Here is a 55,684-nt window from a genome sequence, read left to right on the forward strand (position 1 = left end):
GCCCAACGCCGATGGATTTCGGATCGATCTTCACCAGCTCGGCCAGCGGGTCCTGCAGGCGCCGCGCGATGGAGACGGCGCCCCGCAGGGACACGTCCAGCTTGGGGAATTCCAGGGCCGCCACTTCCGACGCGGAGTAAACCGAGGCGCCTGCCTCCGACACCATCACCTTGGTGATGCGGTGGTCGGGCAGCAGGCCGATCAGGTCGGCGGCCAGCTTGTCCGTTTCCCGGCTGGCGGTGCCATTGCCGATAGCGATCAGGTCGACATCATGGCGCTTGACCAGGGCAGCCAGACTGGCCAGCGACCCCTGCCAGTCCTTGCGCGGTTCGTGCGGGTAGACGACGCCGGTATCCAGCAGCTTGCCGGTCGCATCGACCACGGCCACCTTCACGCCGGTGCGGATGCCGGGGTCCAGGCCCAGGGTGGAACGCTGGCCGGCGGGCGGGGCCAGCAGCAGATCCTTCAGATTGCGGCCGAAAACATGGATGGCCTCATCCTCCGCCTTCTCGCGCAGGACATTCATCAGGTCCAGTTCGATATGCAGCGAAATCTTGGTCTTCCAGGCCCAGCGGCAGCATTCGGCCAGCCAGCGGTCGGCCGGCCGGCCCCGGTCCTGAATCTGGAAGGCGGCGGCGATCAACCCCTCGGCCGGATGCGGGCTGCCCGGCGGCGGCTCATCCCCCACGGCCAGCTTCAGATCCAGCACGCCGGCGGCGCGGCCCCGGAACAGGGCCAGCGCACGATGCGAGGGCATCTTGGTCAGCGGCTCGCTGAAATCGAAATAGTCGCTGAACTTGGCCCCTTCCTCGGCCTTGCCATCGACCAGCGCCGACACGACGCGGCCCTGATTCTGGGCGAAATCGCGCAGGCGGCCGACCAGCGTCGCATCCTCGCCCATGCGTTCCACCAGGATGGCGCGCGCCCCTTCCAGGGCGGCCTTCACGTCGGCCACACCCTTGTCGGCATTTACAAAGCCGGCGGCTTCCGTCTCCGGCGAGCAGGTGGGGGTGGACAACAGACGGTCGGCCAAGGGCTCCAGCCCCGCCTCGCGCGCAATCATGGCCTTGGTGCGGCGCTTGGGGCGGTAGGGAAGGTAGAGATCCTCCAGCCGCGTCTTGGTGTCGGCCTCATTGATCTGCTTGGCCAACTCGGGCGTCATCTTGCCCTGTTCATTGATGCTGGCCACGATGGTGGCGCGACGCTCCTCCAACTCCCGCAGGTAACGCAGCCGTTCTTCCAGGTTGCGCAGTTGCGTATCGTCCAGGCCGCCCGTCACCTCCTTACGGTAACGCGCGATGAAGGGGACCGTGGAGCCCTCATCCAGCAGGCCGACGGCTGCCTCCACCTGGGCGGGGCGGACGGACAGTTCGGCTGCGATCTTGTGGGCGATGGACAGCATGGGGCAGGGCCTTGGATCAATTCACCGGGGGCGTGCGTGATAGCGCATCGGGAAGGGTGGGGGAAGCGATCAAGGGGGGAAGGTCCGCCCCCGCGTTGCCGCAGTGCAGAGATGCGTTAGCGCTAAACGCCTTTAACTATTCCATAACCCCTCCGGGCCTATAACCGCTTTCAGCAACATCTTCTGTTGTTTCCCTCCCAGAAGTTCCCACCTGAACAACCCCGGCGCCCCATGGCGACGGGGTTTTTTTTACGCCATGCTCGAGGCGAGCCAGGCGGGGAGGGGATGATGAATATCGGTGAGGCGGCGGCAGCCACGGGCGTGTCGGCCAAGATGATCCGGCATTATGAAAGCATCGGCCTGATCAAGCCGGCCCTGCGCACCGAATCGGGTTATCGCGTCTATGGCGACGGGGACATCCATGCCCTGCGCTTCATCCGCCATGCCCGCGACCTGGGCTTTGCGCTGGAGGATATCGACGCGCTGCTGCGTCTCTGGGCTGACCGGGGCCGCTCTTCCTGTGAGGTGAAGAAGCTGGCGCTGGACCATATCGCCACGCTGGACCGCAAGATCGCCGAGCTGCAGGTCATGCGCGCCAGCCTGACCGACCTTGCCGACCGCTGCCAGGGCGATGATCGTCCGCAATGTCCGATTCTGGAGGGGTTGGCCGGCTGATATCGGTAACAGGCCGATCTATCGGCCAACGATATCGGTCCGATTGCCTGCGCTTAAGACTTTTTTAAGCCTTGGGAAGAAAATGGCTTGACCCGGCCGGCGATTTGAAAGAAATAGTCGTCACCCGGGCCGGTACGTTCCACTTGTTTCAAGCGGTACGTTCCCAGCGTGTCGTGCGGCCAAAAAGAAAGGCCGCTACGATGAGCGGCCTGAGTTTAGGGAGGAAACGCCCGATAAGGGCAAGCAGCACAACGTGCTGCGATGCAAAATATGGCTCCAATGAGAGCTGATGGCAAGCGCAAAGACAGCCCCTCCGCGGGGCTGTTGCCGTTTATATTGCCACCGGTAGACAGTGAGGATGGCTCTTCGCCACTTCCAAGGCGCCCGGCCAGCTTCCCCCGCTTTGCCATAAACCCTTCCAAATGAATATGAATTGCCATTCATCCACAGAATGGGGCGGCTTTGGCGCATGCTGCGTTGCAGCATGACCATGCGAAATCATTTGGCGACACTTGCGCTTGTTGCATAGCTGTGGCCGCTGTGCGCAATTCCGGGTGCTCTTTCGGCCGGAATGCATTATCCAAAATTAAATGCATATTCGAGCTAATCTCGACCGGAACATCCTGACCAAATGCCAATTGGCCAGCGCGCCGGTTTGCGGTCAATGTGGCTATTGCTTAAAGCGTATGTGGCGATGTCACAGCCGAATTCTGACGATTTTGAGGCCAAATCATTGGCCTATACCGAAAGTATTCAAAAAATACGGCGTTAGAGGGGTGTTGGACGCCAATGGAGAGGGCTATTCTCTATATGGATTGAAAAGCCGGGGCTTACCGATCCCCAGCCATCGACCCCAAAGCGGGATCGGTTCTCCGATTGGCCAGGTATGGAGTGAACGCCATGAGCACGCAGACAGTGATTCTGATCGACGCGAACAAGCTGTTCCGGGAAGGGTTGAGCCGCCTTCTGCTGGACGTGCCGTTCCGGGTGGCGGCGGAATATGCCAGCGTGGAAGAGGCCATGACCAACCCCTCGGTGGAGGCTGATCTGGTTCTTGTCGATCCCGGCGAGGAGGCAGGCGCCCTGTCGAAGATCGCGGCGTTGCGCCAGCAACGGCCGACGGCCCCGCTGGTGATCCTGACGGGGGGGCTGGATGCGCGGCGGCTGACCCAGGCGCTTGAGGCGGGTGTCGCGGGCTATCTGATGAAGGACATGTCCGCCGACGCGCTGGCACAGTCGCTGCGTCTTGTGATGATGGGAGAGAAGGTGTTCCCCACCCATCTGGCGGAACTTCTGGTGTCCGGCCAGGTCCAGCCGCATGCGGCGACGGAGATCACGGCCCTGCGCAAGGGGCTTTCGCAGCGCGAGACACAGATCCTGCGCTGCCTGATCGATGGCGACAGCAACAAGATCATCGCCAGCGGGCTGGGCATCACCGAAGCGACGGTGAAGGTCCATCTGAAAAGCCTGTTGCGCAAGATCAACGCCGTCAACCGTACCCAGGCCGCCATTTGGGCCATGAATAACGGAATCGGTCAGGCCGATGGGGCGCAGGCCGCCAATAGCGATGGGCCGGAGACGGCTGGCGTCGCTTCTGCCTGATCGGCGCCTTTGGGACAGGCCGGTGCGGCTCCGGATGCCGGAGCGGCACCGGCCTCTTTGCATATGATGCTTACAATCTCGCGGTGACTGCATATAAAAGTATGTTGTTTTCTGCGGGCCGCCGTTTCTCGATCTTGCAGGGCTGCTACCGCGCTATCCACAGGGATAGTGCGATACATGGGTATTACATTTTTAGAATTTTGATATAGATTGAATATCGTACATGGCTGAACGGGTGCTTCGTTAATAGTTTCCTAAGAGCGGATAGGAAAATATTAATGCACGCGGTGCGGGCGTAAGGCTCGACTTGAGTGCTTGAACGGCAGCCTTGTGGGTCCTCCCTGTGGCCTTGATCCAACACACCATATAAGTGGTGGAGTGGATTGGTTCAGGTGGATTTCGCGCGGTTGCCCGGTCAACGGACATTTCCGGACGTCCTGCAATTTTCACAGCGGTTGCTGCATAAAATTGTAGGAGGTCGAAAGCTCATGTATAGTAGGGAAATTCCGTCGCCCAGCATCCATGGCAGGTTGCGGTTAGAGCGTAGAGGCCGTGAAAAATGCGTCTGATACTGATCGATCATGAATCCGCTTTCGTCACCCGCGTCCGGCAGGTCATGCGCCGTGCCAGCCTGAGCGAGCCGGTGGACGAGGTTGCCGATCTGGCGGATTTGGCGCGCATGGCAGCGCGCCACCCCAGCGAGGAACTGGTCGGCATGGTCTCCACCACCATGGCGGTTCGCGGGGCCATCAAGGAATTCGTTCAGCAGTGTCCCCATATCCCGCTGATCGCGGTGGGGGGCAACGACCCGGACCGGATGCGTGCCGCTCTGGGCGAGGGCGCCAGGGCCTATATCCGGCGTGGCGACGTGGGAGAGGAATTGCCCACGGCGTTGGAGGTTGTCCGCGATGGGGGTGTGTTTGTTCCGCCCGTGGTCGCCATGCGGCCGGGCGGGGAACCGCTGATGACCGTGGCCGGGCCTGTGCCCGCCGGGTTCTTCCGGGAAGATGCCGGCAAGCAGTTGACCCCGCGCCAGCGTGAAATCCTGTCCATGATCCGGGCCGGCCGCAACAACCAGGAAATCGCCGAAACGCTGGATCTGACGGTGGGGACCGTGAAGATCCATATCACGGCCATTTTCAAGGCGCTGGGTGTGCGCAACCGCACGCAGGCCATGGTGGCGGCCGACTGGCTGGATCTGCCGGCCCAGGCGCAGCCGGTGCCGACAGGGGTCTGATCGCCCGATTTAAGATGGTTTTCCGATGATCGGGGGGCGGCGTTGCGCCGCCCCTTTGCTTTTTGCCCCGCAATTGCCAGAAAGCAGCGTATTGTATCCGGCGCGACCACCGCTTGTTCTGCCCATTCCGGGCGTGCAAAGGGAGGTCGCGGGGGGCACTGCCTTGACCCGGACCGGGGGGTCTGCTATCGCCGCCCTTTATTTATTCGGTTCGGCAATCGGCCGAGGGTGATGCATGTCCGATATCTTTCGCGAAGTTGACGAGGATCTGCGCCGCGACCAGATCATGAGGTTCTGGAAGCGGCATGGCGGTCTGGTCATCGGGGCCGCTATCCTGGTGGTGGCGGCCACCGCCGGCAATGTCGGCTGGAAACATTGGCGCACCACCCGCATGGAGGAACGGACGGCCGTTCTTTCCCAGGCGCTGTCCACGCTGCGTCCCGCCGATGAGAATGCCCGGCCCGATACGAAGGCCGCCGCCGACGCGCTGGCCGCCGCCAGTGCCAAGCTGGGCGGCGGGCATGCCGATATCGCGCGGCTGTATGAAGCCGGTCTGCGCGCCCGCGATGGCCAGCGCGATCAGGCCGTCGCCCTGTATGATCAGGTGGCGGGCGCGGCGGAAGCCGATCCGATGATGCGCGATCTGGCCACGCTGATGTCCGTGCAACTGCAACTCGACACGGGTGATGCGGCCGCGCTGCGTACCCGCTTGTCGCCGCTGCTGAAGGCCGGCAACGCCTGGAAGGCATCCGCGACGGAGGCATCGGCACTGCTGGCCGTGCGTGCGGGCGATACCGCCGGTGCCGCCGCCCTGTTCAAGGAACTGTCGGAAGACAGCACCGCCCCGCAGGCGCTGCGCGCCCGCGCCACCGAGCTTGCCGCGCTTTATGCGGCGACGAAATAAGTCCGGGATCAAGGATAAGATGGCCGATACCACCCGTTCCGCCGCTGCGCTCACCCGCCCCGGCATCGCGCCGACCCGGACCCGCTACCGCATGGCTGCCCGCGTCGCGGCGCCGTTGCTGGCCTGTCTTCTGCTGTCGGGCTGCGGCATCACCGACTGGTTCTCCAGCGACGATGACGAACCCAAGCTGGGTGGCAACCGCATCTCGGTGCTTCAGTTGCAGCAGCAGCTTGAGGTCGATCCGCAGGTGACAGCGGCCGAGGTGACGCTGCCGGCTGCTGTGGCCAATGCCGATTGGGCGCAAGCCGGCGGCAACCCGGCCCATAATCCGGGGCATGTTGCCCTGGGCAACTCTCTGTCCAAGGCTTGGAGCGCCTCCATCTCCGGCTCCAGCAGCAGCGCGCGGCTGCTGGCCGGCCCCGTGGTGGCCGGCGGTCGCCTGTTCGTCCTGGACACAGATTATGACCTGCACGCCTTCGATGCCCGGAATGGCAAGCGCATCTGGAAGCGCAACGTCCTGCGCGAAAAGCAGGATGGCGAGGCGTTCGGCGGCGGCGTGGCCGTACACGACAACCGCGTCTACACCACGAATGGTTTCGGCGAGGCCGTGGCCCTGGATTATGACAGCGGCGATGTCATCTGGCGCCGCCGCATCGCCGGCCCGATTCGCTCCGCGCCCACCGTTCTGGACGGCCGCGTCTTCGTTTCCACCGTCGATAACCAGATGATCACCCTGTCGGCGGAAAATGGCGCCCTGCAATGGTATCATACCGGCTTCCTGGAGCCGGCGGCCCTACTGGGCGGTTCCGCGCCCGCCGTGGAAGGCGATACGGCCATCGTGCCCTATTCGTCGGGTGAACTGTTCGCGCTGCGCGTCGAGAATGGGCGTCAGTCCTGGCAGGACAGCCTGGCGGCGGTGCGCCGGGGCGAGAACCTGACCGGTCTTGCCGATATTCGCGGCCTGCCGGTCATCGCCGACGGCATCGCCTATGCGATCAGCCATTCCGGCCGCATGGCCGCCGTGGATATCCGCTCGGGCCAGCGTGTCTGGGAACAGGATATCGGCGGCATCACCACGCCGGCCGTGATCGGTGACTGGGTGTTCGTCACGACCAACGACAGTCAGGTCGTGGCGCTGACCCGCAAGGATGGCCGTGTCCGCTGGATCAGCCAGTTGCAGCAGTGGGAAGACCCGGAGGACAAGGAAGATCCTGTCCTGTGGACCGGTCCCATCGTGGCCGGCGGTCGCCTGCTGTTGACCAACAACCAGGGCGAACTTTTGGAACTGTCCATCACGGACGGCAAGGTCATCAAGAAGACCGAACTGCCGGCCGCCACCCTGCAGGCCCCTGTTGTGGCCGGCGAAACCCTGTATCTTTTGACGGAAGATGGCGACCTTGTCGCCTATCGGTAAACGGAGTTTTCAGTGATAAAGGCCACGCACCGGCTGACGGTCGCCATCATCGGGCGGCCGAATGTCGGCAAGTCCACCCTGTTCAACCGGCTGGTCGGCAAGAAGATCGCCCTGGTTGACGACCAGCCCGGCGTGACGCGCGACTGGCGCGCCGCCGATGGGCGCGTCGGTGGCTTGGAATTCACCGTGGTCGACACGGCCGGTCTGGAAGACGTGTTCGATGACAGCCTGGAGGCGCGCATGCGCCGCCAGACGGAGCGCGCCGTGGAACGGGCCGATGTGGCCCTGTTCCTGATCGATGCGCGCGCCGGCGTCACGGCCATGGACAAGCATTTTGGTGCCTGGCTGCGCAAGGCCGGCAAGCCCACCATCCTGATCGCCAACAAGTGCGAGGGGGCCGCCAGCCGTCCCGGCCTGATCGAGGCGTTCGAACTGGGGCTGGGTGAGCCGGTCCCCCTGTCGGCTGAGCATGGCGAGGGCATGGCCGATCTGGTTCATGCTCTGGAACCCTTCATGCCGAAGGACGAGCCGGAAGAGGACGAAGAGGCCTTTGATGCCGATGCCGCCGAGGCGCAGGTCCGCGAGGGTGAACCCGCCGAGGAGGACGAGCCCAAGGCCCTGCAACTGGCCATCGTGGGCCGCCCGAATGTCGGTAAATCCACCCTGTTGAATGCCCTGGTGCAGGAGGAGCGTGTGCTGACCGGCCCGGAGGCCGGCATGACCCGCGACGCCATCGCCGTGGAGTGGGAATGGAAGGGCCGTCCCATCCGTCTGGTTGATACCGCCGGCCTGCGCAAGCGGGCACGGGTGGAGGCCAAGCTGGAAAAGATGGCCAACCAGGACACGCTGCGCGTCATCCGCATGGCGCATGTCGTGGTGCTGTTGCTGGACGCCGACGGCATCCTGGACAAGCAGGACCTGACCATCGCGCGCCTGGTGATCGAGGAAGGCCGCGCCCTGGTCATTGCGTTGAACAAGTGGGATGCAGTGGAGGACAAGAACGCCGCCCTGCGCCGCATGGCGGACCGGTTGCAGACCTCTCTGCCGCAGGTGAAGGGTATCCCGACCGTGGCCATTTCGGCCCTGAAGGGGCAGAAGCTGACCGACCTGCTGGATGCCGTGGTCACCACCTATGGTGTTTGGAACCGCCGCATTCCGACGTCGCAGTTGAACCGCTGGCTGGCGGATATGACGGACAGCCATCCGCCGCCGCTGGTGGATGGCCGCCGCCTGAAGATCCGGTACATGACCCAGGTGAAAAGCCGGCCGCCGACCTTCGCCCTGTTCGTCAGCAAGCCGGTGGACCTGCCCGAACATTATTCCCGCTATCTGGTCAATGGCATGCGGGAGCATCTGGACCTGCCGGGCGTGCCCATCCGTCTGCTGTTGCGCAAGGGCAGCACGAATCCGTTCGATTGATCGGTGCCGCAACTGCGTTGTTGCCAAACGGCCCCTGTCCATTAGACTAAGACTAATTGGATAGGGGGCGCAGCGCATGATCTTCGGGGTCAGCTTCTGGAACAAGAAGAAGACCTTCGAGGTCTTCATCAAGAAGGACGACCGTTGGCAGCTTCATTCCCTCTGCGACCATGAGGATGAGGCCATCAACGAGGCGCAGCTTCAGTTGCGCATGGCCAAGACCTGTCAGGTCAAGGTGGTAAGGCACCGGTTCCTGTCGAACACCGCCGCATCGGAAATGGTGGTCTACGAGGCGACGGCCACCCCGCCCAAGGAAAAGCCCATCGTGGTCGCCACCCCCGTGGGGGAACTGGCGGTGTGCAAGGTCGTGGACGATCTGTTCACGGCCGATGGCCGCCGCACCATCGGGCAGGTGATGCGCGACTATATGCAGCGCAGCAACATCTGCACGACCGAATTGCTGCACAGTTTCAGTCATATCCGCAAATTGCAGGACGCGCAGGGGCTGGTGAATGCGGCGCTGCACCGGGTAGGGTCGGCGCAGGCGGCGGCCCTGGGCGTGCCGGTGAAGGAACGTATGCAACTGCTGGATACCCTGGTCACCCAGGCGCAGCAGAAGGCGCGGGCCTTCGCGGCGGAACGGGGCAATTACCCGGAGTTCAAGGGCCAGGATCTGAGTGCGCTATCCAGCCGCATCATGGAAAAGGTCGGGTTCGAGCACCATGATTATGTGCTGTGCGCCCTGATCAGCGTCTGGCTGTTTGAATGCCGGTCGTTGCTGGCCAAGGTCGATGCATTGGCACGCCTGGCCCAGGACAATGTGGAGAACGGGTTGATCCGGCAGGTGGATGGCATCCTGGCCGACACGATGATCTTTGCCGAAGTGGTGCAGGAACTGTTCGCCCCGCAGCCGAACCTGGGCGCTGCCTTAAGGCAGATGGGAGAGGTGGTTCTGTGCCGCAAGGCCGCGACGGAAAAGCTGGTCAACCCGACCATGAAAATCATCGCGACCCTGATCCAGCAGGGTCAGCTACCCCAAGCGCAAGCAGCGCTGGCAGAGCGGCTGCTTCGTGAAATCAACACCGACCGGCCGTTGGACCACCGGTCCCCGGAACGCGAGGGTGCTCTGCTGGACGAGCTTGTCGCCTCCCTGACGGGGGAGGATGGCACCATTCTGGGTGGGGAGCGCACGCACCAGTCGGTGGAGCGCCGCCGTCTGCGTCAACGACAGGAAATGCTGCGCGCCCAGGGGTTGCACAGCGTCGCCGACAATCTGCGTTAGACCTCTGGCCGCCGCTCAATCCTCGCGGCGGCGGTAATCCTGCAGCCGGGTGACACGAAGGGCCTGCACCCCGTGGCGGTCGATCATATCCTGCCAGGAACGGAATTCCTCTGCGGAAAGATCGTAGCGCCGGCAGGCCTCATCCTCGGTCAGCAGACCGGCACGGACCCCGGCCACGACTTCCGCCTTGCGCCGCATCACCCAGCGGCGGGTGTCGGGGGACGGAAGATCGTCAAGTGTCAAACGCCCGTCGTCCGTCGCGACGCCGAGTGTATCAGCTTCCAGTTCCGCCCGCAGGCGGGAAGTCGCGGCGGTATTGAGTGGCTTCATGGTGAGGAATGCCTCCAGTCCGGTACACCTATGTACCGATAACGCCCGCCCCTTAAGAAAACGTGAAAGTCAGGACTATTCCTTGGGTCAGGGTGCTGCAACCAGAGGGGTCAATCCTTGATGGACAGGACGTTGGTCATGGTGATCGGCAAGCTTCCCAGCATGAGGTAAGGTTCGCCGGCGGTCAGATCGACGCCGGTGACGCGGCCGAAACTCATCACCTGCGCACTGACTTCCTTGCCGTCTGTGCCGGTTATTTTAGCCACACCCTTGTAGGTACCATCCGCCAACTGATTGCCGCTATTGTCCAGCCCGTCCCAGTTCACATCCTGGGTGCCCGCAAACTTGCTGAGTGCCATGGTGCGCACCACCTTGCCGGTTTTGGCGTCGGTGATCTCGAATGATGCTTCAGCCGCGGGCTTGTCGGTAGATACGGTCAGATGGGCCTTTCCATCTTGCAGTGCAATACCGTTCGACTGGATCTCCACCGTCTTGCTGAGATAGCTGAGCGCCTGGTTAGGCTGCCCCTTGTTGATGGCGCTGACAACATCGTCCAGCTTCTGGTTCGTCTTGATGGACTGTTCCACCTGCGAATATTGCACCAACTGCTTGGTGAATTCCGCCGTGTCGGTGGGCTGCAACGGATCCTGGTTCTGAAGCTGCGAGGTCAGCAGCGTCAGGAAGGTTTCGTAATTGTCCGACAGATCACCCAAGGCGGATTTCTGGCTGCCGGAACTGCCGCTGGTACCGCTGGTGCCCGTCGAACCGGTAAGGCCGGAGATAGACATGGCTCAATCCTTCCCAATCTGGGTCGTTCATCAGACCCGGACATCCACCCGCCCCAGTTCCAGTATCTGGGTCTGGGCGAGAATTGCCGGGTCCTCATACTCATCGTCATTAGAAGCAAGGGGCGTGCCATGGTTCGGCTGGCCACGCTGATCCTGGCGTTCCCGCGCTTGGTCGCCGCTATCCTGCAGGGAGAAGGACAGGCTGTGCTGGTCCGTTTGCAGGCCGGCATCCTGCAAAGCCTTCTCCAGCGTCTTGGAATCCTTCTGCAGCATTTCCAGGGTCTGCGGATTTTCCGCCATTACCTTTGCGCGCAGCTTTCCTTCCGATCCGATCTCCAACTGAACATCGATGCGGCCCAGCTCCTGGGGGTTGAGGCGGATGGAAAGCCGCTCATTGCCTTCCTGGACCGCGCGCTGCACATGCATCGCCATCTGGTGCGTGGGGGGCATATAGGCACCGGGCCGATGCGGGGCCGTGGTCTGGCGCAGCGATTGGGCGAAATCGCTGCCCTGGGCCTTTACCGTATCCGTGACGGTGCCTGCTCCCGTCATGCTGTCCGATATATCCGTGGTGGGGGCGGTGCCGGCATCCTCGCCGGTAGAACCGTCGGAGGCCGGGTTCCCCGCACTCTTTCCGGCGGCGGTGACGGCGCGGGACAGCAGATTATCCTCCCGCTCGCCATTGACGGCGGGCGGGGTGGCATCGGGGCGGTTGCCGGTCGGATTCTGCCCGGCATTTTGTGCCGGCCCCGCGATGTCGCTCTGTGGTTCGGTCCTGGCGTCGTTTCCGACATGCGAGGGGGCCAGCATCCGCTGGTTGGTCTTTTCCGCGTCTTCGGCGGGTGACGGTTCCGCTTCCTGCGTTACCTGTCCATCCGCTGATGGGGTGGGAAGCGGGTTGCGGCCGGCGGCGTGGGACACGGCCGGTTTTGCCGGGGACGGGCGGGTTGCAGAGCCGGTCAGATGCGGTGCGGGCGTCTGCGATCCGCTTTGGCTGATGGTGTCCGGGGATGGCGTGTCGTCGCCGCTCTCCACGCTCACCGTTTCGGTGGTCTGGGCGGGCGGGTGTGCGGGTGCGGCTGTTTTGGCGGGCGCGGCCTTCACCACCAGGGGGGCGGGCGTAGCATCCGTCACCGTCGGTGCGGTTTCGGTTCGGGGCTGCGTCACCATGGGTTTGGGGCCGGCAACCGGGCCGGGTTCCGCAGCGCTTCCGACGGCGGGGGCCGGTGCGGAGGTCGCTGTCGGCGTCGGTGACACTGCCGGGCTCGGGGTTTGCGCGGCGATCGGGCTCGGGGACGGGGTGGTCTTATTTCCCGCGATCACCGCGGGCATTCCCTGCCCATCGTCGGTACCGGCAGCATCGACCAGATCTGCGGGCAGGGCGATGGCGCCCTTCTGGTCAGGTGCGGTGGCGGCAGCGGCGGCTGTACGTGCTCCCGTCCCGGTGACGCTGTCAGCGGGCATATCGACCGGCGCTGTGCCAGCGGGCCCGGCGGGAGCGGCATGCGCCGTGCCATCGCCGTCAGTGGTTTCGCTGGCGATCGCTGCGGCCGGCGCCGCAGGGGCGGCAACCGACGGCATGGATGGGGGAGCCGACATCGCTTCCGGCGCGGATGCCTTGATTGTGTCCAGACCCTCGGATGTCGTTGCGGTCTGCGGCATGCGAGGTGCGGGCATGGCGCTGCCGGAAAGGGGCGTTGCCGATGTGGTCAGCCGGGGGATGACAGGGGGCGGCGCCGGTGTCGCGACATCGCCCTGTGTCTGCCCCGTCGGCAGGGAGGTCAGACCCGTGCCCGCTGTGGTCAGGGTCATGCCCAACAGGCCGGACGGCGGACCCGACTGGGTCAACGGGATCACCGGTGCCGCCGCCGGGGTGGGGATATCCCCTTCCGTGGTCGCGACAACCAGGGTTCCGGTCACGTCGATTTCTTCGACACCACTTCCATCCACGGACCTCTCATCCCCGTCGGCGGGGCTGGCCAGCCCGCCATCAGCGGAGATGACGCGTGACAGGTCGTTCAGGAAGGCGATCACTTCCTGATCCATTTCCTGACCCGCCAGGGCGCCACCCGCCAGAAGGTTCAATCCCGACTGCGCCCATCGCCCTTCCATCGGCCTGGCGGTCAGGCCATTGCCGTTGCCCATGGCGCTGTTGAGGGCGCCCGCCATTTTCAGCAAACCGGAACCAGCGAGCGCCGCCGTGCCTTGCGGTACGGTCAGCCCCATCACGGTGCCGTCCGTTGCGACAGGCGCTTCCCCCTCGCCCATGGCGCCGGGCGCCAATCCCCCCGCCGTCAGGGAGAGGAAATTGTCCAGCAGCCGGTTGAAGCTGTCCACCGCCTCCAGCCCATCGCCGGGGGCGACGGCGTTGCCGCCATTCCCGGCCAGCGCGCCGAAGGAGAGGGCCGCCGTGGAAGCGGCGGTATTGGGCGCGGCGAAGAGGGTCGAGACGTCCATGGTTGGGTTCCTGCGCTTAGTCGGTTGGGACCATGCACCTATCGTGCCAGCACAAAAGCGGCGGATTTGCCGGGATTATGGACTGTCCCCGCCTGCCGACCGGCAGAAGCTGCCGGTTCCTGGGCAAGGGCTGCCGGGTGGCAGCATCACCTGTCCGGCAGGCAAGGGGGTTGCGTCACGGCGGACCCGGTGGCCGTCGTCATCATGGGAAAATAATCATCGGAAATGGTGTCAGAACGACTTGTTATAGGCCATCGAGGGTGTGGCCTTGCGCGCATAGGCCGCCGGCATCACCGTGCCGCCGCGCCGCGTATACATGCCGTCATCGGCCCGGGCCTTGTTGATCGCGGCGACCAGGGTGTTGACGGTCGACTGTGTCACCTGGGTCGCGGCACGCACCAGGCGGGCATGTTCCAGGGTGGCGTTGATGAAATCGTCCGACGCCTGTTTCAGCCGCGCCTTCGCCTCGTCATCCATCAACTGGAGCGTCTCGGTATCCGCCTTCACGGACCGCACGCAATCCTCATAGGTGCGAACCAGCAGGGGCTTCTTGTCGGCGATGGCCGTCAGGGCCGGGATGTTGCGTTTGCGGATGGCATCGTTTTCCAGTTGGAAGAGATCCGTCAGCCGCCGCATCGCGTCAATCAGCGCGTCCGCGCGGGTGTTTACCGTCATTTCGGTCCTTTCTTTGTTCCTTGTTCTTGTTCCTGCATACGGATCATCTCCGCCTTGACCTGATCGGCCAGACCCAGGCCGCCGGCCTTGGAGATCTGCTTGCCATATTCCTCGACCATCATGCCGCGCCAGGTGTTCTCCGCCTCGCCGCCGCCGAAGGTCTCGTCGGATTCCACGCCCTGCCACATCTGGGAGAGCATCTGCGACAGGAAGACGGCTTCGAATTCCTGGGCCGCCTTGCCTACATCCTTGGCCGTGGGTTTGGGTCCCTGGCTGGTGGCGCGGTTGACACCGCCGCTCTGGGCCAGGGCCTGGGGATCGAAGCCGGGGGTGGAAATCTTCATGCTGTCGGACATCACATCACCTCAATCTCGGCCTGAAGGGCGCCAGCCGCCTTGATGGACTGGAGGATCGAGATCATATCACGTGGCCCCACGCCCAGCGCATTCAGGTTATTCACCAGTTCCTGAAGCGAGACACCGGCCGGCATGACCGCCAGCTTCTTGTCGGCCCCTTCATCGACCTGGATATCGGTGCGCGGCACGACCGTCGTCTGGCCACCCTGGCTGAAGGGTGCGGGCTGCGACACCTGCGGCGTTTCGGTGATCTTGATGGTCAGGTTGCCCTGGGCGATGGCGACCGTGGAGATGCGCACATTCTCGCCCATCACGATCACGCCGGACGCCTCGTCGATGACGACACGGGCCACCTGATCGGGCTGCACGCGCAACTGCTCCACCTCGCCCAGAAAGGCGACAAGGTCGGTCTTGCGCTGCGGCGGCACATTGATCATCACGCTGGTCGGATCGATGGCCTTGGCCGTCTGCGGGCCGACAAGCTGGTTGATGGCGGTGGCGACGCGCACGGCCGTCGTGAAATCCGGGTTGCGCAGTGACAGGCGCAGATAGGGCAGGTCGGACAGGGCGAAGTCGATCTCGCGCTCCACGATGGCGCCGCCGGCAATACGGCCGCTGGTCGGCACGCCGCGGGTGATGGAGGCGCCGGCGCCCTGGGCGCTGAAGCCGGAAATGGCGACGGCCCCCTGGGCCACGGCATAGACCTCGCCATCGGCACCCAGCAGCGGCGTCACCAGCAGGGTCCCGCCCTGAAGGTTCTTGGCGTCGGCCATGGCGGCGACGCTGATATCGATGCGCGACCCCTGGGAGGTGAAGGGCGGCAGGGTGGCCGTGACCATGACGGCGGCCACGTTCTTGGTGCGGATCGTATCGCCCCGGACATTAACGCCCAGCCGTTCCAGCATGCCGATCAGGCTCTGTTCGGTGAAGGGCGAGTTGTTGATCGTATCGCCCGTGCCGTTCAGGCCGACCACCAGGCCATAGCCGATCAGCATATTGTCGCGCACCCCCTCGACATCGGCGATATCCTTGATTCGGCTCTGCGCATGCGCCATGTCGGGCGCCATCAGCGTCAGGGCCGTCAGGATGGCCGCGACCAGTTGGCCGATCCGGGTCTTGGTGGAGGTCGTGCGCGTCGCCATGGCGGGGCTTCCGATTCTGTCACTTGCCTTCGGTTCGGGACCGTTCTGTCCCTTATCGTCGGCAGGTCATCTGCCAGAACCATGCCAACCAAGGGATTGCGCGCCTTTCCAGCCCGATGGTCAAGGTTTGCCGGGTGGTTCAAAGGGTCAGGGTGACGCCGGGGGCAAAAAATGCCCTAGGACGGGAGCGGCCACGGGTGATACCTGTAGTTAAATCGGCGCACCCGTCCTATATATGTGGTGTCGGAACCGCCGTCTGATCGCCCCAGCGAAAGCAACCGTCAGCGCCATGAAGATCGAGGGTCCTTCCTCCGCCCGTCCCGGCCAGGTGAAGAAAGCCACGCGCAGCGGTGGCGGTGAATTCGCACGCCATATCCAGGGCGGGGACGAGGATGACGGCGTCTCCCGCTCGTCGGGGACGCAGAACCTGTCGGGCATCAATCCGCTGTTCGCCTTGCAGGAGGTGGACGACGCCTTGTCCGGCAAGAAGCGCAAGGCGCAGGCCCGGGGCGAGGATATTCTGGACCGGCTGGACGAGATCCGTCTCGGCCTGCTGATGGGCACCATTCCGCTGGAAAAGCTGCATGAGCTGAGTCGTGTTCTGCAGAACCGCATCGGCGATCTGGATGATCCGGAGTTGCAGCAGGTTCTGGACGAGATCGACCTCCGCGCGCAGGTGGAGATCGCCAAGCTGACGCCGCAGGCTTGATCCCTATACAAACAACCGCATACGGTTGGATGGCAGGGCTGGCGGCTTTCCCGGGAAATTGTTTCGTTTCAGCGCATTAGAGATTTTCGGAACATGCTGCTCGGCTGTTGCGGGCGCGGCCTTGTCTCCCTATACTCCGCGCCGTTTCGAGGCCCATGATCGGACCAGCCAGATGTCGTCTAATACGTTGCCTCTGCTTCCCGCCGATTACCGCCCGTCGGAAGACGAGGAATATATGAACCCGCTGATGCGGGCCTTCTTCCGGCAAAAGCTGCTGCAATGGCGGGCCGAGCTGTTGCGCGAAAGCAGCGAAACACTGAACAGCCTGCATGAGGATGGCGGGCTGCAGGAACCCGACATTGCCGACCGCGCCACACTGGAGACGGACCGCGCCCTTGAACTGCGCACCCGTGACCGGGAACGCAAGCTGATCTCCAAGATCGACGCCGCACTTCAGCGAATCCATGACGGCGAATATGGCTATTGCGAGGAGACGGGGGAACCGATCGGTGTTCGCCGCCTGGAAGCCCGCCCCATTGCTACGATGAGCCTGGAAGCCCAGGAGCGGCATGAGCGCATGGAACGCACCCATCGCGACGATTGATGTCGGGATGGGGTTTGATATGAAGGGAAAGGCCGGTGGGGCGATCCGCCGGCCTTTTTTGCATTCGGGGTGGTTATCGGTGGGGGGCCCTCACCCTCCCATTGGCTGGCGCCAATGGGCCCCTCCCTCTCCCACGTTCGTGGGCGAGGGGCTGAATTTGGCGTTTTGCTTGATTCTGCCCCTCGCCCGCTTGCGGGTGGGAGGGTGAGGGCGGCGACATTTCCGCCCGCGTCAGATCCCCCGCAGCGCCGCCTGGACCCCGCCGCCCAACAGGGCATAGGCCCGTTCCAGCGCAGCGCGGAAGGCCGCATTGCCCGTCAGTGTCGCGGGGAACACCTGTTCCAGGGCGAAGAAGCAGGACACGTCGCGATGGGCATCATCGGTGCAGGCGCGACCGATGGTCAGCAGGGACTCGGCCAACGGGTCGGTCAGCTTGGTCCCGTCGGCGGCCTTGGCCCGTACAAATCGCATCCAGGCGGCCACGGGCAGGGCCAGGCGGTCCACGGACGCGCCGGCCGCCAGCCTTTCGGCAATGGTGCCGAACAGGCGGAAGGGCAGCTTGGCCGATCCGTCCCAGGCGATCTGTGACAACAGATGCCGGATGCCGGGGTTGGAGAAGCGGGCCAGGATGGCGTCGATATAGGCCGGATAATCGATACCGGCATCCAGGCTGAGTGTAGGGCTTATATCGTCCAGCATCAGGCGGCGGGCAAAGCCGGCCAGATCGGCATCGCCCATCGCCTCGGCCACCGTTTCATACCCGGCCAGAGAGCCCAGATAGGCCAGCGTGGAATGCGGGCCGTTCAGCAGGCGCAGCTTGGCCCGGTCATAGGCGCTGACATCCGTGGTCAAGGTCACACCGATGGCGGCGAAATCCGGGCGGATATTGCAGAACTTGTCCTCGATCACCCATTGGGTGAAGCGTTCGCGCTGGATCGGCCAATTGTCGGACAGGCCGGTTTCGGCTGTCACGCGGGCGCGCAGGGCATCGTCGGTGGCCGGCGTGATACTGTCCACCATAGTGCGCGGGAAGGCGACCTTCTCCCGGATCCAGGCGGCCAGGTCGGCGTCATGCCTGTCGGCCAGCGCCGCCACGGCGCGGCCCAGTTTGTGGCCGTTATCCACCAGATTATCGCAGGAGATCACCGTGAAGGGGGCCGTGCCCGCCTTGAACCGGCGGCGCAGCCCTTCCACCAGATGGCCGATCAGGCTGACGGGGTTCAGCGGCTCGGCCACGTCATGGGCGATGTCGGGGTGATCGAAATCCAGCGACCCGTCGCCCTTCAGGCAATAGCCCTTCTCCGTGACGGTCATGGTGACGATGACCGTGTCCGGGTTGGCCAGACGGTCCAGCAGGGCCGCCCGGTCGCCGGAGCCGGCCAGCGTCTCCTTGATCGACCCGATCACGCGGTAGCGGGTTTCCCGCTCCAGCTCCGCCAGGATGTAGAGATTATCCTGCGGCCGCAGGGCGTCGCGCACATCCGTGCTGCGCAAGGCGGCCGCACAGATGGCCCAGTTGCCACCCCGGGCCAGCGCCTCGTCGAAGAAAAACGCCTGATGTGCCCGAAAGAAGGCGCCGGGGCCGAAATGGACCACGCCGATGCCGGCAGCCGCGCGGTCATAGGCGGGGCGGGCGACATCACCGTGGAGCAGGTCCAGATTGGCATTCGACAGGGTCGGCATTACAGGGTCACTCCGTTCTTCCAGATGGCGATTTCGCGCTGGCCGTTCTTTTCCGCGCGGGTTTCCTTGCCCGATGCCGTGTCCAGGATCAGGAACCACAGGACATCGGCGGCCCCGTCCAGGCCGGTATCGGTCAGGGCAAGCCCCGCGTCAAAATCGATCCAGTTCGGCTTCTGCCGGGCCAGCACGCTGTTGGACGCGATCTTCAGGGTCGGCGCCGGGAACCCCAGCGGCGTGCCGCGCCCCGTGGTGAACAGGATCACCGTCGCCCCGGCCGCCGTCAGCGCCGTGGAGGATACACCATCATTGCCGGGCGCCTCCAGCAGGGTCAGGCCCTTCACGCGCCGCATCGCGCCATAGGCGATGACGTCGCACAGAGGGGCACGGCCTCCCTTCTGCACGGCGCCCAGCGACTTTTCCTCCAGCGTCGTGATACCGCCCGCGATATTGCCGGGGGACGGGTTCTCATAGACAGGCTGGTTGTGATCCAGGAAATACTGCTTGAAGCCGTTGACCAACTTGACGACGCCGTCGAATACCGTCTCGTCAACAGCCCGACGCATCAGAAGTTCCTCCGCCCCGAAAATCTCCGGGATTTCGGTCAGGATGGCGCTGCCGCCGGCCGCCGTCACCCGGTCCGCCATGCGGCCCACCAGCGGGTTGGCCGTCAGGCCGCTGAACCCGTCCGATCCACCGCATTTCAGGCCGATTACCAGATCGGACGTGGGGCAGGGCTCCCGTTTGTCGCCCGCCGCGATCGCCACCAGTTCGGCGACGGCGTTGATGCCGTCTTCGATTTCGTCGCTGCTGGTCTGTGCCGTAAAGGCCCGCAGGCGGCTGCGGTCGATACCGGGCGCATCGCGCAGCAGCTTGTCCAACTGGTTCGACTCGCAACCCAGGCCCAGCAGCAGCACGCCGCCGGCATTGGGATGCTGTGCCAGGGCGGCGATGACGGCCTTGGTATGGGCCAGATCGTCCCCCAATTGTGAACAGCCGAACGGGTGGGGGAAGGCCACCACCCCGTCCACCTGGCCCGCGAAACGCTGGCTGGCCAGGGTGGCGATACGTTCCGCCGTACGGCTGACGCAGCCGACGGTGCACAAAATCCAGATCTCGTTGCGGGTGCCGACGCGCCCATCGGCCCGGCGATAGCCCAGGAAGCTCTGCTCGGCCCTGGGCAACGCCGTCCAGGCGGTGTCCGTACCCGCCGGCTCGTACCGGTAGCTGAGCGTGCCGGACAGGCCGGTGGCCAGATTATGGCTGTGAACATGGACGCCAGCGTCGATGCCAGCGGTGGCAACGCCGATCGGCCAGCCATATTTGCGCACGGCATCACCGGCCTTCATGGCATGCAGGGCGAATTTGTGCCCGCGCGGAATGTCGGACAGCAGGGTGACGCTGTGGCCGCCCAGATCGATCCGCGTGCCGGCCTCCAGCGCCTTTACCGCGATGGCCACGTCGTCGGCGGGATCGACGATATGGGCGGGCGGAAGCTCGTCTTGCAGCGGTGCGGGTGGTTGCACGCAACTCATCTTGGCGTCATCCTTGGCATGCGGTCACCGGGATGCGGTCAGCCGGAAAGTTCCCGGCGCGCACCGCGTCTGGCTGATTGAAACTGACACCGGTTACCGGATAGATCAAGAGGACAGGTGCCGTCCAGGACCATCATCCGCCGAAGGGGCGACCAACGATAAAAGCAGGGGAGGGGGCGTGGCCAAGGGTCGGGTGTTGCTGCGCGGTGTGGTGAAAAGTTTCGGCGCCACCGATGTGATCAAGGGTGTGGACCTGGAGATCGCGCCGGGGGAACTGACGGTCTTTGTCGGCCCGTCGGGTTGCGGCAAGTCCACCTTGCTGCGGCTGGTATCGGGTCTGGAACTGCCGACCGGCGGATCGATCATGATCGGCGACCGTGACGTGACCCTGGTACATCCCTCCGAACGCGGCATCGCCATGGTGTTCCAGTCCTACGCGCTGTACCCGCATATGAGCGTGGCGGAAAATATGGGCTTCGGCCTGAAGATCGCCGGTCTGCCCAAGGCCCTGATCAAGGAGAAGGTGGCCAAGGCGGCGGAGACGCTGCAACTGACCCCGCTTCTGGACCGCAAGCCGCGCGCCCTGTCGGGTGGGCAGCGGCAGCGGGTGGCCATCGGCCGCTGCATCGTGCGCGAACCGGACGTGTTCCTGTTCGATGAGCCGCTGTCCAACCTGGACGCCGCCCTTCGCGGCCAGATGCGGGTGGAGATCGCGCGCCTGCATGCCAAGCTGGGCGCCACCATGATCTATGTGACCCATGATCAGGTGGAGGCGATGACGCTGGCCACTCGTATCGTAGTGCTGAATGCCGGCCGGATCGAGCAGATCGGCGCCCCCATCGAACTGTACTGCCACCCCGCCAACCTGTTCGTGGCCGGCTTCATCGGATCGCCGCGCATGAACTTCATGGATGGGATCGTTGAGGGGGCGGAGGCTGACAGCGTCAACGTCCGCCTGAACGGCGCCACTCTGCGCCTGCCGCGCTATGACGCCGATGTGAAGCGGGGGAACAAGGTGACGGTCGGCATCCGGCCCGAACATTTTCGCGTCGGCCCAACGGCGGAGGCGGCCGAAGAGCCGGCGGTGGAATTCGATGCCGTCATCGATCTGGTCGAACGGCTGGGTGGGGAGACCCTGGCCCATCTGCGCATGCCATCCCTGTCGGATGGGGTGCTGGTGGTGAAGATATCGGGGGACGTGGCGCTGCGCATCGGCACCGGCCTGCGTGTCGGCGTCCGGTTGGCGCAATGTCATCTGTTCGACGCGGATGGACGGGCCGTGGGCGCGCCGGCATCCCGCGTCGCGCCCGTGGCCGCGTAAGGGGGGCGCCCATGTACGATAACCGCCTATCCGGATATCTTTATATCGCGCCCTTCCTGGTCGGTCTGGCGACCTTCACCCTGTTCCCCTTCCTCTCCTCCTTCCTGCTGTCCTTTTCGGATTATCAGCTACAGGACCCGGTAGAGCAGGCGCGGTTCCTGGGGCTGGGCAATTATATCCAGATGGCCGGTGACGACACGTTCCATGGTTCGCTGGGTGTCACCTTCCTTTATGTGTTCCTTACGGTGCCGCTGAAGCTGGCCTTCGCCCTGTTCATCGCCTTCGTGCTGAATTTCAAGCTGCGGGGTATCGGGTTTTTTCGCACCGCCTATTATGTGCCTTCCATCCTGGGTGGGTCGGTGGCCATCGCGGTGCTGTGGCGTTACGTCTTTGCCGGTGACGGGCTGATCAATCAGGTGCTGGTCTGGGCAGGGGGCGAGCCGCTGAACTGGCTGGGCGAGCCCGCCTATGCGCTGTTCACCATCGTGCTGCTGCGCCTGTGGCAGTTCGGATCGGCCATGGTGGTGTTCCTGGCTGGGCTGCAGAACATCCCCACCGACCTGTACGAGGCGGCGACCATCGACGGGGCCGGCAAGGCCCGCATCTTCTTCACCATCACCCTGCCGCTGCTGACGCCGGTGATCTTTTTCAATTTCATCATGCAGATCGTGCAGGCGTTCCAGGAATTCAACGGCCCCTACATCATCACGGGCGGCGGGCCGTTGAAGTCCACCTATCTGCTGCCCCTGATGATTTATGAGGAGGCGTTTAAGTATTTCAATGTCGGCTATGCCGCAGCATTGTCCTGGGTATTGTTCATCATCATCGCCCTGTTCACCATCATCGCCTTTGCGTCGGCCAAATACTGGGTCTTCTACGGGAATGAGCGGGAGGAGGGGGAATGAGCCTGATCACCCGCCCCCGCCCCGATATCGCCTGGATCGGCCGCGTCAACGCCCTGCTGCGCTATGGCGTGCTGATCGGGGTGGGGCTGGTCATGCTCTATCCGCTGTTCTGGATGGTGGCTGCCAGTTTCAAACCCAATCATGAGATTTTCGGGTCCGTGGGATTGTGGCCGCAGGAACCGACCATGGACGGGGTGGTCAAGGGCTGGCGCACAGGCACGGAATACAGTTTCGCGACCTACCTGCTGAACAGCTTTGCCTTCATCATTCCCAAGGTGGTGCTGACGGTTGTGTCCTCGGTTCTGGTGGCCTATGGCTTTGCGCGGTTCCGCATGCCGGGCAAGCAACTGTGGTTCGCGCTGATGGTGGCCACCATCCTGTTGCCGAAAAGCGTGCTGCTGATCCCGCAATATCTGATGTTCCGGGAATTCGGCTGGCTGGACACCTATCTGCCGCTCTATGTGCCCTGCGCCTTCGCCACCGACGGCTTCTTCGTCTTCATGGTGGTGCAGTTCCTGCGCGGCATTCCGCCCGACATGGAAGAGGCGGCGGTGATCGATGGCTGCAACTCGTTGCAGGTGCTGTGGCATGTGGTGGTCCCGGTGATCATGCCCGCCATCATCTCCGTGGCCTTGTTCCAGTTCATGTGGAGCCTGAACGATTTCCTTTATCCGCTGATCTACCTGTCATCGGTGGGCAAATATCCGGTGGCCCTGGCGCTGAAAATGGCCATCGACGTGACGGAGGCGACGGCCTGGAACCAGGTCCTGGCCATGTCCACCATCGCGCTGCTGCCCTCGCTGATCGTATTCTTCCTGGCACAGAAATACTTTGTCGAGGGCATCACGTCAGGGTCGGTGAAGGGATAGTCCTTCTATGTTTCCTCAGGCGCCGGCGGGCGCATCCGCGCCCTTGGCTCACCCCACCGGCTGCTGCTGCGTGATGCAATGGATACCGCCGCCGCCGCGCACGATGTCCAAGGCCGGAACGGGGATGATGCGGCGGTCGGGGAACAGCTTACCGAACAGGCTGATGGCTTCCCCATCCATCGGGTCTTCGAACAGCGGCATGACGATGCCGCCATTGGCCATGTAGAAATTGGTGTAGGACAGGGTCAGGCGCACCCCGTTCTGTTCCTGACGCGCCGGTGTGCGCAGGGTCACCACCTCCAACGCACGGCCCGCCGCGTCGCGGGCGGCTTTCAGCCGGGCGACATTGTCCTGGAACACGGGGTAATTGGGATCGGACGTATCATCCGTGACCATGGTCAGCACTACACCCGGCTTCACGAAGGTCGCGATCTCATCGACATGGCCGTCGGTCTCGTCCTGCTCATAGCCCTTATTCAGCCAGATGAATTCCCGCACGCCCAGATGGGTGGCCAGATGCGCCTCGATCTCTGCCCGCGACAGATGCGGGTTGCGGTTGGGGTTCAGCAGGCATTCCTCCGTCGTCAGCAAGGTGCCCTCGCCATCGACATGGAAAGCCCCGCCCTCCATCACCAGCGGGGCCGCGAAACGGCGTAGTCCCTGGTTTTCCAGGATCAGGCGCCCCACATCGGTGTCCAACTGGAATTCATCATAATTGCGGCCCCAGGCGTTGAAGCCCCAATGCACGCCGGCCACATCGCCCTTGCCGTTCACGACGAAGCTGGGGGCGTTGTCGCGCAGCCAACTGTCCGAACAGGGCACGGGCAGGACCGACACGCCCGGCCCGCAGGCCAGGGAGACATCGGCCAGCGCCCCGTCGGGGCACAGCATGGTCACCGGTTCGAACTGCGCGATGGCCTTCGCCACCTCGGCATAGGCGGCACGTGCGGCGGCCAGACCGTTGGGGAATGTCTCCGCCCGCACGGGCCATGCCATCCAGCAGCGCGCGTGCGGCGCCCATTCGGCCGGCATGTAAAAGCCTTCGGCGGCGGGGTTGGTCATGATGATGATCCCTCCTCGGGTCCTGGTGGTTCGGCCTGAAAATGAAAACGCCCCGGCGAGGGTACCCGCCGGGGCGCTGTCATGACAACCATGCCGGTCCAAATAGGGTGACCGGCTGATGATTTTTGGTCAGACTGAAAAATGGGAACTGCTAAAAGAAGCAGGCCCTTCCGCCTCAATCACGGCGGTTGGCCGGGTAGTGCTCAACCGAAGCGGCATAACGGGAAAAAGCGCCGAGCCGCAGCATGGGAAGCAGGAAAAAGTACCGCATGATGTCTCTCCATCGTTGTTTTCGATGGGCGTAATATAGTTGCGTGAGGCCCTTTGCGCCAGCCGGGGGCAACGCCGGGGCAAGACTGCGCGCGGCGCATGGCTCGGACGGCGTTCCCTCACCCTCCCGAACGCGCCAGCGTTTGGGAGGGTGAGGGAGCACCGGCGAAATCACCGTTTCACATCCAGCCCTTCCTCATTCACCAGACTCATCACATCGGCGACCGACACCAGATTGGCATCGCCCGGAACCGAATGTTTCAGTGCGGCTGCGGCCGTGGCGAAATTGATGGCCTGATCCGCCGCCCAGCCCTTGTCCAGCCCATGGATCAGGCCGGCGGCAAAGGCGTCGCCGCCGCCGATACGGTCCACGATGCCGTTCAGCTTGTAGGTGCGGGAATAATGCACCCGGTGATCACGGGCGGCGACCCGGCCCGTCAGTTCCTGATGGTCCACATCGTGATGGCTGCGGATGGTGGAGGCCAGCCATTTCAGCCCCGGCCAGGTCTTGAAGGCCAGCTCCGCCGCCGCCAGGAACCGTTCCGACAGGGGCGTGCTGTGGAAGTCGGCGCCCAGGATCAGGGCGATATCGCGTTCATTCCCGAACATCAGATCGGCGCAGGCGGCCAGCTTGGCGAACACGGCCGGCGCATCGCCGACCCGGTCGGCCCACAGCTTGGCGCGGTAGTTACAGTCGAAGGAGACCTTGACGCCGGCCGCCTTGGCCGCCGCGGCCGCGGCCAGCACCGCCTGTTCGGCCTGCTCGCTGACGGCGGGGGTGATGCCGCCGACATGCAGCCATCCGGCGCCTTCCAGCAATTTCGGCCAGTCATAGGTTGCGGCATCGGTCACGGCGAAGGCCGATCCGGCGCGGTCATAGATGATTTCCGACGGGCGCTGCATGGCGCCAACGGTCAGGAAATACAGACCCATGCGGCCATGGTGCATCTGGATGCCGCGCGTGTCGATACCGTGACGGCGCAGTTCGCCCCGGCAGGCCTCTCCGATACCCTGGTCGGGCAGGGTGGAGACAACGGCGGCATCCCAGCCGAAGCGGGCCAGAGACACGGCCACATTGGCCTCCGCCCCGCCGAACGTGACGTCCAGATGCGGGCTTTGCAACAGCAGCTCCCGCCCCGGCGCCGTCAAGCGCATCAGCAATTCACCAAAACATACGATACGCCCGGTCATCGACCCTACTCCCCTTCAACCTCGAACCCACCTGGTGCGGGATTTGTGCCACATCCTGTGACGAACTTGGACAATTCAATGCAAAAACGTATTGCCACCGGTGTCAGATACGATCATTAATGGACCTGTCACCGGTGTCAATGCAACCCGGCGCCAACCGCCGGCATAAAGACCTAAATCGTTCGTCCTGCCCTTCCCCCTGCCTGCCGGTTCCGGCTGCGGGACGGATGCGTGCGGCCAGAACGATAAAACCGAAGGGGATGGAAACAATGAAGAAGTTTGCGGGTACGCCTTGCATTCGCCGCCGGCTGGCCGGCGCCTCGGCCATGGTTCTGCTGGCCGGCCTTATCCCTGCCGGCGCGCAGGCCCAGGATGCCGCGCTCGAAGAGATCGTGGTCACGGGCTTCCGTGGCTCGCTGGCTAGCGCCATCAACAAGAAGCGCAACGAGAACGACATCGTCGATGTCATCAATGCCGAAGATATCGGCAAGTTCCCGGACACGAACCTGGCCGAATCGCTGCAGCGTATCCCCGGCGTCTCCATCGACCGCGATGGCGGCGAGGGCCGTTCCATCACTGTGCGCGGCCTGTCCTCCACCTTTACCCGCGTGCGGCTGAACGGGCTGGAAGCGCTGGCTACCACCGGCGGCAAGGACGGGTCGGGCGGCGCCAATCGTGGCCGCGGCTTCGACTTCCAGATCTTCGCGTCCGAACTGTTCAACAGCCTGACGGTGCGCAAGTCGACCTCGGCCCAGACGGAAGAAGGTTCGCTGGGCGCCACCGTCGACCTGCAGACGGCGCGGCCCTTCGACTATAACAAGTTCGTTTTCTCGGCTTCCGGCAAGATCGGTTACAATGACCTGTCCAAGTCGAAGGACCCGCGCGGCACCCTGCTGATCTCCGACACGTTTGCGGATGGCAAGATCGGCGCTTTGTTCTCCGTCGCCTATTCTGAGACCAACCGTCTGGAAGAAGGCTCCTCGACGGGTCGCTGGGAACGCGGCATCGACACGATCGGCAACGTCCCCACGACCGGCGCGAATGCCGGCAATGGCAGCGCCACGTCGAACTTCCTGTTCGGCGGCGGCGGCGTCAGCAACACGCCGGGCAACCGCGCCCTGCCGGAGCAGTCGGCCTGGCACCCGCGCATTCCGCGCTATGGCCGCCTGGATTACGACCAGGAGCGCCTGGGCTCCACCGCGGCCTTGCAGTTCCAGCCGTTCGAGACGACGCGCATCACGCTGGACGGCCTCTATGCCAACCTGAAGGGCACGCGCCAGGAACAGTATCTGGAAGCCATCTCCTTCAGCCGCAACACCGGTGCCGGCGGCATGGGGGGCACCACCGTGACCCAGGCCACCTATGATGATCTGGGCAATCTGATCAAAGGTACCTTCAACGGCGTCGATATCCGCACCGAACAACGCCGCGACCGTCTGGAGACGGAGTTCTTGCAATATTCTGTGGGCTTGGACCAGGAATTCACCGATACGATCCGTTTCAAGGGTCTGGCCGGCTGGTCTTCCTCCAAGCAGGACAACCCGGAGCAGACGACCCTGTCGCTGGAAGCCTACAATGTCCAGGGCTACAGCTATGATTATTCCGGCGACAAAAACCTGCCCGCCTTTAATTACGGGTTCGACGTCACCAACCCAGCCAACTATATTTTCAGCCCGTCGACCCGTCTGGTCCGCAACGGCACCATTCTCGGCGACCAATCGCTGATCCGTATCCGTCCCAACAAGACCGACAATGATTTCCAGACCCTGCGCGGCGAGTTCGAGTGGGATGCCCAGGATTGGGTGACCCTGAAGGCGGGGCTGGCCCATAAGGATTATAAGTTCGAGACGCAGGAATGGCGCCGCTACGGCACGCTGGATGCGATTCAAGGGTCTGGCAACCTGACCGAGGCGGCGGTGGCCCTGCCGGCCGGCACGAATCTCGCCAGCCTGACGGAACTGGTTTCCGGCTTTGGCCGTAATCTGGATGTCCCGACCGGTACGCCGACTTCCTGGATCGTACCTTCGATCGACAAATTCGAGGAATTGCTGGGCTTTTACTGCAACTGCGTCAACCAATATGGTGACTTCCGGGTGGCCAAGGACGGCCAGGGCGCCATCGGCAATAACCGCAATGCCCGTGAACGCAGCCTGAGCGCCTTTATCCAGGCTGATTTCAATACCGAGTTGGGCGACATGCCGTTCCGCGGCAATGTCGGCCTGCGCCAGGTGAAGACCAAGCTGACCTCCACCGGTTATGTCGGGACGACGCTGGTCACCAAGAAGCGCGACTATACTGACACGCTGCCGGCCATCAACCTGTCGCTGGAGCCGATTGACGATTTCCTGGTCCGCTTTGGGGCAGCCAAGGTGATGTCGCGTCCCGACCTGCCCAACCTGACCCCCGGCGGTTCAATCACCAATGCCAGCCAGACCATCAGCGTCGGCAATCCGGATTTGAACCCGATCCGCGCCAATACGGTCGATCTCTCCTTTGAATGGTATCCGGAGAAGGAGACGCTGGTAACGGTCGGCTTCTTCTACAAGGACATCAAGAGCTATATCCAGAACATCTCCGAGCAGATGACCTTCGCCGAAACGGGCTTGCCGGAGAGCCTGCTGGCCAACAACAACCGACCTGACACGACCTTTACCGTCACCCGTGCCGCCAATACCAATGGCGGCCCGCTGAAGGGTTTCGAAATCAGCCTGCAGAAGCCGTTCACCTTCCTGCCGGCGCCGTTCGATGATTTCGGCGGTATCGTCAACTTCACCTATGTGACGTCCGACATCGACTATCGCGTCGGCACCCGCACCGTGCGGGAGCCGTTGGTCGGTCTGTCGCCCAAGTCGTTCAATGCCACCCTCTATTATGAGAACGACGATTTCAGCGCCCGTGTCTCCGGCTCCTTCCGTGATGAGTATCTGACACAGATCTCACCCGGCAATGCCAACGACATCCGTGGCAAGGCCTCAACCTTTAACCTGGACTTCTCAGCCAGCTATAATTTCTCCGAGCAGATCTCGGTGACGTTCGAGGCCATCAACTTGACTGACGAGTTCGACGAGCGCTGGGTCGGTACCAGCGAGCGCCAGAATTCGGAAGAGTATGTGCATTACGGCCGCCAGTTCTTCCTGGGTGCCAAGTACAAGTACTGATGAGGCGTGGCCGCCCCGGTGCGCGCACCGGGGCGGCAGCTCCAACCCTGCCGCATTGCCGGCGGGAGTGGAAACCGGTGGCAATGTGCTGGCGCCTCCGGTATTGCGTTGACCTCCTGTTCCGAACTCACAACGGCCCCTCCGGACATGGAGGGGCCGTTTTCCTGTTGATTGGAGCCCGATCTTGAATATCCAGGCCTTCACCCTTCTGCTGAAAAGCTCGCCCGTCATTCCCGTTCTGACCATCGACAAGGTGGAGGATGCCGCCCCGCTGGCCGTGGCGTTGAAGGCGGGCGGGTTGTCCGTGGTGGAGGTGACGCTGCGCACGCCGGCTGCGCTGGACGCCATCACCGCCATGAAACGCGCCGTGCCGGGCCTGATCGTCGGCGCTGGCACCATCCTGAAGCCGGCGGACCTGGATGCGGCCATGTCGGCGGGGTCGGACTTCATCGTGACGCCGGCCACCACCCGGGCGCTGGTGGCGCCGCTGAAAGCCTGTGGTGTACCCGTGATCCCCGGCGTGGCCACGCCCAGCGAGGTGCTGGAGCGGCTGGATGACGGTTTCGACGTGCTGAAGCTGTTCCCGGCGGAGCAGTATGGCGGGGCCGCTACCATCGCGGCCCTGGCCGGCCCCCTGCCGCAGGCCCGTTTCTGCCCCACGGGCGGCATCGGCCGCGACAAGGTCGCCTCTTATCTGTCGTTGAAAAATGTCGTGGGGGTCGGCGGCTCCTGGATCGCCACCAACAAGCAGATCGCCGAGGGCGACTGGGCCGGCATCACCGAGAATGCCCGCGCGGCAGTCTCTTTCGGGGTAGTCTGAACGGGAGAAGCGGCCCGGAAGGGGTAAGCCTGGAACCAACGGCGGGTTGTGATCGTTCTGCGTACATCCAACAACAAGGAGGATGCTACCATGAAAACGCTTCTCGGCACCGCCGCCCTGGCACTGGTTCTGGCCCATGCCGGTCCGTCCCTGGCCGCCCCTTCCGATGGTGAGGTCGCTGCCTTCCGTCAAGCCAAGGTTTCGCTGACCCAGGCCATCGCCCAGGCGGAAAAGCAGGGCAAGGCGGTTGGTGTCGATTTCGATACCAAGGAAAGTGTCGGCCTGTACCAGATCGACATCGTGTCGGGTGAGACCGTGACCCGCTGGGACGTGGACGCGTCCAATGGCAAGATCGCGTCGGCTGACAAGCAGACGCTCGCCACCTGGGTCCAGAAGATGGGCGCGGGGATCGAGCCGGGTGAATTGACCGCGTCGGCCACCAGCTTGGCCCAGGCCATCGGCATCGCCGAGAACAAGGCCGGTGGCAAGGCGATCGAGGCCGATGTCGAACATTCGGACAACCGCCTGACCTATGAGATCGAGGTACTGAACGGCACCACCACGCGGACGGTCCGGGTGGATGGCGCCAGCGGCCAGGTTCTGGCCGACAAGAGCTGATCCGGGCAATACCAAGGTCAACAGGCTTGACCTTGGTATCCGCGCCGACACGAGTATAAGCGGGGGAGGGGCCAAGGGCGATCCGTTGCCCCGACGCCCACCCCCGCTTATAACCCGTTCAGATACTCCTCCAGATTGGTGTAACCGTCCCCGTCTCGATCGGCCGTCCCATCCATCGGGTCGGCGGGGTTCAGGCCCCGGGTTCGTTCCCAGGTATCGGGCATGCCGTCGCGGTCTGTATCGGTGGGCGCCTCGCCGCCCGTCAGAACGGGCCAGCCACCCACATCATCCTGGCTGTCGATGATGCGGCCCTGGCCCATGGACACACCGGCCATGATACGGTCATCGACACTGTCCCGCACCGGCCCCGCACCCGCCCTGGCCAGCACGGCACGGAAGGCGGCGTCCGCCGGTTCCGTCGTGGTCGGGGCCATGGGGATGGGCGCGGATTGGCGATAGCCATCGGCCTGCACACCCGTTACCAGCGACCAGGGATCGGCCGGTTCGGCATGGTTCATCCAGTTGCCGGCGAACCACGCCCGCGCCACGGGGCTTTTTTCGTCAAAGGCGTGGGCACCGGCGGAGTTCGGGCCGGGCACGTAATAATTATTCACGAAATTATAGGCGGTGACGGCGTCGGTATCAGCATTGTAGCCGGATGCCCCGCCCTTGCCCGTGCCCTTCCAGTTGAAGAAGACATTGTTGCGGAAATCCATGAAGGCGCCTACCGGGTCGACCGTCTGGTTTTCGAAATTGCCGGGGCGCGGCATGCGGGCCGTATGGCTGGCCCAGAGATTATGATGGAAGGAATAGCGTGAACCGAAGGAGCCGCGCGCCAGCGTGCCATAGCCATGGTCGCCCTTGGCATGCACTGATTTGTTCAGGCTTTCGGCGATCACCGACCATTGCACCGTGACATTGTCCAGCCCCGTCATGCCCTCCTTCCACTTGAAGGAGACCGACAGGCTTTCATCGGTCGACCAACTGGCCGAGACATGGTCCAGGATGATGTGCTTGCCATCAAAGATGGTGATGGCGTCGGCCTCCTGCGCCGATACGCTGCCCAGGCGGGAGCGGACATGGCGGATCACGACATGGCTGGCGGCCACCACCAGTGGATAGTCGCGCAGGCTGATGCCGCCACCCGGTGCCGTCTGTCCCGCGATGGTGATGAAGTCGTTGCGGATGGTCAGGTTGGATTTCAGCCGGATCGTGCCCGATACGGCAAAAACCACGGTGCGCGGACCCTTGGCCTTTACCGCCTCACGCAGGGTGCCCGGCCCGTCATCCTCAAGGCTGGTGACGATGAATACCCGGCCGCCGCGTCCCCCCATGGCAAAGGCGCCGGCCCCTTCCGCCCCCGGAAAGGCCGGAATGGCGGCCGGTGCCACGTCGCGGCCAATGGCGCCGGCAGGGGCGGCGGACAGCAGAGCCAGGGCGGGCAGCAAGATTGACAGAATGGGGCGGCATATCGACATGGGCGCGCTCTCCCTTTCTCATGGTGCGGCATCGTTTCACGTGCCGTCTTTACTCTTGCCCTGACACCGGTTACCATCAATGTGGCGGCTCAGCAAATGAAAAGGCGACGCCGACGCCGGTCACCCTTATTCCTGGCCGTCACCGTTTAGGGGTTGCGCCTTTGTGGCGCACAGTGCAGTACAGTCGTTATTGTCCCCCTGGTGGACAATCAATGCCGATAACGCATAAATGATGGGACCGCGCCGTCCATGCCCCGTACCCGCACCGCAGACACCGACACAGACGCCGCCAACAAGGTGGAGGCCCCCCGGACCTATGTCTGGGACCTGAAGCGCCGGCCAACCATCAATGATGTGGCCCGTCTCGCGGAAGTGTCGAAAAAGACGGTGTCGCGCGTCATCAACCAGTCGCCCCTGGTGAATGAGGAAACGCGGCAGAAGATTGCCAAGGTGATCGACGATATCGGGTATGAACCCGATCCGCAGGCGCGGGGTCTGGCGTCTCAGCGTTCCTTCCTGCTGGGCATCATCTATGACAATCCCAACAGCCAATATGTGGTGAATGTCCAGGCGGGCATCCTGGAGGCCTGTCGCAAGAGCGGGTTCGAGCTGGTGGTGCATCCCTGCATCCGCACCAGCCCCACCTATATGAAGGAGATGCGGCAATTCGTGGAGCGGCAGAAGCTGGATGGTGTCATCCTGCTGCCGCCCTTGTCGGAAGATGACGCCCTGGCCACGATGCTGACGGAGATCGGCTGCCGCTTCATCCGCGTGGCCTGCGTGCCGCTGGATGTCGCCGCCCATCTGGTCGTGTACGAGGATTACAAGGGGGCCGCAGAGGTGGCGGACCATCTGGTGGAACTGGGCCATCGTCGCATCGGCTTCATCGCCGGTACGCCGCAATATAAATCAGCCCAGGAACGGCGCCGTGGTTTCGCCGACGGTCTGGCCCGCCATGGGTTGAGCCTGGACCCCGAACTGTATGTGCAGGGCGCCTACACCTTTGAAAGCGGCCAGGAATGTGCCGAAAAGCTGCTATCCATGAAGAACCCGCCGACGGCCATCTTCGCCTGTAACGACGAGATGGCGGCCGGGGTCTATCGCATCGCCTATCAGAAGGGGATCGCCATTCCCCAGCAACTGACCGTCGTCGGCTTTGACGACAGCCAGTTGGCCCTGCGCATGTGTCCCGCCCTGTCCACGGTACGCTCCCCCGTCCGTGATATGGGCCGCACGGCGGCGGAAAAGCTGATCCAGCGGATCGCCCAGCCCGACGCCAAGCTGCGGGAAACCATTTTCCAGCCGCATCTGGTGGTGCGCGAAAGCAGCGGGCCGGCGCGCTAACGGCCTGTAACGCGCGGCCGGCGCTGTCAGTGCGCTTGTCTGGAAACCGGTGTCATCATAAGATCGCCGCCCGAAAACCTGTTTCCAAACCTCCAGGAGCCTTCCGGTGTCCAGCCCCCAGGAAATCGCCCAGCGTTTTGTCGCCGCCCGCCGTGCCGCCACGGCCCTGCCGGATTATCCCGGCACCATCCCGGACAATCTGACGACCTCCTATGATATCCAGGATGTGGCGCGGTCGCTGTGGCCGACGCCGGTGCGGGGCTGGAAGATCGGCATGGTGCCGCCGGCCTTCCGGGAAAAGCTGGGGGCCATGCGTCTGGCCGGTCCCGTCTTTGACGGCAATGTCTGGGATTACAGCGAGGGGCAGGTGATCGACCTGCCCATCATTCCCGGCGGTTTTGCCGCCGTGGAAGGCGAATTTGTGGTGAAGCTGGGCGCCGACATGCCGGCCGACGGCCCGTCGGACGAGGCGGAGGCACGGGGCCTGATCGGCTCGATCCATGCCGGCATCGAACTGGCCGGCAGCCCGCTGGCCACCATCAACAAGCTGGGCCCCACCGTGGTGGTCAGCGATTTCGGCAATAATGCCGGCCTGATTGTCGGCCCGGAACTGACGGGATGGCGGGATGCGGCCCCGGAAAGCCTGACGGTGGAAACGCAGATCGAGGGCGCGGTCGTCGGCACCGGCAGCTTTGCCAGCATTCCTGGTACCCCGGTGCAGGCCGTTGCCTTCCTGCTGGCCCATTGCCGGACCCGCGGCATCGCGCTGCCGGCCGGAACCCTGATCACCACGGGGGCGGTCACGGGCATTCACGATATCGCGCTCGGTCAGTCCTCCACCGTCACCTTCGCGCCGGGTGGCGCCATCAAGGTGCGGACGGTGCAGGCCCAGCCGCGCTGATCACCCGGTTACACCGAACCGGTAGCTGGAGACGTGGCGGTAGGTCTGCCCCGGCTCCAGCCGGGCGGTGGGAAAGCGGGGCTGATTGGGGCTGTCGGGGAATTTCTGCGGTTCCAGGCACAGGGCGTCGGACTGCCGGTACAGCCGGCCACCCTTGCCGGGCAGGGTCCCGGTCAGGAAATTGCCGGAATAGAATTGCAGCCCCGGCTCCGTGGTCGACAGTTCCAGGGTGCGCCCCGACACGGGATCGGCCACCCGCGCGGCGAAGGCGGGTTCCGCCCCGCCGCCGGCATCCAGCACAAAATTATGGTCATAGCCGCGGGCCAGCACCAACTGCGCCTCGCCCACGTCGCGGATGCGGGCGCCGATGGTGTGGGGGGTGCGAAAGTCAAACGGGCTGCCCGCCACCTCCCGCAACTCCCCCGTCGGGATCAGGTTGGCATCGACGGGTGTATAGCGGCCGGCCGCCAGGGTCAGTTCATGGCCCAGTATGTCTCCGCCCGTCACGGCCCCGCCCAGATTGAAATAGGCGTGATTGGTCAGGTTGACCACGGTCGGCGCGTCCGTCGTGGCTGTGATCTCAACCGTCAGGACATTGTCATCCCCCAGGTGATAGCGGGATGTGATGCCCAGGTTGCCGGGAAATCCCTCATCTCCGTCCGGGCTGCGGCAGGTGAAGATGGCGTCCGATGTGCTGTGGCTGGTCAGGGTCCAGGGCACAAGGTCAAGCCCCTTCAACCCGCCATGCAGACAGTTCGGCCCATCATTGCAGGGTGTCTGGAAGGAGTGGCCGTCCAGTTCAAACCGCCCGCCCGCGATGCGGTTGGCATAGCGCCCGACCGTCGCACCCAGGAAGGCGCGGTTGGCCAGATATGTCGCCAGATCATCATGGCCCAGCACGATATCAGCCAGCGTGCCATGGCGATCCGGCATCCATAGCGCCTGCAGGCTGGCGCCCAGGCCGATCAACCGGGCGGCGGCACCGCCCTTGTTGACCAGGGTGACGGCATCGACAGGGGTGCCGTCCGGCATGGTTCCGAACAGGCCGCGTCCGGCCTGGCTGGGGGCGGCGGTGGGCATCGACATACCTCGGCTGGTCTCTTGAAGGGGGAAAGAGGTCACGCCCGGTCAAAGCCGGACTGGATCACCTTGTGCATGGCGGCGGCCGCGGCGGATGCATCGCCGGCTTCGATGGCATCGACGATGGCGGCATGGTCCGCCACGACCTGAGCCTGTAGCTCGGGCCGATCCACGGGGGAGGTGAGGGAGAAGGAGGCCAGCAGCGCCACCTCGATCACCGCCGCGAAGGACCGCATCATCGGGTTGCCCGAGGCGCTGCCCACCGCCACATGGAAATCCAGGTCGGCCTCGGCAAAGCTGCGCTGATCATGCGCCGGGTCACCCATGGCGGCGATGCAGCGGCGCAATTCCGTCAGATCATCGGCCGACCGCCGCATGGCGGCCAGGGACGCGGCCTGCGGCTCCAGTGCGGTGCGCACCTCCAGCAGGTGGCGGCGCAGGGTCTCGTCCAGACCCTGTCCGACCTTCCAGGCCAGGACGTCGGCGTCGAAGAAATTCCAATGGATCGGGTCCTGCACCCTTGTGCCGACCCGTGTCTTGGAAATCAGCAGGCCTTTGGCCGACAGGGTCTTCAACACCTCGCGCAGGGCGGTGCGCGAGATGCCGAACCGCGCCAGAAGCGTGGGTTCCGGCGGCAGGTTGGCGCCCGGCGCATGGATGCCGGTCAGGATCTCCAGCCCTAAGGTGCGGACGATCTGTTCATGGTTGGACAGCGGACGATCGGCGGCCCAGCGGGCAATGGACATGGTCTACCCCGTGCGCCCGGTGGGAGCGGAGAAATGCAGGATCAGGCGTTGCAGCCCGATGAATATGAACAAAAGCATGCCGATGGCAATCTTCGTCCACCAGGAGGACAGGCTGCCATCGAAGGTGATCCAGGTCAGGATCAGCCCCTGGATCAGCACGCCGATCAGCGATCCCGCCATGCCGCCGACGCCACCGGACAGAAGTGTGCCGCCAATGACGACGGCCGCGATGGCGTCCAGTTCCACACCGACACCGGTCAGGGCATAGCCCGAACGCGTATAGAGCGAGAAGATGATGCCGGCGAGCCCGGCCATGGTGCTGGAGAACCCATAGACCAGGATGGTGGTGCGGCCGGTGTCGATCCCCATCAGGCCGGCAAAGCGGCTGTTGCCGCCCAGCGCATAGACCTTCAGCCCTGCCCGTGTGAAATGCAGCAGCACCCCGCCTGCCAGGAAGGCCAGCAGCATCAGCAGGGCGATCAGGCCCAGACGTCCGCCGCCGGGCAGCGAAAGCGACAGGCCCGACAAGGTCTGATAGAAGCCGTGCCGCACGGGGATGCTGTCGGTGGACAGAAGCAGGGCGGCCCCCCGCGCCAGGAACATCGCCGTCAGGGTCACGATGAAGGGCGGGGCCTTCAGCCAATGGATGGCGGCGCCAACCCCGCAACCGAACAGCGCACCGCCGGCCAGGACGATGGTGAAGGCCACCAGCGGATGCAGGCCCGCCCCTTCGATCATCACCGCCAGGGCCACGGTCGTGAAGCCCATGACGGCCCCCACCGACAGGTCGATGCCGCCCGACAGGATGACAAAGGTCATGCCGACCGCCAGAACGCCCAGAAAGGCGTTGTCCGTCAGCAGGTTACCGATGACGCGCGTGCCCAGCATGGCGGGGAACTGCACGGCACAGGCGGCATAGAGCAGGATGAAGACGCCGACGGTGATCAGCAGGGGCAGGGTGCGGGCATCAAGGCGCATCATGCCGTCCCCCGCCGCGTCAGCCGGGCCGTCATCCGGGCCAGCACCGGCCCGCAGGCCGGCGATTGCACCACCAGCACCAGGGCAACAACCACAGCCATCAGCAACAGATTGAGTTCAGGGGGCAAGCCGGAGCGCAGGATGCAGGTGCGCATGCCCTGCAGGATGAGGGCGCCCAGCACCGACAATCCGATGCTGAACCGGCCGCCATACAGGCTGGTGCCGCCGATGACCACGGCCAGGATGGCGTCCAGTTCCAGCCAGAGGCCGGCATTGTTGGCATCCGCCCCGCGTATGTCGGCCGTAGCGATCAATCCCGCCAACGCCGCCATCAGGCCCGACCAGACATAGACACCGATCAGCAGCGCGGGCGCCGGAACCCCGGCCAGCCGGGCGGCGCGCGGGCTTGTGCCCACCGATTCGATAAACAGGCCCAGCGCCGTGCCGCGCACCAGCAGGCCGGTGCCGATGGCGGCGGCCAGGGCAAGGAGGACCGGCAGGGGCAGGCCCAGCAGACTGGCCGAACTGACCCCCGCCAGGCCTGCATCGGTGAAGGTCAGGACACGGCCCTGCGTGATCATCTGTGCGATGCCGCGCCCAGCCACCATCAGGATCAGGGTGGCAACGATGGGCTGCATGCGGAAGATCGTGACCAGCACGCCGTTCCACAGGCCACAGGCCAGACCCGTGCCCAAGGCGGCCAGAATGGCAACGGGCCAGGCGTGGCCCGCATTCACGGTCGCGGCAGCCACGGCCCCGGCGATGGCCATGACGGCGCCCACCGACAGGTCGATGCCGCGCGTGGCGATGACGGGCGCCATGCCCACGGCCAGCAGCATGACGGGGGCACCCCGGTTCAGAATATCGATGATGCCGCCGAACAGGCGCCCATCGACCAGCCGCACCTCAAGAAAACCCGGTGCGACCAGGACATTCGCCAGCAGCACGATGGCCAGCAGCAACAGGCGGGAACGGGCGGCGGCGAACCAGGCCGGCGTATTCATGCCGCCCGTCCCGACGGTTCACCGTCCACCGGCCGGACAATCGCGTCGATGATGGCGGCGGGCGTCACCTCGGCCCCTGTCAGCATGCCGGCCTGCCGGCGCTCCCGCATCACCAGCACACGGTCGGCATAGGCCGCTACCTCTTCGATCTCCGAGGAGATGACATAGAGCGCCATGCCGTCGTTCCGCAATTCTTCCAGCAACAGAATGATCTCCGCATGCGCGCCGACATCGATGCCGCGTGTCGGCTCGTCCAGGATCAACAGACGCGGCCGCGTGGCCAGCCAGCGGGCCAGCAGCGCCTTCTGCTGATTGCCGCCGGACAGAAGCTGGATGGGTTTTTCCGCATCGGGCGTGCGGATGTTCAGCAACCGGATATAGTCGTCGGCCAGCGCCCGCTGGCGGGCCGGCGGCACCCGTTTCCACCATCCCTGGCGGGCCTGCAGCGCCAGCACGATATTTTCCCGGACCGACAGATCGGCCACGATACCATCCAGTTTCCGGTCTTCCGGACAAAAGCCGAAACCCAGGCGGATGGCATCGCGCGGCCCTTTCAGCGTGACCGGTTTGCCATCAACCAGCACGCCGCCCGTGTCCGCCCGCACCGCCCCGAACAGAAGCAGGGCCGTTTCCGTGCGGCCTGACCCCAAAAGCCCCGCCACGCCCAGAACCTCTGCCTGCCGGATTTCCGCCGTGAAGGGGGATACAAGGTTGCGGCGGCCCAGACCCGTCACCTGCACAACGATGTCACCCGGCGCGACCGCCGTGCGCCGCTGCAGATGGCTTTCCGTGGCCGGCAGGCTGCCCAGCATCATGGCCACAAGGTCCAGGCGGGCCAGATCGGCCGTCAGCCGCTCGCCCACCAGTTTCCCGCCGCGCAGCACCGTGATGCGGTCCGTGACGGTATAGACCTGATCCAGGAAATGCGTGACGAACAGGATGGCCAGCCCCGACGCGGCCAGTTCCCGCATCAGCCTGAACAGCACGGCCACTTCGGCGCTGTCCAGGCTGGCGGTCGGTTCGTCCAGGATCAGGACACGGGCCGACATGTCCACGGCCCGCGCGATGGCGATCAATTGCTGCACGGCCGTGGAGAAGGCGGACAGCGGCAATGCCGGATCGATGGACAGGCCGAAGCGCGCCAGAAGGGCGGACCCCTCCCGCCGCATGCGGGCGCGGTCGACCAGCCCGAAACGTGTCGGCTCGCGTCCCAGATAGATATTCTCCGCCACCGACAGGTTGGGCAGCAGGGTTATCTCCTGGTACACCGCGACGATGCCGTTTGCCGCCGCGTCCGCCGGGTTCTTCGGCCGGATGGCGCGGCCGTCCAGGTGGATGGTGCCGTCATCGATCGGCTGCGCCCCGGTCAGCAGGTTGATCAGGGTCGATTTGCCGGCCCCGTTCTCCCCCAGCAGGGCGTGGATCTCCCCGGCGCGCAGGGTCAGATCAACGCCATCCAGGGCACGCACGCCCGGAAAGGTCCGTGTCAGCCCGCGCACCGCCAACACCATCGAAGCGGTGTCGCCCATCAGTACAGGTCCTTGCGCCGTTCATATTCGGCGGCGGCCGTATCGGGCAGATACAGGGTCGACGGTGTCTGCACCCATTTCGGCGGGACGGTGCCGTCCTTCTTGTACGCCGTCAGCATGTCATAGGCGGGTCCCGCCATGTTCGGCGTGAGTTCAACGGTGGCATTGGCATCACCATCGGCCATGGCCTTGAAGATATCCGGCACGCCGTCGATGGACACGGCCAGGATGTCGCTGCCCGGCTTCAGGCCCGCTTCCTTCATGGCCTGGATGGCGCCGATCATCATATCGTCATTATGGGCATAGACGGCGCAGATGCTGCCGGGCGCCTCGGCCTTGATGAAGCCCTCCATCACCTCCTTGCCCTTGGCCCGCGTGAAATCGCCGGACTGGGTGCGGACGATCTGGATATTGCCGGGGCCGGCAATGCCTTCCTCGAAGCCCTTCTTGCGGTTGGCAACCAGACTGGCGCCGATGGTGCCCTGCAATTCCACGACGCGGCAGTCGCGGCCCGCCAGCTTTTCCGCCAACCAGCGGCCGGCCACGCGCCCCTCCTCCACCGTGTCGGAGGTGACGGAGGACAGGTAGAGGCTGGGGTCGGCCGTGTCGATCAGACGGTCCAGCAACACGACGGGAATGTTGGCGGCCTTTGCTTCACCCAGCACTTCATCCCACCCGGAGGAGATGACAGGCGCCAGCAGGATGGCGTCCACGCCCTGGGCAATGAAGGAGCGGACGGCCTTGATCTGGTTGGCCTGCTGTTGCTGGGCATCGGAGACTTTCAGGGTGATGCCGCGCTTTTCCGCCTCGCTGCGCGCCAGCTTGGTTTCCGCCGCGCGCCAGCCGGACTCAGACCCGATCTGAGAGAAGCCGATGGTCAGGCCGCCGGGCGCGGTCTTGTCGGCGGCCTTATCGGTGCTTGCCTTCTCCCCGCAGCCCGTCATGACGGCCAGCATCAGGGCCATGGCCCCCCATGTCGCGAAACCTTTCATCGCACCCTCTGTCGTTATCCATCCCCGGGCGGTGCTGGCGCCTTCTTGCCGAGGCTGCATCGCCAAATCATGCTTGGAAAAGCATTAGTATTATTATATCACCACGTCCAGCGCCAATTACCCCTCTCCGACGGCGCCCCGTTGTCCGGAACATATTATCCTCAGGAGCGAGCCTATGGCATGGCGTTTGACCCAATATCTGGACATGCAAGGCGAACGGGCCGTGGCGCTGCGCCGGGATGATGGGCCGGGGCGGCGGCTGACCGGTGTCGCGACCACCTATGATCTGGCGTGGCGGGCCATCGCGGCCGGGGACGATCTGCTGTCCTTGGCCACGTCTCTGGCCACGGGGGAGGAGGTGGACCTTGCCGCCGCCCTGGCGGGGGGCCGGGTGCTGTCGCCGCTGGACCATCCCGATCATGCCCATCTGCTGGTTGCCGGCACCGGCCTGACGCATCTGGGCTCGGCGGAGGGGCGGGACAAGATGCATCGGGATCTGGCCGATCCGACCAAGCAGACCGACTCGATGCGCATGTTCCGGCTGGGCCTGGAGGGTGGGAAACCGGCACAGGGAGAGATCGGCGTGCAGCCGGAATGGTTCTACAAGGGCGACGGCTCCATCCTGGCTCGCCCTGATGGCGATCTGGTCTCCCCCTTCTTCGCCCTGGATGGCGGGGAGGAACCGGAAATCGCGGGCCTGTACATCGTGGGGCCCGATGGCAGTGTGTTCCGGCTGGGCTATGCCCTGGGCAATGAATTTTCCGACCATGTGACCGAGCGGCAGAACTATCTCCACCTGGCGCATTCCAAGTTGCGCGTCTGCGCCATCGGGCCGGAACTGCTGCTGGGCGACCTGCCGGCCGATATCCGGGGCACGACGCGTATCGTGCGCGACGGCATGACCGTGTGGGAAAAGCCGTTCCTGTCGGGGGAAGCCAACATGTCCCATAGTCTGGCCAACCTGGAATATCATCACTTCAAGTATGATGGGTTCCGCCGGCCGGGTGATGCCCATGTGCATTATTTCGGCACGGCCACCCTTTCCTTCAGCGACGGCTTCACGACCCGCCCCGGCGACCGGTTCGAAGTGGAGGCGGCGCCGTTCGGCCTGCCGCTGCGCAACCGGCTGGCCCAGGCGGAGACAAGGAAGGTCGTGGTGAAGGGCCTCTGATCCGGCCGGGGCCGTGACAAAAGCGCGGTTCCGGTCTAGGAAGGGCTTTCCAACGAGAGGGAAAGCCCCATGACCCAGGTCATCGTCATCGGCAGCATCAATTACGACATCCTGTCCACCATGCAACGCGCGCCCAGGGCGGGCGAGACGGTGAACGGAGAGACGGTGCAACTGATGCCGGGGGGCAAGGGCCTTAACCAGGCCGTGGCTGCGGTACAGCAGGGTGTGCCGGTCCGGTTCGTGGGCAAGGTGGGGCGCGACATGTTCGGTGACCGTATCCTTGGGTTCTTTGCGGAAAAAGGCATCGAGGCCAGCCATGTCGGCCGGTCGGAGGATGAGGCAACGGGATCGGCCCTGATCCTGGTCGATGCCACGGCAGAGAACCGTATTGTCGTGATCCCCGCCGCCAACCGGCAGATCGCCCCCGCTGACGCCGAGGGACTGGCCCTGGCGCCGGGCGACCTTCTGGTCAGCCAGTTTGAGGTGCCACGCACCACCATTGCCGCCCTGTTCGCCAAAGGGCGTGCCGCCGGTGCGCGCACCCTGCTGAACGCCGCGCCGGCGCTGGATGATGCGCCGGACAGCCTCTGGACCGATACGGACATTCTGGTCGTGAACGAGACGGAACTGGGCCATTTCGCGGGTGTGGAACTGTCGGGCGATGCGCCGGTATCGGACATCGCGGCCGCCGCCCGGCGCCTGCTGCGCCGTCCGGACCAGACCGTGATCGCCACGCTGGGCGTGCGCGGTGCCCTGGCCGTGACGGCGGAGGCGGAGACGCTGGTGCCGGGGCGCAAGGTGGTGGCCGTCGACACCACGGGGGCGGGGGATTGTTTTGTGGGCAGCCTGTCTGCCCGGCTGGCGGCTGGCGACGATCTGGCCGCCGCCATGCGTTACGCCAATGTCGCAGCCTCCATCGCCTGTACCCGCATCGGCACGGGAACGGCGATGCCGTATGCGGAAGAGGTGCGGGCCGCCTTGTGATTTTGCTTGGGGTGCGGGCAGGGGCTTCGCTACTCTGTCCATCTTGATCCATCGGAGGACCGGGCCATGAGCGACACCTATGTCACGCTCAAGATCCGCGAGGCATTGAAGGCGGCGCAGGGCAGCCGCAGCCAGGCGCAGCGCGTGTTGATCGCCTGGGCGCTGGACGACGAACAATTGCTGCGCGGTCTGTGCAAGCCGTTCCTGAAAGCCATTGCCGGCAGTGCGGTCGATCGTGTGGCGCGGGGCGGTTCCATCACGACCGCCACGCCTGCACCTGGCCAGGGGGTGGCGCGGGCCGCCCGCCCCAATGCGGGGCCGAAGAAACTGTCACCGCAGATGCTGGACGCCATCATCTCCCGCATGGGAACCGGCGGCGGCGGCGCACCCGCCAGCCCCCGTGATGACGGGCAGGAACAGGCGGACAATCTGAAGGCCCTGGCCGCGGCCTTCACCCAGCGCAAGAAGCCATGAAACGCCGGGCGGCGGCGCTCGCCCTGTGTCTGCCCCTGCTGGTCACCCCGCCCGCCGGGGCACAGCAGGCGGAAGCACGGGAGGCCGCGCAGTCCGCCAATTGTAAGGTGACCAAGCTGGAAGTCTTGAAGCAGGTTTCCGGCCGCATGGCAGAGACCATCTACAAGGTCAGCTGCGCGACCCCGAAGGATGCCTTCGTGCTGGTCCAGTGCCGCGACCGCACCTGTGCGGTCATGCGATAGGCGGGGCTTATACCATCGGTCAAAATTCTTGACCGATGGTACGGCGGCATGGGCCACCGCCGCGCCTGTCGGCGCGGAGATCAGGGGTCAAAAGTTTTGCCCCCTGATATTACGCTACCTGGCTTTCCATCAGGGCGGCGGCGACCAGTTCATGCCGATGCTCTTCCAGATAACCGACCACGGCGCGGTAGATGGCCAGACCCATGCCCTCGACGAATCGTTCGCCGGGAGTACGATGAGCCGTGCTGCCCTCAACCTCCAGCGTGGCGATCATGTGGCGGTAGTCGCTGATCCGGTCGCCGATGATCCGGTCCAGGTGGCGGGGCGGCAGAAGGTGCCCGAAGCTGAGGATAAACATCAGGTCGGAGCGCAGCTTGTCCGCCGACGGTGTCTTGATCAGCGACTGGTACAGCGCGTGCCGGCCGGACGGGGTGATGCGGTACAGCTTCTTGTCCGGGCGGCCGTCACCATTATGCGGCAGCATGGTGATCTGCCCATCATCCAGCAGCCGCTTCAGCGCCGGATAGATGGAACCGAAACCGGCATCGCTGAAATGGCTGAGCGGGCCTTCTTCGAATTCCTTGCGGATTTCGTAACCAGAGGCGTCTCCCCGGCTCAACACACCCAGGCACAAAGTCTTTACGTCAATCATCACACACCTGTCTGACAATTCCGGCACGATAGAGATTGCCACGACATAGTCAAGTGATGCATCTGTCCGATATATCTCGGCCCGTTAATCATGTTCCAAGGCGCAGGAGATGGACGGACAGCGCCACAGGGACCCGTTCCGTATCGTCGGCATCCGCCGCGAAATCCCGCGCGATCCGGCCATGCAGTGCTGCTCGCGCATCGGGCGTCAGATCGGACAGCAGCGGGCTGAACGCCATCTCCAGTGTTGGCAGCCAGAAGGGCAGGTCCGCCCGTGCCGGGGTAAGCAGGGACAGAGGTACATGCCGGATACTGGTGAAGCCGGCCTGTCCGGCCGCTGCCAGCAGGGCCGCCGGATCGGCGAAGCGGAACAGGGGGGCCAGCAGCCTTACGGCCGTTGCGCCATAGTCGGCTTCCAGCCGCATGCCCAGCCGGTTGAACAGTGTATTATCCGCCCGCGGACCCCAGACGGCGATGGCCGCCGCCCCGCCGGGCCGCAGGACCCGGCGCATTTCGGCCAGGGCGGCGATGATGTCGGGCACAAACATCAGTCCGAAACGGCAGAGGGCGCGGTCGAAAATGCCGTCGGCGAAGGGCAGGGCGCCCATGTCCGCCGCAACCGGCAGGGGCGGGTGCAGATGGGCCCGCGCCCGCCGACGCAGCGCCACCAGCATGGCGGGGACCAGATCGCTGGCCACCACCGACCCGCCATCGCCCAGCATCTGACTGAGGGATAGCGACGGTTCACCCACGCCGGCTGCGACGTCCAATACATGCTGGCCGCTTTGCACCCCGGCAAGGTCAAGCAGGGGCCGGTTGATGCGGTCGGCCGGGCTGGCCATGCCGTCGGCCCAGTTTTCCCAAGCATTCACGCTGTCGGCCCAACGCTGCCCTTCAGCCATCTTCGCGATTCCGATCTCGTTCGTTTTAAGTAAAAGCAGGACATTTTCTGGTTAACGGTACATTTACTTTATCCCGGCGGTTACAGCCGATGTCGGATGGATGCAACCAGATATGAAATGTCCTGTATGGATCGACCCGTTAACGCTATATAAATATCAACAGATTTTAATGAGCACGAACTTAAAACCCATTCAGTTATGCTTTAGGTGAGGCCTTCGGTGCTTGATTTTGCCATTGGGTTGGCGATAGCTGTGACAACACGGTTTTCCCCGAACCGTTCTGCCCTCTCTTGCTGAGCCGATGTCAAAGCCATCTTCGAGCGGAAAATTCTATCGCTTTGACGGGTTGTCCATCCTGGTGGCGGACGACAACCGTTTCGTGCGCTCCATCATGGTGACCATCCTGAAGGCCCTGGGCATCGGCAAGGTGCTGCAGGCCGACAATGGTGAGGAGGCGATGGCCATCCTCGACGTATCGGCCCAGATGGACAGCGCCGCCGGCCGCGACGTGGATATCATCTTCGCCGACCATTTGATGGAACCGATGGACGGTATCGGGCTTCTGAAATGGGTCCGGGAGCATGAAAGCGACAAGATCCGTTTCCTGCCCGTGGTGATGATGAGTGGGGAGGCCGACGAGGCCGCCGTGCGCCTGGCCCGTGACAGCGGCGTGACGGAATATCTGGCCAAGCCCATGTCGGTGATCAATGTGGCTAGCCGCCTGCTGGCCATTATCGACAAGCCGCGTGCCTTCGTGCGGGCGCCCAGCTATTTCGGGCCGGACCGGCGCCGTCAGACATTGTCGCATGATGGTCCCGATCGTCGCCTGATGAGCCCGGAGGATGTGCGTGTCGTCGATGAAGGCGCGCATATGGTTATCGACAGTCATGGTGTTTCGGGCGAGAATCCCGTCGAGAATGTTGACGGGAATGCCGATGTGTCGGAAGTTGCCGATGCGCGGCAGGCAGCGAGCGCATGAACGACAACCTGAAGCCGGAGGCCCGTGTGCCGGGCGTGGAGATCATCAAGCGGCCCAACAAGCTGCGCGAGAAAGTCGGCGGTTCGGCTGACGGCAAGCCGGGAATGATCGATCCGGCGGCCCTGGCGCGTGCCAGCACCCATGTCGCGCGCATGTCCGACGCCCATCTGACACAGACCCGCGTCGACCTGACGGAACTGCAGGATTCCTATCGCCGTGCCATGACCGATGCGGAAAACCGGCCGGCCCACCTGAAACGGGTGATCAAGATCAGCGACGGGATCATGACGCTGGGCAAGACCTTCGGGTACGATCTGCTGTCTGATTTCGCAAATTCCCTGAACCATTTCCTGGTTCCGCTACCCAATCCCTCCGTGGCCCAGTTGCAGGTGGTCGGCCTGCATATCGATGCAATGCATGTGCTCGTGCGCGACGATATCAAGGGCGATGGCGGTCAGATCGGGCAGGCTCTTTCGGTTTCCTTGAATATGGCCCGCGCCAAGCTGGGGGCGCGACGGCCCGCCTGAACGTCATCCGCACCGTCTGCCGCAGGGTCGATTGTGTGGAAATTTTTGCTTTTACGGCCCTTCGATCCGAAGGGAGTATGGTTTTTGTCTAGTCACAGGGCCTTATCGTGATAAAAGGCCGTCATTACAGACGTTCTATTTCACGCGTTCGGCGCCCCGTGATGGATGGAGATGGCCTTGCGTCAACCCTATTATGACAGCATCCTGCTTATCGAGCGGTTGCATCGTCATTTCCTGGAAGTCCTGAAGATCGAACTGGACCGGTTGGGTATGCAGGACATCAACAATGTCCAGAGCCTGATCCTGTACAATATCGGCGATGACGAACTGACGGTCGGCGAATTGACGGCGCGCGGGTACTATCTGGGCTCCAACGTCTCGTACAATGTAAAGAAGATGCACGAGAACGGGTATCTGGCGCAGGAACGGTCCACCCATGACCGTCGGTCTGTGCGGGTACGTCTGTCGGAAAAGGGGCTGAAGCTGCGTGACCGCATCTCCGACCTGTTCTCACGGCAGGTGGAGTCGCTGGACAAGTCCGGCCTGTCGGCGGAGGAACTGAGCCGCGCCAATGATACGATGCGCACGCTTGAACGGTTCTGGACGTCGTCGCTGTCCTACGGCGCCTATGTGCCGTCCGGACCCAACTGACCCTGGCGCGTGCCATGGCGCGGCCGCCTCTCAGTGAACGGGATGTGCTGATCGAGTTCCAGCCGGTCGGCAGCATCGTCCGTGTCAGTGCCATCGACCCCGTGACCAATACCGAGGTCATCATTCAAGGTCCCGCCAGCGCCGGCAAGACCGTGCTGGCTCGTAACGCCCTGGCCAAGCTGAATTACGTTTTACGCAAAGGGCAAGCCTAGTTTTTGACGGCCCCCGGCGCCTTATACTAGCGGCACGAAATCATGACCGATGGTCAAGCTTTCGTGCGCCTCAATCGCCGACGGGCGCATCCGCGCCCTTGGCTACGCGGCAGGGGCCGCGCGGCGGCAGTCGCCGCCGTACCATCGGTCAAGAATTTTGACCGATGGTATGAGAACCTGAAGGACCGGCGCGTGTTTGCGGGCGCCTTGATCGTGACCATCGGCCACGATCAAGGTGGATCAGGATCAATCGTTGCGGGAGCCGGACCGCGTGTCCCCACGGCCCAGGCCGATCCGCTTGGCGAATTCGGAACGCTGCGCCGCATAGTTCGGGGCGACCATCGGATAGTCGGGCGGCAGGCCCCACTTTGTCCGGTATTCGTCGGGGGTCATGTCATAGGTGGAGCGCAGATGCCGCTTCAGCATCTTCAGCTTTTTCCCATCTTCCAGACAAATGATGTATTCAGGTGTCACCGACCGCTTGATCGGCACGGCGGGACGCGCAGGCTCCGCCTGCGTTTCAACCGGGGCACCCTGAAGTCCCGTCAGCGCATGAAAGACTGAATTGATCACTTCCGGCAATTGCTGCGCCTGCAGAGTGTTCTGCCCGACATAGGCGGAAACGATCGTTGCGGTCATGCGCAGCAGATCAGCTTCCGCAATTCCATTTTCATGATGTTCCATTGTCCCAGATGATCCCCAACAGTTTTCCAACTAAGGCCGGGTCATTGGCATGCGCTAACCATACTGTCAATATGTAATAAAAATCTGAAGCGATTTTTACTTTGGAAGAATTGTAAAATCAATCCCATAGCCTCAAGCTTCTGCGGCACCCTGATCTCACATCTTGGGTGATCCGGACGGCGAATAGGGGATAGTGAGCAGGCCAATTCATGTCTTGTATGGATTATCCGGTAAATTTCCAGCTCTTTCACCTCTTCTTTCCAAATGCCCCGGCGGCGTCGATGACCTCAGCGGAAGGTTGCTATTTCAATTGGCCGCAAACCCTTATTGGTTATTTTCATTGAATGTCGACTGCCACTCACCGGCGGGATGCGTGGCAAGGCGCGCGTCGTCGGCAAGGCCGGGCTGCTTTCGTGCCGGGGGGCGGAACTGGTGCGGCGTCAACACTTCTGCTAGGGTCTGCCGCGTCGGCGACCCCCTATCAATGGGATCGCTTCCGCATTCCAGGGTGCCGGGCCTTATGTCCGGATAAGGGTGGAAACATGGGCGTTCAGACCATCGCCATCGCTGGCGACCATGCCAGTCCGGAATTGAAGGCCGTGCTGGCGGACCAGCTTCGCGCCGCTGGCCATACGGTCCTGGATCTTGGGACGAACGGGCCGGAATCAGTTGATTATCCCAGCTTTGCCGATGCCGTCGCCGCCGCGCTGGCCGATGGGCGTGCCAGCTTCGGTGTGCTGATCTGCGGTACCGGCATCGGTATCTCGATCGCTGCCAACCGCCACCGCCATGTGCGTGCCGCCCTGTGCCACACGCCGACGGAAGCGCGGCTGACCCGCCTGCATAATGACGCCAATGTGCTGTGCCTGGGCGCGCGCACCATCGGCGTTGAAGTGGCCAAGGATTGCGTTGCCACTTTCTTCTCCACGGAATTCGAAGGCGGCCGACATGCCCGCCGTGTCGCAATGTTGGGCTGAACGTGTGGTCGCCTTGAATGCTCGCATTCGGGGGGTGAACTGCACGATCAATGACAAGGCCCGACCGGTACCAGAGGACCAGACGAACATGAGCATTCAGGGTTTCTTCTCCGATAACCTGGCCGATGCCGATCCCGATCTTTACGCCGCCATCCGCCAGGAGCTGGGCCGGCAGCAGGATCAGATCGAACTGATCGCCTCGGAAAACATCGTCTCCACAGCCGTGCTGGAGGCCCAGGGCTCCGTCCTGACCAACAAATATGCCGAGGGTTATTCGGGCAAGCGCTATTATGGCGGTTGCGAGTTCGTGGACGTCGCCGAAACGCTGGCCATTGAGCGTGCCAAGAAGCTGTTCGGCTGTGAATATGTAAATGTCCAGCCGCATTCCGGCGCCCAGGCCAACCAGGCCGTGTTCATGGCGCTGCTGCAGCCCGGCGACACCTTCATGGGCATGGATCTGGCCGCCGGCGGTCACCTGACCCATGGGGCTCCCGCCAACCAGTCGGGCAAGTGGTTCAAGGTCGTGTCCTATGGCGTGACCCGCGACACCAACCTGATCGACTATGATGAGGTTGAGGCCAAGGCCCGCGAGCACAAGCCGAAGCTGATCATCGCCGGCGGCTCCGCCTATCCGCGCCAGATCGACTTTGCCCGCTTCCGCAAGATCGCGGATGAGGTCGGCGCCTATCTGATGGTGGACATGGCCCATTATGCGGGTCTGGTCGCCGCCGGTGTCTATCCGTCGCCGCTGCCGCATGCCCATGTCGTCACCACCACCACGCACAAGACCCTGCGCGGTCCGCGTGGCGGCATGATCCTCTCCAACGACCTGGACCTGGGCAAGAAGATCAATTCCGCCGTGTTCCCGGGCCTGCAGGGTGGCCCGCTGATGCATGTCATCGCCGCCAAGGCCGTGGCCTTCGGCGAGGCGCTGCGCCCGGAATTCAAGACCTATGCCGCCAACGTCGTCGCCAACGCCAAGGTGCTGGCGGAGCGTCTGATCGCCGGCGGCCTGGACATCGTGTCCGGCGGCACCGACAGCCATATCGTGCTGGTCGATCTGCGTCCCAAGAAGCTGACCGGCAAGGCGGCCGAGCATGCGCTGGAAAACGCGGCCATGACATGCAACAAAAACGGCGTGCCGTTCGATCCGGAAAAGCCTTTCGTGACCTCCGGTGTTCGCCTGGGCACGCCGGCCGCCACCACCCGCGGCTTCGGTACGGCCGAATTCGCCCAGGTCGGCGACATGATCGTGGAAGTGCTGGACGCGCTGGCGGTCAGCAATGGTGACAATTCGGCGGCCGAGGGCCGGGTGCGGGCACGCGTACAGGAACTGTGCCGCCGCTTCCCGATCTATTCGACGCTCTGATGATTGACAAACCCCGGTTTCGGCCCCATGCCGGAACCGGGGTTTCTGTACAGGCAACCATAACAATCACGGAGGGCTCACATGCGCTGCCCGTTCTGCGGGAATGACGATACCCAGGTGAAGGACAGTCGCCCCACCGATGACGGTTCCGCCATCCGCCGCCGCCGTTTCTGTCCGGCCTGCGGTGCCCGCTTCACCACCTTCGAACGGGTGCAGTTGCGTGAGCTTTATGTGGTGAAGGCATCCGGTCAGAAGGAACCCTTCGACCGCGAGAAGCTTTTGCGTTCCATGCGCATTTCGCTGCGCAAGCGGCCGGTGGATGCGGACCGGGTCGACCGGGTGGTGAATTCCATCGTCCGGCAGCTTGAAAGCAGCGGGGAAACCGAAATCCCCTCCACCCAGATCGGTGAGATGGTGATGAACCAACTGGCCGGGATCGATAAGGTCGCCTATATCCGCTACGCCTCTGTCTATCGCGATTTCCGTGAGGCTGCGGATTTCAACGAGTTCGTTGAAAAGCTGCGCCCCGAGGATAATGATTGAGGGGAGGCCCCGGCGTGAGTGACGCCGATCCTGTTTTCAGCCCGGATGATCACGGCCATATGCAAGCGGCGCTGGCGCTGGCCCGGCGCAACCTGGGCCGTGTCTGGCCCAACCCGTCGGTCGGCTGCATCGTCGTCAAGGATGGCATGGTGCGGGGCCGGGGCGTCACCGCCCCCGGCGGCCGCCCCCATGGGGAGCCGCAGGCCTTGGCCCAGGCGGGCGATGATGCGCATGGTGCCACCGTCTATGTCAGCCTGGAGCCTTGCAACCATCACGGCAAGACGCCGCCTTGTTCTGAGGCGCTGATCGCGGCCGGGGTGGCGCGCATCGTCGTGGCGTGTGAGGACCCGGACCCGCGCGTGTCGGGCGGCGGCATACGGCGCCTGCGACAGGCGGGTATCCAGGTCGATGTCGGCCTGTGCGCCGAAGAGGCGTTGGAGGTCAATGCGGGTTTTATTTGCCGCATCGTGAAGGGCCGGCCCGGCGTCACCTTGAAACTGGCCACCAGCCTGGATGCGCGGGTGGCGACGGCCGCCGGGCACAGCCAGTGGATCACCGGTCCGGAGAGCCGGGCACGCGGCCATCTTCTGCGGGCCCATCACGATGCCATCCTGGTGGGGATCGGCACGGCCCTGGCCGATGATCCGGAACTGACCTGCCGTCTGCCCGGCCTGGAGGCGGCGAACCCCGTGCGTGTCGTCCTGGACAGCACTCTGCGCCTGCCCGTGACGGCAAAGCTGGTGCAGGGCGCCGCCAGCGTGGCCCCCATCTGGGTGGTGACGCGGACCGGGGCGGACGGTGCAAAGGCGGCGGCGCTGGAGGCACTGGGGGTCCGTATCCTGCAGGTCGATGCCGTCGAGGGTGGACATTTGCCGATCCAGGCGGTCCTGACCGCGCTGGCCGGGCAGGGGATCACCCGCCTGCTGGTGGAGGGGGGGCCAAGCGTGGCCACCGCTTTCCTGAAGGCCGGTCTGGTGGACCGGGTGGAATGGTTCCGTGCCCCGATGCTGATCGGTGGCGATGGCTTAGCGGCTGTCGGCGGCCTGGATGCCGAATTGCTGTCCCAGGCCCTGCGCCTGTCACCCGCCCAGGATGTGTTGAACACCTACCTCTATCGGTAGGGACCCGCCCAAAAGTCAGGCATCCGCTTCTTTTCCTGGCACATGCCCCGTAACGGGTTTACGCTTCACCCCGACCGGTCACGTTTGGGGCCGGGGAATTGCCTTGATTTCCACTATGGATAAGCTCTTGGCACGAAACCTGCGACGCCGTCAGGCTTTCCCGGGTTTCGGCCCAGGCATCACCTTTCAGGGGAGGCAGGATGGAGATCGGTGTTTTCATTCCCATCGGGAATAATGGCTGGCTGCTGTCGGAAAATGCGCCGCAATACAAGCCGACCTTCGATCTGAACAAACAGATCACCCTGTCGGCGGAAAAGCACGGGCTGGATTTCGTGCTGTCGATGATCAAGTTGCGGGGGTTCGGCGGCAAGACGGAATTCTGGGACCATAACCTGGAAAGCTTCACCCTGATGTCGGGTCTGGCCGCCGTGACCAGCCGCATCAAGATCTATGCGACCGCCGCGACACTGGTCATGCCGCCCGCCATCGTGGCCCGCATGGCGTCGACCATCGACAGCATTTCCGGCGGACGGTTTGGCGTCAATCTGGTCACCGGCTGGCAGCGGCCGGAATATTCACAGATGGGCCTGTGGCCGGGGGACGAGCATTTCGCCAACCGCTACGATTATCTGGCCGAATATGCCACCATCCTGCGCGAATTGTGGGGAACGGGCCGCAGCGACCTGAAAGGCAAGTATTTCCAGATGGATGATTGCCGCCTGTCGCCCCGGCCGCAGGCGGATGTGAAGCTGATCTGTGCCGGATCATCCAATGCCGGCATGGCCTTTTCCGCCCAATATGCCGACTATAATTTCTGCTTCGGCATGGGGGTGAACACACCCACCGCCTTTGCCCCCACCGTGGAGCGTATGCGGACGGCGGCGGAGAAGACGGGGCGCGAGGTTTCCTCCTACGTCCTGTTCATGATCATCGCGGATGAGACGGACGAGGCGGCCCGCGCCAAATGGGAGAGCTACAAGGCGGGCGCCGATCAGGAGGCCATCGCCTGGCTGGGTGTGCAGGGGGCCGCGGATACCAAATCCGGGTCCGATACCAATGTGCGACAGATGGCCGACCCGGTATCGGCCGTGAACATCAATATGGGCACGCTGGTCGGGTCCTATGAGACGGTGGCCCGCCTGCTGGATGAGGTGCGGACGGTGCCCGGCACGGGCGGCGTGCTGCTGACCTTCGATGATTTTGTGAAGGGGGTGGAGGATTTTGGCACCCGCATCCAACCCCTGATGAAATGCAGGCAGCATATCAAGGGGTTGGCATGAGCACGGCGGGGTATGAGCCGCCGGCGCAACGCTCAAAATCCGTCACCCTGCCGGCGCGGCCGGAACCGATCCGGCTCAACCCGGCGGAAACAGCCGTCATGGTCGTCGATATGCAGAACGCCTATTCGACCGAGGGTGGCTATGTCGATCTGGCCGGTTTCGATATTTCCGGGGCGCGCGGCACCATCGCCAATATCAAGCGCACGCTGGACGCGGCGCGGGCGGCAGGCGTGCTGGTCGTCTATTTCCAGAATGGCTGGGACCCGGACTATGTGGAGGCGGGGGGGCCAGGCTCGCCCAACTGGCACAAGTCCAACGCCCTGAAGACCATGCGGGCCAGGCCGGAACTGCAGGGCAAGCTGCTGGCCAAGGGCACCTGGGATTACGCCATCGTTGAGGAGTTGCAGCCGAAACAAGGCGACATCCTGATCCCCAAGACCCGCTATAGCGGCTTCTTCAACACCAATGTCGACAGTGTGTTGCGGGCGCGCGGTATCCGCAATCTGGTCTTTGTCGGCATTGCCACCAATGTCTGCGTGGAAAGCTCGCTGCGCGACGCCTTCCATCTGGAATATTTCGGCGTGATGCTGGAGGACGCCACCCACCATCTGGGCCCCGACTTCATCCAGAAGGCGACCGTCTATAATGTGGAGAAATTCTTCGGCTGGGTCGCCACGGTCGATGATTTCTGTGGCGTGATCTCGCAGGCCGCCCCGGCGGAATGTTGAGGCGCGGCTTCTGACTCCTATGATGGCAGCGCAAGGACATGGACGCCAACATTCCCGTAGTTATGAACACGAAACAGGAGCTTCCCGTTCCTACTGCCTGGAGGGATGTACTTTCTCTTATCGTCGAACGGATCATCAGCAAAGACTTCGAGTTCAGTAAAGCATGTCCAGCAGTTTCTGATATATTGGACGAAGATAAATCACGCTTCATATGGAATATTGAAGAGTATGGCGGTGCTTTGGTCAAACCGACAGAGCAATCTTGGGGGGTGTCTTTCTATATGTATATGCAGATTTACTGGATCGTGTGGGTTTATTTGCCCACGACAGAAGAGAACCCAAGTGATCTTGTTATGTTTGTGAGAGTATATGAGGATGGCGGTTCATACAGGTTTGACGTCGCTTCAGTGCATGTGCCTTAGTCCAACTAACCGCGTTCCGTCAGGGGAAATTGGCCTCTGTCCATGTCCACCCTTGACGGATTGATCCCATGATTTTTCTCGGAGGAATATGCATGCCCAAAAAGATCATCGTGCCCGAAGGCACGCAGAAGCCCATCGCCCCCTATTCGCCGGGAACGCTGGCCGATGGTGTCGTCTATGTCTCCGGCACCCTGCCGTTTGACAAGAACAACGACGTGGTCCATGTCGGCGATGCCGGGGCGCAGACGCGCCATGTCCTGGAAACCATCAAATCGGTGATCGAAACGGCGGGCGGTACCATGGAGGATGTGACCATGAACCACATCTTCATCACCGACTGGACCAATTATCAGGCCGTCAACAAGGTCTATGCCGAATATTTCCCCGGTGACAAGCCGGCGCGTTACTGCATCCAGTGCGGGCTGGTGAAGCCCGATGCGCTGGTGGAGATCGCTACCGTCGCCCATATCGGGAAGAAGTGATGTTCGCGGAAATCCATGGCCGGAAGGATAAAGATGCCCCGGTCCTGATCCTTTCATCGGGGCTGGGCGGGTCCGGCGGCTATTGGGCGCCGCAGCTTCCGGCCCTGGCACCGCATTTCCGCGTCATCACCTATGACCATCGTGGCACGGGCCGTAGCGGGGGCATGGTGCCGGAACAGGGCGGCATCACCGCCATGGCCGATGATGTGCTGGAAATCGCGGACCGCCTGGGTGTGGAGCGTTTCAGCCTGATGGGCCACGCTCTGGGCGGATTGATCGGGCTGGATCTGGCCTTGCGGGTGCCGCAACGGCTGGAAAAACTGGTGCTGATCAATGCCTGGAGCAAGGCGGATCCCCATTCCGGCCGCTGTTTTGATGTGCGTCTGGAACTGCTGGAGAAATCCGGCGTGCCGATGTTTGTGAAGGCGCAGCCGCTGTTCCTTTATCCGGCGATCTGGATGGCGGAAAATGCCGACAGGCTGGCGGTGGAGGAAGCCCACGCCATCGCCCATTTTCAGGGGACGGACAATATCCGACGTCGGATAGCGGCGCTGAGAGAGTTCGATATCGAGACACGACTGGCAGAGGTGAAGGCGCCGACCCTGGTGGTGGCGACCAGGGATGATCTGCTGGTGCCTTATAGCCGCTCCGTGCGGCTGGTCGAGGGCCTGGGGGCGGTGGCGCAACTGTTGCTGACCGATTTCGGCGGGCATGCGGTGAATGTGGTGGCGCCGGACCCGTTCAATGAAGCGGTGCTGCGCTTCCTCAACGACTGAAATCACGCCTCGTCGAAGAAGGCATCTATGTC

At 63.8% G+C, this 55,684-nt stretch carries 56 protein-coding genes (1 of these 56 cut by a window edge); 34 read left to right on the forward strand and 22 right to left on the reverse strand.

Going from position 1 to position 55,684, the window contains the following annotated elements; translation table 11 throughout:
• Positions 1-1,402 (reverse strand): Tex-like N-terminal domain-containing protein (locus KBA48_RS12375; RefSeq protein ID WP_292906708.1); only part of this gene is annotated, 1,402 nt, incomplete at its 3' end.
• 288 nt (positions 1,403-1,690) lie between these two features.
• Here KBA48_RS12375 and cueR point away from each other — a divergent pair.
• The 7 genes from cueR (at position 1,691) to KBA48_RS12410 (ending at position 9,935) form a co-directional block, all read left to right on the forward strand.
• Positions 1,691-2,077, forward strand: coding sequence for a Cu(I)-responsive transcriptional regulator (gene cueR / locus KBA48_RS12380; protein ID WP_292906821.1), 387 nt, complete (start codon positions 1,691-1,693; stop codon positions 2,075-2,077).
• A 900-nt stretch (positions 2,078-2,977) separates the two neighbouring features.
• Positions 2,978-3,679: a response regulator transcription factor gene (locus KBA48_RS12385; protein WP_292906710.1), complete on the forward strand. Its 702-nt coding sequence runs from the start codon at positions 2,978-2,980 to the stop codon at positions 3,677-3,679.
• A 559-nt stretch (positions 3,680-4,238) separates the two neighbouring features.
• Entirely contained in the window at positions 4,239-4,916 is a 678-nt protein-coding gene (locus KBA48_RS12390) for a response regulator transcription factor (protein ID WP_292906712.1), read from the forward strand.
• 235 nt (positions 4,917-5,151) lie between these two features.
• Positions 5,152-5,820, forward strand: coding sequence for a tetratricopeptide repeat protein (locus tag KBA48_RS12395; protein ID WP_292906714.1), 669 nt, complete (start codon positions 5,152-5,154; stop codon positions 5,818-5,820).
• 19 nt (positions 5,821-5,839) lie between these two features.
• Positions 5,840-7,234 (forward strand): PQQ-binding-like beta-propeller repeat protein, encoded by a 1,395-nt coding sequence (locus KBA48_RS12400; RefSeq protein ID WP_292906716.1) that lies wholly within the window; start codon positions 5,840-5,842, stop codon positions 7,232-7,234.
• A 12-nt stretch (positions 7,235-7,246) separates the two neighbouring features.
• Positions 7,247-8,653, forward strand: coding sequence for a ribosome biogenesis GTPase Der (gene der, locus KBA48_RS12405; RefSeq protein WP_292906718.1), 1,407 nt, complete (start codon positions 7,247-7,249; stop codon positions 8,651-8,653).
• 76 nt (positions 8,654-8,729) lie between these two features.
• The gene (locus KBA48_RS12410) at positions 8,730-9,935 is read left to right on the forward strand and encodes a hypothetical protein (RefSeq protein ID WP_292906720.1); all 1,206 of its coding nucleotides are present in this window, start codon (positions 8,730-8,732) and stop codon (positions 9,933-9,935) included.
• A 15-nt stretch (positions 9,936-9,950) separates the two neighbouring features.
• On the opposite strand, the gene KBA48_RS12415 is transcribed toward KBA48_RS12410, so the two are convergent.
• The 6 genes from KBA48_RS12415 to KBA48_RS12440 form a co-directional block, all read right to left on the reverse strand.
• Positions 9,951-10,265 (reverse strand): DUF1153 domain-containing protein, encoded by a 315-nt coding sequence (locus KBA48_RS12415; RefSeq protein WP_292906722.1) that lies wholly within the window; start codon positions 10,263-10,265, stop codon positions 9,951-9,953.
• A 110-nt stretch (positions 10,266-10,375) separates the two neighbouring features.
• On the reverse strand, positions 10,376-11,053 hold the full coding sequence (locus KBA48_RS12420; RefSeq protein WP_292906724.1) for a flagellar hook capping FlgD N-terminal domain-containing protein: 678 nt from the start codon (positions 11,051-11,053) through the stop codon (positions 10,376-10,378).
• A 30-nt stretch (positions 11,054-11,083) separates the two neighbouring features.
• On the reverse strand, positions 11,084-13,510 hold the full coding sequence (locus KBA48_RS12425; protein WP_292906726.1) for a flagellar hook-length control protein FliK: 2,427 nt from the start codon (positions 13,508-13,510) through the stop codon (positions 11,084-11,086).
• 231 nt (positions 13,511-13,741) lie between these two features.
• A complete protein-coding gene (locus KBA48_RS12430; protein WP_292906728.1) occupies positions 13,742-14,185 on the reverse strand; it encodes a hypothetical protein in 444 nt (147 codons plus the stop codon).
• A complete protein-coding gene (locus KBA48_RS12435; protein WP_292906730.1) occupies positions 14,182-14,541 on the reverse strand; it encodes a rod-binding protein in 360 nt (119 codons plus the stop codon). The genes KBA48_RS12430 and KBA48_RS12435 overlap by 4 nt, the downstream gene beginning before the upstream one ends.
• Positions 14,541-15,683 carry a flagellar basal body P-ring protein FlgI gene (locus tag KBA48_RS12440; RefSeq protein ID WP_292906732.1) on the reverse strand — a complete coding sequence of 381 codons (1,143 nt, stop codon included), beginning with the start codon at positions 15,681-15,683 and terminating at the stop codon, positions 14,541-14,543. Before KBA48_RS12440 ends, KBA48_RS12435 begins: the two co-directional genes overlap by 1 nt.
• A gap of 289 nt (positions 15,684-15,972) precedes the next feature.
• Between KBA48_RS12440 and KBA48_RS12445 the strand changes: the two genes are divergently transcribed.
• Both KBA48_RS12445 and dksA read left to right on the forward strand, forming a co-directional pair.
• Positions 15,973-16,392 (forward strand): flagellar assembly protein FliX, encoded by a 420-nt coding sequence (locus tag KBA48_RS12445; protein ID WP_292906734.1) that lies wholly within the window; start codon positions 15,973-15,975, stop codon positions 16,390-16,392.
• Positions 16,393-16,564: 172 nt separating this feature from the next.
• A complete protein-coding gene (gene dksA, locus KBA48_RS12450; RefSeq protein WP_292906736.1) occupies positions 16,565-16,996 on the forward strand; it encodes an RNA polymerase-binding protein DksA in 432 nt (143 codons plus the stop codon).
• Positions 16,997-17,227: 231 nt separating this feature from the next.
• Here the strand turns inward: dksA and KBA48_RS12455 are convergent, their stop codons facing one another.
• Positions 17,228-18,679, reverse strand: a complete 1,452-nt coding sequence (locus KBA48_RS12455; protein ID WP_292906738.1) for a mannitol dehydrogenase family protein — start codon at positions 18,677-18,679, stop codon at positions 17,228-17,230.
• Entirely contained in the window at positions 18,679-20,211 is a 1,533-nt protein-coding gene (locus KBA48_RS12460) for a UxaA family hydrolase (RefSeq protein WP_292906740.1), read from the reverse strand. Before KBA48_RS12460 ends, KBA48_RS12455 begins: the two co-directional genes overlap by 1 nt.
• A gap of 178 nt (positions 20,212-20,389) precedes the next feature.
• On the opposite strand from KBA48_RS12460, the gene KBA48_RS12465 reads away from it, so the two are divergent.
• Genes KBA48_RS12465 through KBA48_RS12475 form a run of 3 tightly spaced genes read left to right on the forward strand, consistent with a single transcriptional unit; the run spans position 20,390 to position 23,306 of the window.
• Positions 20,390-21,532, forward strand: coding sequence for an ABC transporter ATP-binding protein (locus KBA48_RS12465; protein ID WP_292906742.1), 1,143 nt, complete (start codon positions 20,390-20,392; stop codon positions 21,530-21,532).
• 11 nt (positions 21,533-21,543) lie between these two features.
• A complete protein-coding gene (locus KBA48_RS12470) occupies positions 21,544-22,437 on the forward strand; it encodes a carbohydrate ABC transporter permease (protein ID WP_292906744.1) in 894 nt (297 codons plus the stop codon).
• A complete protein-coding gene (locus KBA48_RS12475) occupies positions 22,434-23,306 on the forward strand; it encodes a carbohydrate ABC transporter permease (protein ID WP_292906746.1) in 873 nt (290 codons plus the stop codon). The genes KBA48_RS12470 and KBA48_RS12475 overlap by 4 nt, the downstream gene beginning before the upstream one ends.
• Positions 23,307-23,354: 48 nt before the next feature.
• On the opposite strand, the gene KBA48_RS12480 is transcribed toward KBA48_RS12475, so the two are convergent.
• Complete coding sequence (locus KBA48_RS12480; RefSeq protein ID WP_292906748.1) at positions 23,355-24,368, reverse strand: agmatine/peptidylarginine deiminase; 1,014 nt, start codon at positions 24,366-24,368, stop codon at positions 23,355-23,357.
• Between the two features lie 441 nt (positions 24,369-24,809).
• Positions 24,810-25,829 (reverse strand): sugar kinase, encoded by a 1,020-nt coding sequence (locus tag KBA48_RS12485; protein ID WP_292906750.1) that lies wholly within the window; start codon positions 25,827-25,829, stop codon positions 24,810-24,812.
• Positions 25,830-26,098: 269 nt separating this feature from the next.
• On the opposite strand from KBA48_RS12485, the gene KBA48_RS12490 reads away from it, so the two are divergent.
• The 3 genes from KBA48_RS12490 to KBA48_RS12500 all read left to right on the forward strand — a co-directional run bounded on the left by KBA48_RS12490 (position 26,099) and on the right by KBA48_RS12500 (position 30,425).
• Positions 26,099-28,987 carry a TonB-dependent receptor gene (locus KBA48_RS12490; RefSeq protein WP_292906752.1) on the forward strand — a complete coding sequence of 963 codons (2,889 nt, stop codon included), beginning with the start codon at positions 26,099-26,101 and terminating at the stop codon, positions 28,985-28,987.
• Positions 28,988-29,171: 184 nt separating this feature from the next.
• Positions 29,172-29,807, forward strand: a complete 636-nt coding sequence (eda, locus tag KBA48_RS12495; protein ID WP_292906754.1) for a bifunctional 4-hydroxy-2-oxoglutarate aldolase/2-dehydro-3-deoxy-phosphogluconate aldolase — start codon at positions 29,172-29,174, stop codon at positions 29,805-29,807.
• A 90-nt stretch (positions 29,808-29,897) separates the two neighbouring features.
• On the forward strand, positions 29,898-30,425 hold the full coding sequence (locus KBA48_RS12500; RefSeq protein ID WP_292906756.1) for a PepSY domain-containing protein: 528 nt from the start codon (positions 29,898-29,900) through the stop codon (positions 30,423-30,425).
• Positions 30,426-30,532: 107 nt separating this feature from the next.
• Here KBA48_RS12500 and KBA48_RS12505 read toward each other — a convergent pair whose 3' ends face one another.
• On the reverse strand, positions 30,533-31,903 hold the full coding sequence (locus KBA48_RS12505) for a hypothetical protein (RefSeq protein ID WP_292906758.1): 1,371 nt from the start codon (positions 31,901-31,903) through the stop codon (positions 30,533-30,535).
• Between the two features lie 249 nt (positions 31,904-32,152).
• Here KBA48_RS12505 and KBA48_RS12510 point away from each other — a divergent pair, with 249 nt between their 5' ends.
• A complete protein-coding gene (locus KBA48_RS12510; protein ID WP_292906760.1) occupies positions 32,153-33,247 on the forward strand; it encodes a LacI family DNA-binding transcriptional regulator in 1,095 nt (364 codons plus the stop codon).
• 106 nt (positions 33,248-33,353) lie between these two features.
• Positions 33,354-34,148 (forward strand): fumarylacetoacetate hydrolase family protein, encoded by a 795-nt coding sequence (locus KBA48_RS12515; RefSeq protein ID WP_292906762.1) that lies wholly within the window; start codon positions 33,354-33,356, stop codon positions 34,146-34,148.
• On the opposite strand, the gene KBA48_RS12520 is transcribed toward KBA48_RS12515, so the two are convergent.
• Genes KBA48_RS12520 through ytfQ form a run of 6 tightly spaced genes read right to left on the reverse strand, consistent with a single transcriptional unit; the run spans position 34,149 to position 40,477 of the window.
• On the reverse strand, positions 34,149-35,234 hold the full coding sequence (locus KBA48_RS12520; RefSeq protein ID WP_292906764.1) for an aldose epimerase family protein: 1,086 nt from the start codon (positions 35,232-35,234) through the stop codon (positions 34,149-34,151).
• A gap of 32 nt (positions 35,235-35,266) precedes the next feature.
• Entirely contained in the window at positions 35,267-35,974 is a 708-nt protein-coding gene (locus tag KBA48_RS12525) for a FadR/GntR family transcriptional regulator (RefSeq protein WP_292906766.1), read from the reverse strand.
• Positions 35,975-35,977: 3 nt separating this feature from the next.
• A complete protein-coding gene (yjfF, locus tag KBA48_RS12530) occupies positions 35,978-36,955 on the reverse strand; it encodes a galactofuranose ABC transporter, permease protein YjfF (RefSeq protein WP_292906768.1) in 978 nt (325 codons plus the stop codon).
• A complete protein-coding gene (locus KBA48_RS12535; protein WP_292906770.1) occupies positions 36,952-37,956 on the reverse strand; it encodes an ABC transporter permease in 1,005 nt (334 codons plus the stop codon). The genes yjfF and KBA48_RS12535 overlap by 4 nt, the downstream gene beginning before the upstream one ends.
• The gene (locus tag KBA48_RS12540) at positions 37,953-39,485 is read right to left on the reverse strand and encodes a sugar ABC transporter ATP-binding protein (protein ID WP_292906772.1); all 1,533 of its coding nucleotides are present in this window, start codon (positions 39,483-39,485) and stop codon (positions 37,953-37,955) included. Before KBA48_RS12540 ends, KBA48_RS12535 begins: the two co-directional genes overlap by 4 nt.
• Positions 39,485-40,477: a galactofuranose ABC transporter, galactofuranose-binding protein YtfQ gene (gene ytfQ / locus KBA48_RS12545; RefSeq protein WP_292906774.1), complete on the reverse strand. Its 993-nt coding sequence runs from the start codon at positions 40,475-40,477 to the stop codon at positions 39,485-39,487. Before ytfQ ends, KBA48_RS12540 begins: the two co-directional genes overlap by 1 nt.
• A gap of 175 nt (positions 40,478-40,652) precedes the next feature.
• Between ytfQ and araD1 the strand changes: the two genes are divergently transcribed.
• The 4 genes from araD1 (at position 40,653) to KBA48_RS12565 (ending at position 43,348) form a co-directional block, all read left to right on the forward strand.
• A complete protein-coding gene (gene araD1, locus KBA48_RS12550; RefSeq protein WP_292906776.1) occupies positions 40,653-41,648 on the forward strand; it encodes an AraD1 family protein in 996 nt (331 codons plus the stop codon).
• Between the two features lie 69 nt (positions 41,649-41,717).
• Entirely contained in the window at positions 41,718-42,632 is a 915-nt protein-coding gene (locus KBA48_RS12555; protein WP_292906778.1) for a ribokinase, read from the forward strand.
• A gap of 66 nt (positions 42,633-42,698) precedes the next feature.
• A complete protein-coding gene (locus KBA48_RS12560; protein WP_292906780.1) occupies positions 42,699-43,106 on the forward strand; it encodes a hypothetical protein in 408 nt (135 codons plus the stop codon).
• The gene (locus tag KBA48_RS12565; RefSeq protein ID WP_292906782.1) at positions 43,103-43,348 is read left to right on the forward strand and encodes a hypothetical protein; all 246 of its coding nucleotides are present in this window, start codon (positions 43,103-43,105) and stop codon (positions 43,346-43,348) included. Before KBA48_RS12560 ends, KBA48_RS12565 begins: the two co-directional genes overlap by 4 nt.
• Before the next feature lie 109 nt (positions 43,349-43,457).
• Here the strand turns inward: KBA48_RS12565 and KBA48_RS12570 are convergent, their stop codons facing one another.
• The gene (locus KBA48_RS12570; protein ID WP_292906784.1) at positions 43,458-44,000 is read right to left on the reverse strand and encodes a PadR family transcriptional regulator; all 543 of its coding nucleotides are present in this window, start codon (positions 43,998-44,000) and stop codon (positions 43,458-43,460) included.
• An 88-nt stretch (positions 44,001-44,088) separates the two neighbouring features.
• Positions 44,089-44,901, reverse strand: a complete 813-nt coding sequence (locus KBA48_RS12575) for a methyltransferase domain-containing protein (RefSeq protein ID WP_292906786.1) — start codon at positions 44,899-44,901, stop codon at positions 44,089-44,091.
• A 301-nt stretch (positions 44,902-45,202) separates the two neighbouring features.
• On the opposite strand from KBA48_RS12575, the gene KBA48_RS12580 reads away from it, so the two are divergent.
• From KBA48_RS12580 to KBA48_RS12595, 4 genes are all read left to right on the forward strand, one after another.
• Positions 45,203-45,880: a response regulator gene (locus KBA48_RS12580; protein WP_292906788.1), complete on the forward strand. Its 678-nt coding sequence runs from the start codon at positions 45,203-45,205 to the stop codon at positions 45,878-45,880.
• On the forward strand, positions 45,877-46,407 hold the full coding sequence (locus KBA48_RS12585; RefSeq protein ID WP_292906790.1) for a hypothetical protein: 531 nt from the start codon (positions 45,877-45,879) through the stop codon (positions 46,405-46,407). The genes KBA48_RS12580 and KBA48_RS12585 overlap by 4 nt, the downstream gene beginning before the upstream one ends.
• Positions 46,408-46,584: 177 nt before the next feature.
• A complete protein-coding gene (locus KBA48_RS12590; protein WP_292906792.1) occupies positions 46,585-47,058 on the forward strand; it encodes a MarR family winged helix-turn-helix transcriptional regulator in 474 nt (157 codons plus the stop codon).
• Positions 47,059-47,072: 14 nt separating this feature from the next.
• Complete coding sequence (locus KBA48_RS12595; RefSeq protein WP_292906794.1) at positions 47,073-47,270, forward strand: hypothetical protein; 198 nt, start codon at positions 47,073-47,075, stop codon at positions 47,268-47,270.
• A 246-nt stretch (positions 47,271-47,516) separates the two neighbouring features.
• On the opposite strand, the gene KBA48_RS12600 is transcribed toward KBA48_RS12595, so the two are convergent.
• A complete protein-coding gene (locus KBA48_RS12600) occupies positions 47,517-47,954 on the reverse strand; it encodes a MucR family transcriptional regulator (protein WP_292906796.1) in 438 nt (145 codons plus the stop codon).
• 542 nt (positions 47,955-48,496) lie between these two features.
• Between KBA48_RS12600 and rpiB the strand changes: the two genes are divergently transcribed.
• From rpiB to rutD, 9 genes are all read left to right on the forward strand, one after another.
• Positions 48,497-48,931 carry a ribose 5-phosphate isomerase B gene (gene rpiB, locus KBA48_RS12605; protein ID WP_292906798.1) on the forward strand — a complete coding sequence of 145 codons (435 nt, stop codon included), beginning with the start codon at positions 48,497-48,499 and terminating at the stop codon, positions 48,929-48,931.
• An 88-nt stretch (positions 48,932-49,019) separates the two neighbouring features.
• A complete protein-coding gene (glyA, locus tag KBA48_RS12610; RefSeq protein ID WP_292906800.1) occupies positions 49,020-50,300 on the forward strand; it encodes a serine hydroxymethyltransferase in 1,281 nt (426 codons plus the stop codon).
• Between the two features lie 81 nt (positions 50,301-50,381).
• Positions 50,382-50,843 (forward strand): transcriptional regulator NrdR, encoded by a 462-nt coding sequence (nrdR, locus tag KBA48_RS12615; protein ID WP_292906802.1) that lies wholly within the window; start codon positions 50,382-50,384, stop codon positions 50,841-50,843.
• 14 nt (positions 50,844-50,857) lie between these two features.
• Positions 50,858-51,964: a bifunctional diaminohydroxyphosphoribosylaminopyrimidine deaminase/5-amino-6-(5-phosphoribosylamino)uracil reductase RibD gene (ribD, locus tag KBA48_RS12620; protein WP_367273835.1), complete on the forward strand. Its 1,107-nt coding sequence runs from the start codon at positions 50,858-50,860 to the stop codon at positions 51,962-51,964.
• Positions 51,965-52,164: 200 nt separating this feature from the next.
• The gene (gene rutA / locus KBA48_RS12625; RefSeq protein ID WP_292906804.1) at positions 52,165-53,244 is read left to right on the forward strand and encodes a pyrimidine utilization protein A; all 1,080 of its coding nucleotides are present in this window, start codon (positions 52,165-52,167) and stop codon (positions 53,242-53,244) included.
• Complete coding sequence (gene rutB, locus KBA48_RS12630) at positions 53,241-53,972, forward strand: pyrimidine utilization protein B (RefSeq protein WP_292906806.1); 732 nt, start codon at positions 53,241-53,243, stop codon at positions 53,970-53,972. Before rutA ends, rutB begins: the two co-directional genes overlap by 4 nt.
• Before the next feature lie 38 nt (positions 53,973-54,010).
• Positions 54,011-54,394, forward strand: a complete 384-nt coding sequence (locus tag KBA48_RS12635; RefSeq protein ID WP_292906808.1) for a hypothetical protein — start codon at positions 54,011-54,013, stop codon at positions 54,392-54,394.
• Between the two features lie 92 nt (positions 54,395-54,486).
• A complete protein-coding gene (gene rutC / locus KBA48_RS12640; protein ID WP_292906810.1) occupies positions 54,487-54,876 on the forward strand; it encodes a pyrimidine utilization protein C in 390 nt (129 codons plus the stop codon).
• On the forward strand, positions 54,876-55,652 hold the full coding sequence (gene rutD, locus KBA48_RS12645; RefSeq protein WP_292906812.1) for a pyrimidine utilization protein D: 777 nt from the start codon (positions 54,876-54,878) through the stop codon (positions 55,650-55,652). Before rutC ends, rutD begins: the two co-directional genes overlap by 1 nt.
• Before the next feature lie 2 nt (positions 55,653-55,654).
• Here the strand turns inward: rutD and KBA48_RS12650 are convergent, their stop codons facing one another.
• Positions 55,655-55,684, reverse strand: partial view of a type II toxin-antitoxin system RelE/ParE family toxin gene (locus tag KBA48_RS12650; RefSeq protein WP_292906814.1) — the 3' portion only. It continues 276 nt past the right edge of the window; 30 of the gene's 306 nt are visible here — the last part of the coding sequence; the start codon falls outside the window, past its right edge; the stop codon is at positions 55,655-55,657.

Origin of the sequence: Niveispirillum sp. (assembly GCF_017996735.1) — a bacterium.
Lineage (GTDB): Bacteria > Pseudomonadota > Alphaproteobacteria > Azospirillales > Azospirillaceae > Niveispirillum.

What these genes read in the sequence shown, in the direction of transcription:
- cueR (WP_292906821.1), top strand. Translation starts at nt 1,691, where the DNA reads ATGAATATCGGTGAGGCGGCGGCAGCCACGGGCGTGTCGGCCAAGATG.
- KBA48_RS12385 (WP_292906710.1), top strand. Translation starts at nt 2,978, where the DNA reads ATGAGCACGCAGACAGTGATTCTGATCGACGCGAACAAGCTGTTCCGG.
- KBA48_RS12390 (WP_292906712.1), top strand. Translation starts at nt 4,239, where the DNA reads ATGCGTCTGATACTGATCGATCATGAATCCGCTTTCGTCACCCGCGTC.
- KBA48_RS12395 (WP_292906714.1), top strand. Translation starts at nt 5,152, where the DNA reads ATGTCCGATATCTTTCGCGAAGTTGACGAGGATCTGCGCCGCGACCAG.
- KBA48_RS12400 (WP_292906716.1), top strand. Translation starts at nt 5,840, where the DNA reads ATGGCCGATACCACCCGTTCCGCCGCTGCGCTCACCCGCCCCGGCATC.
- KBA48_RS12410 (WP_292906720.1), top strand. Translation starts at nt 8,730, where the DNA reads ATGATCTTCGGGGTCAGCTTCTGGAACAAGAAGAAGACCTTCGAGGTC.
- KBA48_RS12415 (WP_292906722.1), bottom strand. Translation starts at nt 10,265, where the DNA reads ATGAAGCCACTCAATACCGCCGCGACTTCCCGCCTGCGGGCGGAACTG.
- KBA48_RS12420 (WP_292906724.1), bottom strand. Translation starts at nt 11,053, where the DNA reads ATGTCTATCTCCGGCCTTACCGGTTCGACGGGCACCAGCGGTACCAGC.
- KBA48_RS12425 (WP_292906726.1), bottom strand. Translation starts at nt 13,510, where the DNA reads ATGGACGTCTCGACCCTCTTCGCCGCGCCCAATACCGCCGCTTCCACG.
- KBA48_RS12430 (WP_292906728.1), bottom strand. Translation starts at nt 14,185, where the DNA reads ATGACGGTAAACACCCGCGCGGACGCGCTGATTGACGCGATGCGGCGG.
- KBA48_RS12435 (WP_292906730.1), bottom strand. Translation starts at nt 14,541, where the DNA reads ATGTCCGACAGCATGAAGATTTCCACCCCCGGCTTCGATCCCCAGGCC.
- KBA48_RS12440 (WP_292906732.1), bottom strand. Translation starts at nt 15,683, where the DNA reads ATGGCGACGCGCACGACCTCCACCAAGACCCGGATCGGCCAACTGGTC.
- KBA48_RS12445 (WP_292906734.1), top strand. Translation starts at nt 15,973, where the DNA reads ATGAAGATCGAGGGTCCTTCCTCCGCCCGTCCCGGCCAGGTGAAGAAA.
- dksA (WP_292906736.1), top strand. Translation starts at nt 16,565, where the DNA reads ATGTCGTCTAATACGTTGCCTCTGCTTCCCGCCGATTACCGCCCGTCG.
- KBA48_RS12455 (WP_292906738.1), bottom strand. Translation starts at nt 18,679, where the DNA reads ATGCCGACCCTGTCGAATGCCAATCTGGACCTGCTCCACGGTGATGTC.
- KBA48_RS12460 (WP_292906740.1), bottom strand. Translation starts at nt 20,211, where the DNA reads ATGAGTTGCGTGCAACCACCCGCACCGCTGCAAGACGAGCTTCCGCCC.
- KBA48_RS12470 (WP_292906744.1), top strand. Translation starts at nt 21,544, where the DNA reads ATGTACGATAACCGCCTATCCGGATATCTTTATATCGCGCCCTTCCTG.
- KBA48_RS12475 (WP_292906746.1), top strand. Translation starts at nt 22,434, where the DNA reads ATGAGCCTGATCACCCGCCCCCGCCCCGATATCGCCTGGATCGGCCGC.
- KBA48_RS12480 (WP_292906748.1), bottom strand. Translation starts at nt 24,368, where the DNA reads ATGACCAACCCCGCCGCCGAAGGCTTTTACATGCCGGCCGAATGGGCG.
- KBA48_RS12485 (WP_292906750.1), bottom strand. Translation starts at nt 25,829, where the DNA reads ATGACCGGGCGTATCGTATGTTTTGGTGAATTGCTGATGCGCTTGACG.
- KBA48_RS12490 (WP_292906752.1), top strand. Translation starts at nt 26,099, where the DNA reads ATGAAGAAGTTTGCGGGTACGCCTTGCATTCGCCGCCGGCTGGCCGGC.
- KBA48_RS12500 (WP_292906756.1), top strand. Translation starts at nt 29,898, where the DNA reads ATGAAAACGCTTCTCGGCACCGCCGCCCTGGCACTGGTTCTGGCCCAT.
- KBA48_RS12505 (WP_292906758.1), bottom strand. Translation starts at nt 31,903, where the DNA reads ATGTCGATATGCCGCCCCATTCTGTCAATCTTGCTGCCCGCCCTGGCT.
- KBA48_RS12510 (WP_292906760.1), top strand. Translation starts at nt 32,153, where the DNA reads ATGCCCCGTACCCGCACCGCAGACACCGACACAGACGCCGCCAACAAG.
- KBA48_RS12520 (WP_292906764.1), bottom strand. Translation starts at nt 35,234, where the DNA reads ATGTCGATGCCCACCGCCGCCCCCAGCCAGGCCGGACGCGGCCTGTTC.
- KBA48_RS12525 (WP_292906766.1), bottom strand. Translation starts at nt 35,974, where the DNA reads ATGTCCATTGCCCGCTGGGCCGCCGATCGTCCGCTGTCCAACCATGAA.
- yjfF (WP_292906768.1), bottom strand. Translation starts at nt 36,955, where the DNA reads ATGATGCGCCTTGATGCCCGCACCCTGCCCCTGCTGATCACCGTCGGC.
- KBA48_RS12535 (WP_292906770.1), bottom strand. Translation starts at nt 37,956, where the DNA reads ATGAATACGCCGGCCTGGTTCGCCGCCGCCCGTTCCCGCCTGTTGCTG.
- KBA48_RS12540 (WP_292906772.1), bottom strand. Translation starts at nt 39,485, where the DNA reads ATGGGCGACACCGCTTCGATGGTGTTGGCGGTGCGCGGGCTGACACGG.
- ytfQ (WP_292906774.1), bottom strand. Translation starts at nt 40,477, where the DNA reads ATGAAAGGTTTCGCGACATGGGGGGCCATGGCCCTGATGCTGGCCGTC.
- araD1 (WP_292906776.1), top strand. Translation starts at nt 40,653, where the DNA reads ATGGCATGGCGTTTGACCCAATATCTGGACATGCAAGGCGAACGGGCC.
- KBA48_RS12555 (WP_292906778.1), top strand. Translation starts at nt 41,718, where the DNA reads ATGACCCAGGTCATCGTCATCGGCAGCATCAATTACGACATCCTGTCC.
- KBA48_RS12560 (WP_292906780.1), top strand. Translation starts at nt 42,699, where the DNA reads ATGAGCGACACCTATGTCACGCTCAAGATCCGCGAGGCATTGAAGGCG.
- KBA48_RS12565 (WP_292906782.1), top strand. Translation starts at nt 43,103, where the DNA reads ATGAAACGCCGGGCGGCGGCGCTCGCCCTGTGTCTGCCCCTGCTGGTC.
- KBA48_RS12570 (WP_292906784.1), bottom strand. Translation starts at nt 44,000, where the DNA reads ATGATTGACGTAAAGACTTTGTGCCTGGGTGTGTTGAGCCGGGGAGAC.
- KBA48_RS12575 (WP_292906786.1), bottom strand. Translation starts at nt 44,901, where the DNA reads ATGGCTGAAGGGCAGCGTTGGGCCGACAGCGTGAATGCTTGGGAAAAC.
- KBA48_RS12580 (WP_292906788.1), top strand. Translation starts at nt 45,203, where the DNA reads ATGTCAAAGCCATCTTCGAGCGGAAAATTCTATCGCTTTGACGGGTTG.
- KBA48_RS12585 (WP_292906790.1), top strand. Translation starts at nt 45,877, where the DNA reads ATGAACGACAACCTGAAGCCGGAGGCCCGTGTGCCGGGCGTGGAGATC.
- KBA48_RS12595 (WP_292906794.1), top strand. Translation starts at nt 47,073, where the DNA reads ATGGCGCGGCCGCCTCTCAGTGAACGGGATGTGCTGATCGAGTTCCAG.
- KBA48_RS12600 (WP_292906796.1), bottom strand. Translation starts at nt 47,954, where the DNA reads ATGGAACATCATGAAAATGGAATTGCGGAAGCTGATCTGCTGCGCATG.
- rpiB (WP_292906798.1), top strand. Translation starts at nt 48,497, where the DNA reads ATGGGCGTTCAGACCATCGCCATCGCTGGCGACCATGCCAGTCCGGAA.
- glyA (WP_292906800.1), top strand. Translation starts at nt 49,020, where the DNA reads ATGAGCATTCAGGGTTTCTTCTCCGATAACCTGGCCGATGCCGATCCC.
- nrdR (WP_292906802.1), top strand. Translation starts at nt 50,382, where the DNA reads ATGCGCTGCCCGTTCTGCGGGAATGACGATACCCAGGTGAAGGACAGT.
- rutA (WP_292906804.1), top strand. Translation starts at nt 52,165, where the DNA reads ATGGAGATCGGTGTTTTCATTCCCATCGGGAATAATGGCTGGCTGCTG.
- rutB (WP_292906806.1), top strand. Translation starts at nt 53,241, where the DNA reads ATGAGCACGGCGGGGTATGAGCCGCCGGCGCAACGCTCAAAATCCGTC.
- KBA48_RS12635 (WP_292906808.1), top strand. Translation starts at nt 54,011, where the DNA reads ATGGACGCCAACATTCCCGTAGTTATGAACACGAAACAGGAGCTTCCC.
- rutC (WP_292906810.1), top strand. Translation starts at nt 54,487, where the DNA reads ATGCCCAAAAAGATCATCGTGCCCGAAGGCACGCAGAAGCCCATCGCC.
- rutD (WP_292906812.1), top strand. Translation starts at nt 54,876, where the DNA reads ATGTTCGCGGAAATCCATGGCCGGAAGGATAAAGATGCCCCGGTCCTG.